Source organism: Streptomyces sp. NPDC052301 (assembly GCF_044593395.1).
Classification (GTDB): domain Bacteria; phylum Actinomycetota; class Actinomycetes; order Streptomycetales; family Streptomycetaceae; genus Streptomyces.
Window position 1 is genome coordinate 1 of the sequence record NZ_JBIUBE010000028.1, and the last position, 56,183, is coordinate 56,183.

General features: G+C 72.0%; 50 protein-coding genes, 4 pseudogenes and 1 riboswitch. Of the genes and pseudogenes, 37 read left to right on the forward strand and 17 right to left on the reverse strand.

What is annotated here, in order from left to right; translation table 11 throughout:
- The first annotated feature begins 251 nt into the window (after positions 1–251).
- The 6 genes from ACIHEJ_RS40385 to ACIHEJ_RS40410 all read left to right on the forward strand — a co-directional run bounded on the left by ACIHEJ_RS40385 (position 252) and on the right by ACIHEJ_RS40410 (position 4,376).
- Positions 252–647 carry a GNAT family N-acetyltransferase gene (locus tag ACIHEJ_RS40385; RefSeq protein WP_400142893.1) on the forward strand — a complete coding sequence of 132 codons (396 nt, stop codon included), beginning with the start codon at positions 252–254 and terminating at the stop codon, positions 645–647.
- Positions 648–760: 113 nt separating this feature from the next.
- Positions 761–1,150, forward strand: coding sequence for a CU044_2847 family protein (locus ACIHEJ_RS40390; RefSeq protein WP_400142894.1), 390 nt, complete (start codon positions 761–763; stop codon positions 1,148–1,150).
- Positions 1,151–1,374: 224 nt separating this feature from the next.
- Positions 1,375–1,608 carry a hypothetical protein gene (locus ACIHEJ_RS40395; RefSeq protein WP_400142895.1) on the forward strand — a complete coding sequence of 78 codons (234 nt, stop codon included), beginning with the start codon at positions 1,375–1,377 and terminating at the stop codon, positions 1,606–1,608.
- 214 nt (positions 1,609–1,822) lie between these two features.
- Positions 1,823–2,860, forward strand: a complete 1,038-nt coding sequence (locus tag ACIHEJ_RS40400; RefSeq protein ID WP_400142896.1) for a hypothetical protein — start codon at positions 1,823–1,825, stop codon at positions 2,858–2,860.
- A 126-nt stretch (positions 2,861–2,986) separates the two neighbouring features.
- Positions 2,987–3,946 (forward strand): asparaginase, encoded by a 960-nt coding sequence (locus tag ACIHEJ_RS40405; RefSeq protein ID WP_400142897.1) that lies wholly within the window; start codon positions 2,987–2,989, stop codon positions 3,944–3,946.
- 253 nt (positions 3,947–4,199) lie between these two features.
- The gene (locus tag ACIHEJ_RS40410; RefSeq protein ID WP_400142898.1) at positions 4,200–4,376 is read left to right on the forward strand and encodes a cold-shock protein; all 177 of its coding nucleotides are present in this window, start codon (positions 4,200–4,202) and stop codon (positions 4,374–4,376) included.
- A gap of 88 nt (positions 4,377–4,464) precedes the next feature.
- Here ACIHEJ_RS40410 and ACIHEJ_RS40415 read toward each other — a convergent pair whose 3' ends face one another.
- From ACIHEJ_RS40415 to ACIHEJ_RS40435, 5 genes are all read right to left on the reverse strand, one after another.
- Positions 4,465–4,833 carry a DUF1330 domain-containing protein gene (locus tag ACIHEJ_RS40415; protein WP_400142899.1) on the reverse strand — a complete coding sequence of 123 codons (369 nt, stop codon included), beginning with the start codon at positions 4,831–4,833 and terminating at the stop codon, positions 4,465–4,467.
- 573 nt (positions 4,834–5,406) lie between these two features.
- The gene (locus tag ACIHEJ_RS40420) at positions 5,407–5,898 is read right to left on the reverse strand and encodes a YbaK/EbsC family protein (RefSeq protein WP_400142900.1); all 492 of its coding nucleotides are present in this window, start codon (positions 5,896–5,898) and stop codon (positions 5,407–5,409) included.
- 486 nt (positions 5,899–6,384) lie between these two features.
- On the reverse strand, positions 6,385–7,332 hold the full coding sequence (locus ACIHEJ_RS40425) for an alpha/beta fold hydrolase (protein WP_400142946.1): 948 nt from the start codon (positions 7,330–7,332) through the stop codon (positions 6,385–6,387).
- Positions 7,333–7,523: 191 nt separating this feature from the next.
- Positions 7,524–7,679, reverse strand: coding sequence for a hypothetical protein (locus ACIHEJ_RS40430; RefSeq protein ID WP_400142901.1), 156 nt, complete (start codon positions 7,677–7,679; stop codon positions 7,524–7,526).
- 256 nt (positions 7,680–7,935) lie between these two features.
- Positions 7,936–8,430, reverse strand: coding sequence for a PaaI family thioesterase (locus ACIHEJ_RS40435; RefSeq protein ID WP_400142902.1), 495 nt, complete (start codon positions 8,428–8,430; stop codon positions 7,936–7,938).
- Positions 8,431–8,520: 90 nt separating this feature from the next.
- On the opposite strand from ACIHEJ_RS40435, the gene ACIHEJ_RS40440 reads away from it, so the two are divergent.
- Together ACIHEJ_RS40440 and ACIHEJ_RS40445 are read left to right on the forward strand one after the other, a co-directional pair.
- A complete protein-coding gene (locus tag ACIHEJ_RS40440) occupies positions 8,521–8,988 on the forward strand; it encodes a winged helix-turn-helix transcriptional regulator (RefSeq protein ID WP_400142903.1) in 468 nt (155 codons plus the stop codon).
- Between the two features lie 152 nt (positions 8,989–9,140).
- Positions 9,141–10,070 (forward strand): NAD(P)H-binding protein, encoded by a 930-nt coding sequence (locus ACIHEJ_RS40445; protein WP_400142904.1) that lies wholly within the window; start codon positions 9,141–9,143, stop codon positions 10,068–10,070.
- 22 nt (positions 10,071–10,092) lie between these two features.
- Here the strand turns inward: ACIHEJ_RS40445 and ACIHEJ_RS40450 are convergent, their stop codons facing one another.
- From ACIHEJ_RS40450 to ACIHEJ_RS40460, 3 genes and pseudogenes are all read right to left on the reverse strand, one after another.
- A complete protein-coding gene (locus tag ACIHEJ_RS40450) occupies positions 10,093–11,133 on the reverse strand; it encodes a sphingomyelin phosphodiesterase (RefSeq protein WP_400142905.1) in 1,041 nt (346 codons plus the stop codon).
- A gap of 500 nt (positions 11,134–11,633) precedes the next feature.
- Positions 11,634–11,735, reverse strand: a pseudogene (locus tag ACIHEJ_RS40455) (twin-arginine translocation signal domain-containing protein); the annotation flags it as partial.
- Between the two features lie 49 nt (positions 11,736–11,784).
- A pseudogene (locus tag ACIHEJ_RS40460) lies at positions 11,785–11,973 on the reverse strand (carbohydrate-binding protein); the annotation flags it as partial.
- A gap of 9 nt (positions 11,974–11,982) precedes the next feature.
- Between ACIHEJ_RS40460 and ACIHEJ_RS40465 the strand changes: the two are divergent.
- The 4 genes from ACIHEJ_RS40465 to ACIHEJ_RS40480 all read left to right on the forward strand — a co-directional run bounded on the left by ACIHEJ_RS40465 (position 11,983) and on the right by ACIHEJ_RS40480 (position 14,696).
- Entirely contained in the window at positions 11,983–12,453 is a 471-nt protein-coding gene (locus ACIHEJ_RS40465; protein ID WP_400142906.1) for an SRPBCC family protein, read from the forward strand.
- Between the two features lie 144 nt (positions 12,454–12,597).
- Positions 12,598–13,278, forward strand: coding sequence for a TetR/AcrR family transcriptional regulator C-terminal domain-containing protein (locus tag ACIHEJ_RS40470; protein WP_400142907.1), 681 nt, complete (start codon positions 12,598–12,600; stop codon positions 13,276–13,278).
- A complete protein-coding gene (locus tag ACIHEJ_RS40475; protein WP_400142908.1) occupies positions 13,275–14,114 on the forward strand; it encodes an alpha/beta fold hydrolase in 840 nt (279 codons plus the stop codon). Before ACIHEJ_RS40470 ends, ACIHEJ_RS40475 begins: the two co-directional genes overlap by 4 nt.
- A gap of 162 nt (positions 14,115–14,276) precedes the next feature.
- Positions 14,277–14,696 carry a hypothetical protein gene (locus ACIHEJ_RS40480; protein ID WP_400142909.1) on the forward strand — a complete coding sequence of 140 codons (420 nt, stop codon included), beginning with the start codon at positions 14,277–14,279 and terminating at the stop codon, positions 14,694–14,696.
- On the opposite strand, the pseudogene ACIHEJ_RS40485 reads toward ACIHEJ_RS40480, so the two are convergent.
- A pseudogene (locus tag ACIHEJ_RS40485) lies at positions 14,677–15,171 on the reverse strand (alpha/beta hydrolase). The gene ACIHEJ_RS40480 and the pseudogene ACIHEJ_RS40485 sit on opposite strands and share 20 nt — an antisense overlap.
- Positions 15,172–15,213: 42 nt before the next feature.
- A pseudogene (locus tag ACIHEJ_RS40490) lies at positions 15,214–15,390 on the reverse strand (peptidase); the annotation flags it as partial.
- A 243-nt stretch (positions 15,391–15,633) separates the two neighbouring features.
- Between ACIHEJ_RS40490 and ACIHEJ_RS40495 the strand changes: the two are divergent.
- The 5 genes from ACIHEJ_RS40495 to ACIHEJ_RS40515 all read left to right on the forward strand — a co-directional run bounded on the left by ACIHEJ_RS40495 (position 15,634) and on the right by ACIHEJ_RS40515 (position 20,350).
- Positions 15,634–16,719, forward strand: a complete 1,086-nt coding sequence (locus tag ACIHEJ_RS40495) for an S-(hydroxymethyl)mycothiol dehydrogenase (RefSeq protein WP_400142910.1) — start codon at positions 15,634–15,636, stop codon at positions 16,717–16,719.
- Positions 16,719–17,351, forward strand: a complete 633-nt coding sequence (locus tag ACIHEJ_RS40500; RefSeq protein ID WP_400142911.1) for an MBL fold metallo-hydrolase — start codon at positions 16,719–16,721, stop codon at positions 17,349–17,351. The genes ACIHEJ_RS40495 and ACIHEJ_RS40500 overlap by 1 nt, the downstream gene beginning before the upstream one ends.
- Before the next feature lie 268 nt (positions 17,352–17,619).
- Complete coding sequence (locus ACIHEJ_RS40505) at positions 17,620–17,982, forward strand: bifunctional 3-phenylpropionate/cinnamic acid dioxygenase ferredoxin subunit (protein WP_400142912.1); 363 nt, start codon at positions 17,620–17,622, stop codon at positions 17,980–17,982.
- A complete protein-coding gene (locus tag ACIHEJ_RS40510) occupies positions 17,979–19,139 on the forward strand; it encodes an NAD(P)/FAD-dependent oxidoreductase (RefSeq protein WP_400142913.1) in 1,161 nt (386 codons plus the stop codon). Before ACIHEJ_RS40505 ends, ACIHEJ_RS40510 begins: the two co-directional genes overlap by 4 nt.
- 77 nt (positions 19,140–19,216) lie before the next feature.
- Complete coding sequence (locus ACIHEJ_RS40515; protein ID WP_400142914.1) at positions 19,217–20,350, forward strand: aromatic ring-hydroxylating dioxygenase subunit alpha; 1,134 nt, start codon at positions 19,217–19,219, stop codon at positions 20,348–20,350.
- Positions 20,351–20,369: 19 nt separating this feature from the next.
- Here the strand turns inward: ACIHEJ_RS40515 and ACIHEJ_RS40520 are convergent, their stop codons facing one another.
- Positions 20,370–21,167, reverse strand: coding sequence for an IclR family transcriptional regulator (locus tag ACIHEJ_RS40520; RefSeq protein ID WP_400142915.1), 798 nt, complete (start codon positions 21,165–21,167; stop codon positions 20,370–20,372).
- A 153-nt stretch (positions 21,168–21,320) separates the two neighbouring features.
- Between ACIHEJ_RS40520 and betA the strand changes: the two genes are divergently transcribed.
- The 6 genes from betA (at position 21,321) to ACIHEJ_RS40550 (ending at position 31,404) form a co-directional block, all read left to right on the forward strand.
- Entirely contained in the window at positions 21,321–22,991 is a 1,671-nt protein-coding gene (betA, locus tag ACIHEJ_RS40525; RefSeq protein WP_400142916.1) for a choline dehydrogenase, read from the forward strand.
- Positions 22,992–23,212: 221 nt separating this feature from the next.
- Positions 23,213–24,682 carry an aldehyde dehydrogenase family protein gene (locus tag ACIHEJ_RS40530; protein ID WP_400142917.1) on the forward strand — a complete coding sequence of 490 codons (1,470 nt, stop codon included), beginning with the start codon at positions 23,213–23,215 and terminating at the stop codon, positions 24,680–24,682.
- Positions 24,683–24,702: 20 nt separating this feature from the next.
- Positions 24,703–25,794 (forward strand): glycine betaine/L-proline ABC transporter ATP-binding protein, encoded by a 1,092-nt coding sequence (locus tag ACIHEJ_RS40535; RefSeq protein WP_400142918.1) that lies wholly within the window; start codon positions 24,703–24,705, stop codon positions 25,792–25,794.
- Positions 25,794–27,770: an ABC transporter permease gene (locus tag ACIHEJ_RS40540; protein WP_400142919.1), complete on the forward strand. Its 1,977-nt coding sequence runs from the start codon at positions 25,794–25,796 to the stop codon at positions 27,768–27,770. The genes ACIHEJ_RS40535 and ACIHEJ_RS40540 overlap by 1 nt, the downstream gene beginning before the upstream one ends.
- A 13-nt stretch (positions 27,771–27,783) precedes the next feature.
- Positions 27,784–28,749, forward strand: coding sequence for an ABC transporter substrate-binding protein (locus tag ACIHEJ_RS40545; protein WP_400142920.1), 966 nt, complete (start codon positions 27,784–27,786; stop codon positions 28,747–28,749).
- A 216-nt stretch (positions 28,750–28,965) separates the two neighbouring features.
- Positions 28,966–31,404 carry an FAD-dependent oxidoreductase gene (locus ACIHEJ_RS40550; protein ID WP_400142921.1) on the forward strand — a complete coding sequence of 813 codons (2,439 nt, stop codon included), beginning with the start codon at positions 28,966–28,968 and terminating at the stop codon, positions 31,402–31,404.
- Positions 31,405–31,475: 71 nt separating this feature from the next.
- Here ACIHEJ_RS40550 and ACIHEJ_RS40555 read toward each other — a convergent pair whose 3' ends face one another.
- Together ACIHEJ_RS40555 and ACIHEJ_RS40560 are read right to left on the reverse strand one after the other, a co-directional pair.
- Positions 31,476–32,273, reverse strand: a complete 798-nt coding sequence (locus tag ACIHEJ_RS40555) for an IclR family transcriptional regulator (protein ID WP_400142922.1) — start codon at positions 32,271–32,273, stop codon at positions 31,476–31,478.
- A 208-nt stretch (positions 32,274–32,481) separates the two neighbouring features.
- Positions 32,482–34,194 carry an MFS transporter gene (locus tag ACIHEJ_RS40560; RefSeq protein WP_400142923.1) on the reverse strand — a complete coding sequence of 571 codons (1,713 nt, stop codon included), beginning with the start codon at positions 34,192–34,194 and terminating at the stop codon, positions 32,482–32,484.
- 298 nt (positions 34,195–34,492) lie between these two features.
- Here ACIHEJ_RS40560 and ACIHEJ_RS40565 point away from each other — a divergent pair, with 298 nt between their 5' ends.
- The 3 genes from ACIHEJ_RS40565 to ACIHEJ_RS40575 all read left to right on the forward strand — a co-directional run bounded on the left by ACIHEJ_RS40565 (position 34,493) and on the right by ACIHEJ_RS40575 (position 39,258).
- On the forward strand, positions 34,493–35,317 hold the full coding sequence (locus ACIHEJ_RS40565; protein ID WP_400142924.1) for a TetR/AcrR family transcriptional regulator: 825 nt from the start codon (positions 34,493–34,495) through the stop codon (positions 35,315–35,317).
- Positions 35,318–36,031: 714 nt separating this feature from the next.
- On the forward strand, positions 36,032–36,754 hold the full coding sequence (locus tag ACIHEJ_RS40570; protein WP_400142925.1) for an FAD binding domain-containing protein: 723 nt from the start codon (positions 36,032–36,034) through the stop codon (positions 36,752–36,754).
- 428 nt (positions 36,755–37,182) lie between these two features.
- Positions 37,183–39,258 (forward strand): SpoIIE family protein phosphatase, encoded by a 2,076-nt coding sequence (locus tag ACIHEJ_RS40575; protein ID WP_400142926.1) that lies wholly within the window; start codon positions 37,183–37,185, stop codon positions 39,256–39,258.
- A 156-nt stretch (positions 39,259–39,414) separates the two neighbouring features.
- Here the strand turns inward: ACIHEJ_RS40575 and ACIHEJ_RS40580 are convergent, their stop codons facing one another.
- A complete protein-coding gene (locus tag ACIHEJ_RS40580) occupies positions 39,415–40,827 on the reverse strand; it encodes an FAD-binding oxidoreductase (protein WP_400142928.1) in 1,413 nt (470 codons plus the stop codon).
- 64 nt (positions 40,828–40,891) lie between these two features.
- A complete protein-coding gene (locus ACIHEJ_RS40585; RefSeq protein ID WP_400142930.1) occupies positions 40,892–44,119 on the reverse strand; it encodes an AfsR/SARP family transcriptional regulator in 3,228 nt (1,075 codons plus the stop codon).
- Between the two features lie 203 nt (positions 44,120–44,322).
- Between ACIHEJ_RS40585 and ACIHEJ_RS40590 the strand changes: the two genes are divergently transcribed.
- Together ACIHEJ_RS40590 and ACIHEJ_RS40595 are read left to right on the forward strand one after the other, a co-directional pair.
- Entirely contained in the window at positions 44,323–45,069 is a 747-nt protein-coding gene (locus ACIHEJ_RS40590; protein WP_400142932.1) for a lamin tail domain-containing protein, read from the forward strand.
- 193 nt (positions 45,070–45,262) lie between these two features.
- Positions 45,263–45,475, forward strand: coding sequence for a hypothetical protein (locus tag ACIHEJ_RS40595; RefSeq protein ID WP_400142934.1), 213 nt, complete (start codon positions 45,263–45,265; stop codon positions 45,473–45,475).
- Positions 45,476–45,536: 61 nt separating this feature from the next.
- Here ACIHEJ_RS40595 and ACIHEJ_RS40600 read toward each other — a convergent pair whose 3' ends face one another.
- A complete protein-coding gene (locus ACIHEJ_RS40600) occupies positions 45,537–46,124 on the reverse strand; it encodes a TetR/AcrR family transcriptional regulator (protein WP_400142935.1) in 588 nt (195 codons plus the stop codon).
- A gap of 272 nt (positions 46,125–46,396) precedes the next feature.
- On the opposite strand from ACIHEJ_RS40600, the gene ACIHEJ_RS40605 reads away from it, so the two are divergent.
- The 4 genes from ACIHEJ_RS40605 to ACIHEJ_RS40620 are packed head-to-tail and all read left to right on the forward strand — an operon-like array spanning position 46,397 to position 51,228.
- On the forward strand, positions 46,397–46,978 hold the full coding sequence (locus tag ACIHEJ_RS40605; protein ID WP_400142936.1) for a (2Fe-2S)-binding protein: 582 nt from the start codon (positions 46,397–46,399) through the stop codon (positions 46,976–46,978).
- Entirely contained in the window at positions 46,975–47,967 is a 993-nt protein-coding gene (locus ACIHEJ_RS40610) for an FAD binding domain-containing protein (RefSeq protein ID WP_400142937.1), read from the forward strand. Before ACIHEJ_RS40605 ends, ACIHEJ_RS40610 begins: the two co-directional genes overlap by 4 nt.
- Complete coding sequence (locus ACIHEJ_RS40615) at positions 47,964–50,093, forward strand: xanthine dehydrogenase family protein molybdopterin-binding subunit (RefSeq protein WP_400142938.1); 2,130 nt, start codon at positions 47,964–47,966, stop codon at positions 50,091–50,093. The genes ACIHEJ_RS40610 and ACIHEJ_RS40615 overlap by 4 nt, the downstream gene beginning before the upstream one ends.
- Entirely contained in the window at positions 50,086–51,228 is a 1,143-nt protein-coding gene (locus tag ACIHEJ_RS40620) for an XdhC family protein (protein WP_400142939.1), read from the forward strand. The genes ACIHEJ_RS40615 and ACIHEJ_RS40620 overlap by 8 nt, the downstream gene beginning before the upstream one ends.
- A 25-nt stretch (positions 51,229–51,253) precedes the next feature.
- Here the strand turns inward: ACIHEJ_RS40620 and ACIHEJ_RS40625 are convergent, their stop codons facing one another.
- Positions 51,254–52,132 carry an MBL fold metallo-hydrolase gene (locus ACIHEJ_RS40625; RefSeq protein ID WP_400142940.1) on the reverse strand — a complete coding sequence of 293 codons (879 nt, stop codon included), beginning with the start codon at positions 52,130–52,132 and terminating at the stop codon, positions 51,254–51,256.
- Between the two features lie 12 nt (positions 52,133–52,144).
- A riboswitch (guanidine-III (ykkC-III) riboswitch) is annotated at positions 52,145–52,212 on the reverse strand.
- A 132-nt stretch (positions 52,213–52,344) separates the two neighbouring features.
- Here ACIHEJ_RS40625 and ACIHEJ_RS40630 point away from each other — a divergent pair.
- The 5 genes from ACIHEJ_RS40630 to rpmG all read left to right on the forward strand — a co-directional run bounded on the left by ACIHEJ_RS40630 (position 52,345) and on the right by rpmG (position 56,073).
- Complete coding sequence (locus ACIHEJ_RS40630) at positions 52,345–53,577, forward strand: FAD-dependent oxidoreductase (RefSeq protein ID WP_400142941.1); 1,233 nt, start codon at positions 52,345–52,347, stop codon at positions 53,575–53,577.
- Between the two features lie 80 nt (positions 53,578–53,657).
- Positions 53,658–54,836 (forward strand): PP2C family protein-serine/threonine phosphatase, encoded by a 1,179-nt coding sequence (locus ACIHEJ_RS40635; protein WP_400142942.1) that lies wholly within the window; start codon positions 53,658–53,660, stop codon positions 54,834–54,836.
- Between the two features lie 77 nt (positions 54,837–54,913).
- On the forward strand, positions 54,914–55,366 hold the full coding sequence (locus ACIHEJ_RS40640) for a MarR family winged helix-turn-helix transcriptional regulator (RefSeq protein ID WP_400142943.1): 453 nt from the start codon (positions 54,914–54,916) through the stop codon (positions 55,364–55,366).
- 12 nt (positions 55,367–55,378) lie between these two features.
- Positions 55,379–55,789, forward strand: a complete 411-nt coding sequence (locus ACIHEJ_RS40645; RefSeq protein ID WP_400142944.1) for an SRPBCC family protein — start codon at positions 55,379–55,381, stop codon at positions 55,787–55,789.
- 119 nt (positions 55,790–55,908) lie between these two features.
- Positions 55,909–56,073 carry a 50S ribosomal protein L33 gene (rpmG, locus tag ACIHEJ_RS40650; protein ID WP_400142945.1) on the forward strand — a complete coding sequence of 55 codons (165 nt, stop codon included), beginning with the start codon at positions 55,909–55,911 and terminating at the stop codon, positions 56,071–56,073.
- The last annotated feature ends 110 nt before the right edge of the window (positions 56,074–56,183 follow it).

Genomic DNA, 56,183 nt, shown 5'->3' on the forward strand with positions numbered 1-56,183 from the left:
CGGTGGACGGACCGTCGGTCCTGCCCCGGCCGACCCCGCCCCCCGGCGTCGGAGCGTTCGGCCCGGCTCCCGTGATGACACCGGGGGAAGCTCCGGGCCCCCCCCCCCCCCCCCCGCGGGGGGGGCGCCCCCCCCCCCCCCCCCCCCCCCCCCCCCACTCCCCCTTTTTTTCAAGGCCCGCGCTCGTGCGCCCAGCCGCAGTGGTCTCGCCCCGCCACCGCCGGCGGAGAGGCAGTCCTTACGATCGACTTGTGACGATCATCCACGAGTGGCGGGGCGACTTCGACGATGCGGCCCCCGACGCCCTCCATGCCGCAGGGTTCGACCACCCGCTCTCCCGGACCGACTGGCGGGAGCGACTGCGGCGCCACAGCCTCGGCTGGGTCTGCGCATGGGAGGACGGGTCCCTGATCGGCTTCGTCAACGTCGCCTGGGACGGCGGGGCGCACGCCTTCCTCCTGGACACGGTGGTCGCCCCGCACTGCCGTGGCCGGGGAGTCGGCGCCGGCCTCGTCGCCACCGCGGCCGAGAACGCCCGTGCCGCACGGTGCGCTTGGCTGCACGTCGACTTCGGGGAACGCCTGCGTCCCTTCTACTTCGCCGCCTGCGGCTTCCAGGAGACGACCGCGGGTCTGCTGGCTCTGTGAGTCGGGCGCGTGCGGCACAAGTGGGGTGCCGGGGGAAGGAGTTGCGGCCGCCGGTAGAGGGAAGGGTGCACACGGGGGCCGCTCGGGTGGGGGGTCGGGAGGGAGTCGCGGTCGTGGTGTATCTGGTGGAACTGCCGATCGGAGGAGCCGGCGGACAGGCGGGGGAGAGCGGCAGGGGCGCGATCACGGAGCACCCCGCGGACGGGCTGGTACAGGTCGCCCGGCCCGGACAGGTGGTGGCGCGCGCCACCCGGTCCCTCGGCGAACTGCTCTCCGGCGTACGGCCGGTGGCTGAGAACTTCGTGGACACCTTCCGTGGGATGACACACGGCCCCGACGAGATGTCCGTCGAGTTCGGGCTCTCCCTCCCCGCCGAGGCCGACGTGGTCATCAGCAGCACCTCCGCCCAGGCCAACTTCGCCGTACGACTGACCTGGGACCGCCGGGTCCCGGACGACGCGGCGGCACCGGACGCGCCGTCCGCAGCACCGGCCGACCGGTGAGAGGCTTCCTGCCCGTCGGTTCGAGCGGCCGGGTGAGGCTGCCGTCAGCCGTCCCGCCGGCCGTGCGCCCGGGCAGCTCCGTATGACAGCCGCCGTACCGCTGCCGGACGGTACGGGGCCGGGTCCCGGCACGCTGAGCGTCGCCCGGCTGCGGACCGGCGACGCGCACGGCGGCCCCCGCGGCGTCGGCTTCCTCGTCACCGAGGCCCGGTGGATGGGTGCAGGTGGCCGGCCACGGCCTGATCCACCGCTACCGGCTCGGGATCCCGGCCAGGGAGGAGGACCTCTACAACCTGGGCAGCGGCCCCCCGCAGCACGACCCGTACACCTTCCAGGACGTCTCTCTCGACGGCCGCACCGTCCTCTACACCGACGGCTACGGTCACACCGCCCTCTCCGCCTGGACCCCGACGTATGGCGTCGTTCCCTGTGCACGGTCATCGGTCACCGCGAACTGACCGAGAACGAACGCTCGGTGCTGCCGGCCGACGCACCCGAAGCCCCCCTCCGCCCCGACCCCGAACCCTTCGCTCCGGGGCCGGACCCAGGGCGCCCGGACATGATGTGACCAGCGAATCCTTCGACGGAAAGGGATGTGACGTGCAGTGGGTCGAGTCGGTCGTGTTCGCATTGTTTCCGCCCTTCGTGACGGGGGTGCTTCATCGGCCGGTCATGGCGACGCTCGACATCTTCGACCTGTGGAAGGGATGGTGGATTCCAGGTCCGGTCGCCCGGCGCGTCCCGAGGGCTGTCCTTCCCGGCTCAGCCGATGTCGGCCGGTACAGCGGGGACCTGGTGCATACCTCCCCCACGAGGCTGCAGGACCACTGGTGTGCGGGCATCCGACGGTCCGCCGGCATCGAGACCTGGCTCGGGCTCTTCGTCGTTCTCCCTGCTGCCGTGCTGGCAATGCTTGCTCTGGCCGGCCTGGTTCTCACCGTCCACCCCAGCGCTGCCGACGACCCGGAGTTCGCCCGGGAGAACTCGCTGCAGTTCTTCTCCTTCTCCGCCGGCCTGGCCAGCGCGGCCCTGCTCTGGCTCTATCGTTCACACAGCCTCTACCGGAGGCGAACCGGAGTGAGCCTGCCGCTCACCTCGGCCGTCGACCTCGCCCGGCTCCTGCGCAGTTGCTGGAAGGCCGGCGAAGGAAGCCTCCCGCTGCTCGCGCTCGACCAGCAGGTCACGCGCTTCAGCAACCGTCTGGGCTGGTTCGCCCAGTACGGCGTCGCCGGCGAGCGGCGGCGCAGCGCCCTCCGTCCGCACCTCGCCAGGGTGCAGCACACGCTGGAGACACAGATGTCGAAGGTCCTGCGGGACGGCCCGGACGCCCTTCCCCAGCTGGTCCGGCTCCTTTCCACCTTGCTCGACCGGTCGGTGCAAGGCCGGTGGATGGGGTTGCTGGACGAGGTGGACCTGCCCGAGGAGACGGCCGGTGTGGACACAGCCGACGAAGAGGGAAACGACCGCTGGGTCGTACTCGGGGGAGGCGCCGCGGCAGCGGTCATCGTGGTGGCCGCAGTCGCGGCCGGGCTCCCCGCGTCGGCCGTCGCTCCCGCCGCGCTGACCGCACTCATCGGCCCGGCGGTGATGTGGGGCAGCCAGAAGCTGGAAAGCGCGCGCCAGTACCAGCAGACCATGAGGGCCAGTCTGAACGGCGCCCCTGCGGGACCGGATACGACCACGGAGCCGGCGGCCGCACCCACTCGGTGACGGGTACCTCGGCCGGCCGACGACCCGGTGCGGAGCCGCACGGCCGACCCGGCCCGACGGCCACTGCGCCTCCCCCCGATACCGTGGCGGAGAGATCCCGGCCCGCGTCCCGGAAGGTCACCGCCGATGCCCCAGCCCGTCATCGCCGCCAACCCGGTCCTCGCCGAGGTCGTCCGGTCCGGATTCGTCGAAGGCCGGCACCGGGGCAGCGTGGTGCTGCTCGCCGCGGACGGCTCGGTGGAGCTGGCGGTCGGTGACGTGACGTCCCCCGTCTTCCCGCGCTCCTCCAACAAGCCGCTGCAGGCGGCCGGTGTGCTGCGGGCCGGTCTCGGCCTGGCGGGCGAACGGCTGGCCCTGGCGGCGGCGAGCCACTCCGGCGAGCCCTTCCACCGCGACCTCGTGCGCGCGATGCTCGACGAGCACGGACTGAACCCGGACCACCTGCGGTGCCCGCCCGCCCTTCCCCTGGACCAGGAGGAGCAGGAGGCCTATCTGGTGGCCGGCGGCCGACGCGACCGGGTGGCCATGAACTGCTCGGGCAAGCACACGGCGATGCTGGCAGCCGCCGCCCGGCGGAACTGGCCGCTGGAGTCCTACCTCGACCCGGACCACCCGTTGCAGCGGCTCATCCGCACGGTGGTGGAGGAGACGGCCGGAGAGGCGGTGGCCGCCGTCGGCACCGACGGCTGCGGCGCGCCGCTGATGGCGATCAGCCTGACCGGTCTCGCCCGTGCCTATCGCACGTTCGTCCTCGCCACGCCCGGCACGCCCGAGCGCCGGGTCGCCGACGCCATGCGCGCCCACCCCGAGTACGTCGCCGGCACCCGCCGCCACGACACCTGGCTCATGCGGGAGATCCCGGGCGTCCTGTCGAAGGTGGGCGCGGAAGCCGTCCAGGCCCTCGCCCTGCCCGACGGCCGCTCCCTGGCCCTCAAGATCGACGACGGCGCCGTCCGCGCCCTGGGCCCGGTCCTGTCCCGGGCGCTGCGCCTGCTCGGCGTCACGGCGCCGGTGGTGGACCGGGTGGGCCGTATGCCGGTGCTGGGCGGGGGACTTGAGGTGGGAGAGGTACGGGCGGTGTTCTGAGCCGCCGTGGCCGGGCCCCTGGGCCGTCGGGGCGTCCGGCCGGCCGGGCGGGCGAGTCCGGTGACGCAGAACTCGGCCGTGTCACGACAGGTGTCTGCCGTTCACACTCCCCGCCGGAGGCAACCCCACTGACATCCGGTCAAACCCTGGCCGACGCGCCGACGCGCCCTTTCGTTCAGTGAACACCTTGCGTGATGCTCTGCTCACCGGGGGAGATCGGCAGCTTCAGGACCGACCCAGGGAGGGAAAGACGATGCCTCTCGGAAGGATCGCCTTCTACAACAGGGCGGACGGCGTGGGCATCATCGCCGACGAGCACGGTGACAGACGCCCGTTCTCCGGCATGGAGACGCAGACCGTCCGCGAGGGTGAGCGAGTCGTCTTCGAGGTCGTCGGCGCGAAGGCCACCAACGTCATCGCCGTCCGGTGAGCCCGCCCCGCTCGACAGCGCCCCGCCCCGGCACCATCGGGAGCGGGGCGCGGTACTGCCCGGGAGACGACCGTGACCGGGTGCGCCCTCACGGCGTCCGGTCGTGGCCGGTGCCCGGCTGGAGGGCTTCCAGCATCGCCTTCGCGGTCTGCGTCGCGTCGTAGTCCTCGCCCACACCCGGCACCAGGATGATGTCGCCCTCGATGTGCCGCGAACGCAGCGGCGCGAGTTCCTGGTAGGCGTCCGAGTCCCACCAGGCTCGGGCCTGGGCGACCGAGGGGAAGCCGATGACGACGACGTGTCCGGGCCAGCTGCCCTCCTTCACCTCGTGCTGCGCGGCGTGCACGAGGAACCGGCCACCGTACGGTTCGAAGGTCGAGGTGACGCGTGCGATGTACTCGGCGATCTCCGGGTGCGGCGCGGCTTCCTGCAGGTGGCCTATGACGTAGGCGGACATGGCATCCTTCCGGCTGATCGGCTCTCGACGACCACGATTCTGCCGTCGGCGGCGCCGGGGCGCGATGACCTCGGAGGTAAGAGACGTGTCGTGCCGCTCACGTCCGGTGTGGGTGCACGGGCGCCGGGCCGGGCGCCAGGAGAGCAGGAACGGCTGCCCACCGGAGCTGTGGGTGGCCGGGTGCAGGCGTTCACGTTGCTGCGGCAGGTGTCGTAGTCCCGCTGTATCAAGGTGCACACGCCGGCCGACGCGGTGGTCCGCAGCGCGCCCCCTGCTCCCGGCGCCGCCTCCAGGTTCCCCGTACGTGGCCGGCACGCGCCGACCCCGCTCGACGGCCTCGGCCTGACCGCGCACGGCCGCGGGCAGCAGGGGGCCGTGCGCGGTGCCACCGTCGCGGACGTGGAGTCCGCGCAGGTCTTCGACGAGGTTTCGCGGCGAGCGATCCTCGAGGCCGGCAGCCGCGCCGGTCACAGCGTTCCTCTGCCGACCGCGAGCGGCGGACTGGCCGGCGTGATCCCCGCCCGTCGAGGCCGTCCTCCACTGAGCCGCGGTGTGGTCGTGCCGCCGACGCCGTCAGTCGGACGCCACTCGCTCGACACGCGGCTCGGCGATGCTCCGGTAGTCCTCGGCGGCCAGGGCGATCGAGCGGTCGAGCCGGGCGGCGTTGAAGTAGAACTCGGGATGGACGAGGAGCTCCGGGTCGACGAACAGCTCCAGGCGCTCGTCGAAGGAGAAGGGCAGGATGGTGCCGCTCGCAGAGCCCGCGAGCTCCTCGGCGATCTCGGGAGAGGCGAACGAGGCGTAGGTGCCGCCGTACAGCGCCTTCACGGCCGCGAGGTCGACCCGCTTGTGGCCGGGGACGACCACCAGCGCGAAGCGCTTCTCCTTCTTGCCGATCTTCACCATCACGATGATGCACTTGGCCGCCTGCGCGAGTTCATGGCCCCGAAGCGCGCTGACGGCCTCGGTGCCGCCCTCGGGGGCGTGCTCGATCACCCGGTAGGCGGCCCCGTGCTCGTCGAGCAGGGCGATCAGCTTTCCATAGGTGTCGTCGGCGGCGGCCATGCGAGTCCTTCCGTTGCAACTGGTACCTGGGTCGCTCGAGTTGACCTTAATGGCCGACGGCGTCGTGCGGGACGGCGGCTGCCGGCCACCACCCGGGCTCGGTGCCGCAGTCACGCGCGATCGCCTCGACGCGCTCCGGTTCGTGTCGCGCCGCGTCCGGGGTGGGCGAGGTCGAGGGCCGACCCGGCGCGGGCGGTGATGTGGAGGATGTCCTGGCGCGTGGCCGCGTCGAGGCCGGGGTGCCCTGGAGGCGGCGGCCCGCTCGCTTCAGCAGGCGGGTGACCGCCTGCCGCGTCTCACCCGTGCCAGACCTGGGCGCCGGGCTCGCTCGCGCCACTCCTGGGCGATCTCTTCGGGGGTGGGGTGTATCTCATATGTGGATCGACGACGTCGGGGCGGGTCCCGACACGGCACCGGTGAGCGGCGGTGACCGGGCGTCACGCCACGTCCAGTTGAGGGTGGCGACCATGTGCCTCCAGGGCGGCCTCAAGAGCAGGCCCGGAGGAACTCGATGAGCGCCGCGTTCACCTCGTCCGGGCGTTCCTGCTGGGTCCAGTGCCCGCAGCCCGCCAGCTCGAGGGGTTCCCGCCGCAGGTCCGGCATCAGGGTGGGCAGCTTCTCGATGAGTTCGGGCGTGCCGGGGAAGGCCGGGACGACGTCGCGGTCGCCGTAGATGTACAGCGCGGGCGAGGTGACGACGGCGCCGTGCCACGGCGCGGTCAGTTCCCAGTTGCGGTCGAGGTTGCGGTACCAGTTGAGAGCCCCGGTGAAACCCTTGGAGAAGCTCTCGGTGAGCGCGTCCAGGTCGTCCTCGCCGAACCACTCCGGCAGCACCTCGGGATTCTGCATGGCCGCGAGCCAGCCGCGCTCGGGGTCGACCAGGGGCTGCCTGCCCTCGCCGGTGTCGGGTGCGTCGCCGGAACCCCAGTAGAAGAACTTCCGCAGCGCGGTGCGGGTGTCCTGCGCGAACTCGGCGTCGGCGACACCGGGGCGGTTGAAGTAGTTCCAGTAGAAGCGGCCGCCGAACCGCTTGTCCATGGCGGCCAGCGGCGGCTCCGTGCCCCGGAACGGGGGCGGCACGCTCAGACCGGCCACCCCGAGCACCAGGTCCGGGCGCAGCAGGGCGGTGTGCCAGGCGACCGGTGCGCCCCAGTCGTGCCCGACGACGTACGCCTTCTCCTCGCCCAGGGCCCGGATCAGTCCGACGACATCGCCGACCAGGTGGAAGATGGTGTACGCGTCGACCGCTTCGGGATGGTCGCTGCGCCCGTATCCCCGCTGGTCGGGGGCGACCGCGCGGAAGCCCGCCGCGGCCAGCGGTCCCAACTGGCGGTGCCAGGAGTGCCATGACTCGGGGAAGCCGTGCAGGAGGACGACGAGCGGGCCGCTGCCCTGCTCGGCGATGTGCAGCCGAATGCCGTTGACGTCCACCATCCGATGCTCAATCATGCGCATGAGCGTACGCGCCGTGATCACCGGGCCGGCGGGGCAGGCGCGGCGCCTGCCGCGAGTGTCCCCGTTCGCCTCAACGAGCGGGCAGCAGGGCCGGCGGTCCGCGGCGCCGGCCGGTCCGGTCGATGGTGACCGAGGTGGCGCCCGGACCGGTCCCGGCCGGACCCTGTTGCCTACGCCGAACCGCCCACGCTCCGATCGGTGACGCCCGCTTCGCGCAGTGCCAGCCAGAGGTTGCGCACGGAGGTCGGCGGCCCGGCCGCCTCGCCCCGCTCACCCTCGACGGCCCGCTCGCGCACGAACCGCGCCAGCCCCACTCCGTCGATCACCCGGTTCCCCGAGCCGTCCCGCCCCCTGGGCAGCCGGCCCGCGTCCGCCCACCGGCGCGGTCTTCGGACTCACTCGCAGCAGGCGCGCGGCCTGGCCGATGCCGTACGTGGGCACCGGAGAACCCTAGCCGCCCGCTTTCCTCGCGCGGTCCGGGCGGAGCACCGCGTCGGACCGGGCCGCGCACCCTTGCGCCGTGGCCGCCGGCTGCTTCGCAGGAACCGCTACATCGCAGGAACCGCTACTTCGCAGGAACTGCTACTTCGCAGGAACCGGGAAGAGCATGCAGCTGCTGGTGGCGTGGGCGAGCAGGCGGTCCTCGGAATCGAGCAGGAGCGCCTCGGCCAGGGCGGTGCGGCGGCCGTGGTTGAGGACGCTGCCGACGGCACGGACCTTGCCGGTGTCGACGGTGATCGGGCGCAGGAACTTCACGCTCAGGTCGAGCGAGGTGTACCCCGTCCCCGCCGCCAGCACGGACTGCACGGCACAGCCCGCGGCCGAGTCGAGGAGCGTGGCGTAGACGCCGCCGTGGACGCTGCCGATGGGGTTGTAGTGCTGCTCTCCCGGCTCCAGGACGAAGACCGCACGGCCGAACTCGACCTGCTCCAGGGTGAAGCCGAGGGTCGCGGCGATGGGAGCGGCCGGCAGGCGTCCGCTCAGCACGCTGCGCAGGAAGTCCAGACCGCTCTCCTGGCCGACGGCAGCCGCCGAGATCCCCGGATCCTGCCACTCGACCGTGCGTGACCTCGTCATCGCCCTCTTCCTCCTCATCTGACTTCTGAATGCGAAGCTAGCTGGGCGTGGCTCTGGCTGTCAACGGTGAAGCCAGCCTACGATGGCCGCATGACCTGGCTGGAGACCAGCACGGAGAACTGCACGGTGCAGCGCACCCTCGAGCTGATCGGCGAGAAGTGGTCGCTGCTGGTGTTGCGGGACGCGATGAACGGCGTGCACCGCTTCGACGACTTCCGCCGGCACGTGGGCCTGTCCGAGGCGGTACTGGCGGACCGGCTGCGCAAACTGGTCGCCGCCGGGATCCTGGAGACCGTCCCGTACCGCGAGCCGGGCCACCGCACGCGCCACGAGTACCGGCTCACCCGCAAGGGCTGGGACCTGTGGCCCGTGATGATCGCGCTCAAGCAGTGGGGTGACCGGTACACCGCGGACCCGGAGGGGCCACCTCTGGAAGTGCGGCACCGGGACTGCGGTGAAGCGGTGGAGGCCGTCGTCGTCTGTACGGGAGAACACGGACCGCTCGTGCCACGACAGGCCTACACCCGGGCCGGTGCCTCGGCGCGCGTCAGAGATTGATCACGTGGAGAGGCAGGGGATCCGCGCCTCGCTCCTCGAAGTCCTCGGCGCGACGGCGCGGCTGGTGACGCGGGCTGCTGCGTGACGGCCCGGTGCGAGGCCGAGGTGCCGTTCCGGTTGCGCCTCGGGGGTGCGGCTCGCAGTCTGCCGTCATGGACCTCACTTCGCGTGCAGGCGTGCGGCCCGTCCTGGTGACCGGTGCCGCGGGCAGGATCGGCGCCGTAGGGCGAACCGTGGCCGAGGGGTTGCGCCGACGAGGTCTGCCCGTGCGGGCCATGGTGCGGAGCGATGACGATCGCGCACAGGCGCTGCGCGCGACCGGAGCGGAGGTCGTGGTCGGGGACCTGACATGCGCACGCGATGTCGCCGACGCCCTGGACGGCTGCGCAAGCATGTACTTCGGCATGGCCGTGTCGGCGCAGTATCTCGAGGCCGCCATGACGACGGCAGCCGTCGCGCGGGCGTCCGGAGGGCTCGAAGCGCTCGTGAACATGTCCCAGCTGACCGTCTCGGAGATGAGTCTCACCAGCACCTCGGAGTCGCACCAGCAACGGCAGCACTGGCTGGTCGAGCAGGTCCTCGACTGGTCCGGGCTGCCGGTCGTCCAGGTCCGGCCCACCGTCTTCCTGGAGAATCCGCTCTTCCGGGTGGGCTTCGCGTCCGTCGCACGCGACGGCACCGTCCGGCTGCCCTTCGGGGCGGCGAAGACCTCGCCGGTGGCGGCCGACGACGTCGCCGCTGTCGTGACGGAGATCCTCGCCCACCCCGCCCCGCACATCGGCCGGGTGTACGAGCTGACCGGCCCTCGCTCGGAGGGCATCGCCGCCATGGCGACGGAGATCTCCGAAGTCCTGGGCCGGCCGGTGGGCTACACCGACGTTCCCCTGCAGGAGTGGCTCGACCGCGAACTCGCGGCGCTGGAACTGCCGGAGCACGTCTTCCAGCACATCTCGACCATGGCTCGTCTTCATGCGGAGAATCGGTACGACCGTGAGACGGACGACGTGGAGCGGGTCACCGGACGTCCGGCTTCGGGCGTGGCCGATTTCGTCCGCGAGCACCCTGAGCTGTTCCCGCGCTGAACGCCGGCCTGGCGGTGCGTGATCAGTCGAGCTGGAACGTCGCCTCGACCGGGTAGTGGTCGCTGGGAGCGTTGGTGTCGGTCTGGCCGGTGGTCCAGCCGGACTGGGGGTCGAAGTCGACCTTGACGGTCGACGTCGCGGCCGGCACGGGACGGCCCGGCGCGTTCAGGTGACCGAGGTAGTCCAGGTCGTCCCGGTAGTCCTTCGGAAAGGACTCGACACCGGACATGTACTGGCACCAGGCGGATACCGCGCAGTCCATGGTCCGCACGGTCTGGCCGGGATCGTCGGCCGGGCTGCCGAGCACACCGTTCACCGCGGTCTGGGCGTGGGCGTAGTCGCTGCGTGACCGGCCGCCGTAGTACTCGACGTTGAGGTCTCCGCCGATCAGCACCGGACCGCTGGAGCCGACGATGCCGTCCACCCAGGTGCGGATCTCCCCGAGCTGGGCCAGCCGGGTGGACTGCGTGGTGTCGGTGGACGTGTCGGACTCGTCGGCCTGCAGATGGGTGCCGACCACCCAGCTCTTCACGCCGCCCTTGTCGATCTCCACCAGTGCCGCGCCCTTGTTGGCGTGGTAGTCCCAGGTGCCGTAGGTGGAGTTGCGGAAGACGTGGGCGTACTGGGCCGTGATCGGATACTTGGAGAGGATCATGGTGCCGCCGTTGATGACGAACCACGAGTCGGAACAGTCGCCGCTGATGCCGGTCCAGCCACCGCCGGAGCAGGTCTGGCCGACGACCGGGGTGCGGTATGGGTAGAGGTCGGCGAGCTTGCTGGTGATGTCGGCGGTCGAGGTGTTGTTGAAGTCCTCGTCCAGCACCACGACGTCCGCGCTGTGCTCGCGGATGACGGACTCGATGACCGGGGTGCGTCGGGCGGCCTGCTCGTTCTGGGTGCTGTCGACGATCGGGGTGCCGAGATCGACGTTCCAGGCGAAGACGGTGAGACCGGTGCCGGTGCCGGTGCCCGCGGTCGCGACGGGGGCCGCGTAGCCGTTGAGGCCGAGCAGCATGGCTGCCGCTGCGGTGGTGAGGGCGGTAGCGGTACGACGCGAGACCATGCGCTCTCCTGGTGGAAGTGGGGTGGTTCCCGACCGGCGGGTGACGGCGAGCGACGGTCGGGACGCGTACATGACAACCAGACCCTAGGGGGTCGTCGGTGCCGTCCGGGAGAACATCGATCGATCCGCTTATGGAGAAAAGGTGTCTGGACAAGTTCGGTCCGCCGGGGGTCGGTCGAGCCTTTCGCCGTCGCGTATCGCGTATCGCGTCTCGCCGTGCGCACAGCCCGAGGTCTGTGCGCCGCCTGCGCGCCCCTCGGTCCTGTCGCCTCGGTGCGAACGTCCCCTGCAGCCGGGCCACTTGACGCGGACGCCCTGCACAACCGCCTGGGCATCGCCATGACCAACACCCAGGCCGGCAGCCCCTGCTGGACCATCGAGTCGCGGGAGCCGGGAGTCCGCCACCACAGCTGGTTCTTCGCGGCGGCGGCCTCCGACAGCAGGGGCGAGGAGGTGGGCCGGGCGGGCGCCGCCGACGCCGTGAAGGCGGGCAGGCCTCCGAGGGCGGTGGCCGCGCCGGCAGCGGCGGCGACAGCGAGGAAGTCCCTGCGGCTCGGACGGTTCTCGTGCGATGCGGTGTGCGGGGTGTCCACGGTGTGCACTCCAGGTCAGGGGGACGGCGCATGCGGGACGGCGGGTTTCGGGGTCGGGTCAGGCGGACTTGGGCACGTCGATGCTGTCGATGTCCGGTGAGTAGTCCCAGCCGCTGTCGAAGGTGATGGTGTTGGAGCCCGCTCTCAGGGCCACCTGGACGCTGACCGTGTCGACCGTGCTCCAGTCGCCGGTGGAGGGGAACTTCAGACGGGTGCCGTTGCCGCCGTTGGAATGGACGGTGACGCTGGATACACGGTGTGGGCCGACGTCCACCCGGTCCGGCTGACCGACTCGACCGAGATCGATGCGACGCCCGAGGAGGGCTGGCAGGTCCTGACGGACTTCGCCGACCACCCGCGGTGGAACCCGTTCATGACGTCTGCGCGGGTGACGTCGTCCGGCGGCCGCCTCGCCGACGGCGCGCACCTGCGCATCGTCATGCGCGACGCGCACGGCGACACCACCTTCACCCCGCAGGTGCATGCGGCCGTCCCGGGCAAGGAACTGCGCCGGCTCGGGAAGAGGGGGCCCGGCTGGACAGCGGACGGACAGCATCGCTTCGTCATCGAGCGGATCGGCCCAGGCCCCGTCCGGCTGACCCAGAGCGAGCGCTTCACCGGCGTCGCCGTCCCCTTCGTCCAGGGCGTGCTGAAGTCCGACACGCTCCCGCAGCTCCGCGCGATGAACGCGGCACTCGCGCGGCGGGCGGAGGTGCTGGGCGGCTGACCGGCCAGGGCCCACGAGCGGTGTCAGTGGGCGCTTCTGAAGCGGGCCTCGCTACGGCGTCACCTGCCCTGGACCGCGTAGCGGGACCACTGTCCGCCGGACTGTGTCCTTGCCTGATGCGTCCACTGGACGCATAGTGGCCGCATGAAAGCGGGATCGGCGGCATGGTGGCGGGAGCGGTACGCGGCGCGGGAGCGGCAGCGGCCGCGGGCCGGTGGGCTCGAGCTGCGGCGGATCACTCAGGCGGCGCTGGAGGTCGTGGACGCCGAGGGCCTCGCGGCGCTCACCATGCGCAGAGTCGCCCAGGAGATGGGCGTGCGGCACACCTCGCTGTACCGGCACGTGGCCAGCAGGGACGAACTGCTGGTGGAACTCCTCGACCATGTGCTGGGCGCGGTGGAGCCACCGGAGACCGGTCACGGGTGGCGGGCCGATCTGGAGCAGGTCGCCCGGGAGTTCAGGCGGGTGCTGCTCGCGCATCCCGCGATCGTGCCGCTGCTGACGATGGGGCAGCTGCTCGGCCCCAACGCCCTGCGGGGACGGGAGATCGGGCTCGGCCTGCTGGTCCGGGCCGGATGGACACCGTCACGGGCCGTCCGGATCTACCTGACGGTCGCGCATTTCGTCATCGGCACCGCCCTGCTGGACACGGGGGGCGCCGCGCGCGGCACCGAGGAACGGACCGCGATGAGAGACCTGTTCGCCGGGCTGCCGCAGTACCCGCTGGTACGCGAACTCGCCGAGCCGCTCAACCTGCCCGACGGCGACCAGGAGTTCCGCTTCGGTCTGACCGCCCTGCTCAACGGCATAGGAGACCCCCGATGAAACATGCCGACTGGATCGCCGGCGGTGCCACGGTGGAGTTGAACGGGCGTCGCCTGTTCGTCCGCCGCGACGGTGCGGGCAGCCCCGTGACGCTGCTGCACGGCTTCCCCACCTCCTCCCACGACTGGGCGGCGACCGTCCCGCACCTGGTCGCCGCCGGATGCCAGGTGACCACCCTCGACCTGCTCGGATTCGGGCACAGCGACAAGCCGCGCCACCACCGCTACTCCATCCATGAGCAGGCCGACCTGGTCGAGGCCCTCTGGAAGCATCTGGACATCGGCCCCACCGCGCTGGTCGCCCACGACTACGGCGTCTCGGTCGCCCAGGAGCTGCTGGCGCGCGAACCGGGCCGCATCACCCGCGCCGCCTGGCTGAACGGCGGCCTCTACGCCGACCTCCACCGCCCGATCCCGGCGCAGCGACTCCTGCACGGTCGCCTGGGCCCGCTCCTGGCCCGTCTGACCGACGAGAGGAGGTTCACCGCGAACCTGCGCAGCGTCCTGGCCAAACCCGTCCCCGACGAGCTGCTGCACGACATGTGGACGTCCATGGCCCGCCAGAAGGGCCATCACCTGGCGCCCCACCTGCTCCGCTACATCGACGATCGCCGCGTCCACTTCCACCGCTGGACCGGCTCCCTCGAACGGTACGAGGGCCCGCTCCTGTTCGTCTGGGGCCCCGAAGACCCCGTCAGCGGGGCCCATGTCCTGGAGCGCCTGCGGCAACGGCGCCCCCACGCCGCCTTCACCGTGCTGGACGGCGTGGGGCACTACCCGCAGGTCGAAGCACCGGAGGAGACAGCGGCAGCGCTGGCCGCCTTCCTCGCGGGCTAGCTCGGCCACCACCGACACCGCTCGGCTGTTACAAGACAGCGACACAGCGCCGATGAACGGCCGCCGCCGCGGCGCCGTCACCTCTAGTGACCACACCAATCGGCATGTAGCTCTCTTACAGCACGAACAGCTGCTCTCACCATGGAAAGGGGCATAACTGTGATGGTCTCCAAGCGGCGCTCCCTGCGCGCGGCCGTCGTCGGTGTCCTCGGCGCCACCTCCCTCGCCCTGGCGGGCACCGCGACGGCCGCCACCCCGGCCGCGCACACCGCGTCTCCCGTCGCTGTCGCGCACCAGGCGCAGCCCGCCAAGGCCGGCATCACCGCCACGCCGTCGGTGACCTCGGTCCGCGCCTGGCAGCTGTTCCGGGTCACGGGCAGGACCACCGGCCTCAAGGCGGGCAGCGCCGTGACCCTGCAGCAGAAGCAGCACGGCACGTGGGTCACCCTGCCCGCGTCCACGCCCGTCAAGCGCGACGGCTCCTACTCGCTGGGCGTCAAGCTCGGGCTGAAGGGCAAGAACGACCTGCGTGTCGTCAGCGGCACCACGGCCTCCCCGGTGTTCAACGTGACGGTCCACTGAACCGCCCCGCTGAGCAGGTGACGTCCCTCGCCGGCGGGCGCCCGCCGGCGAGGTAGGCGTTGACCGTGGTATCGACGCAGGGGTTGCCGAAGACGCCGTACACCGCATGCTGGTCCGCGCCGCGCAGTCACCAGGCGGAGCTGGGCCAGGCGCGGTGGACGGCTTCGGCACCGCGGTAGACGGTGCGCGGATCACCGGTGGCGTTCACGAGCAGGGCCGGCAGGTCGCTGCGGATCTTCGTCGGCCGCTCGCGCGGCGGGTCCCGGAAGGCGCAGGCGACGACGTCGTTCGTGACGGGGGCGAACAGCTTGTCCCGCGTCCCGGCGCGCCGCAGATCGCGCCAGTAGACCTCCGGGTCGCGCGGGGCGGCCACGTCATCGCACAGGATCGCCGTCTGCGCGCTGCCATAGGCGGAACCGGTCCTGGTCAGCAGGAAGTCGAGCGCGTCGGCCAGCCAGGGCGACGGGGCGGCCACCCGGCCGCCGACGGCACGCCGCAGGTCCCGTACCGCCTGGGCGAGGCCGTAGCGGGCGCCGGGCCGGAGCCGGTCGGGATCCGCCGCCACCGTGCGCCGCATCCCGGCGAGTTGGGCCGCGGGCAGCAGGCGCCCGCTGAACAGGGCTGCGGCGAACCGGGCCAGGTCGGCCGGGGTGGACACGAGGGCGCCGCCGACACCGCCGAACGTCATGTTCCAGGGGATCGCCATGCGAAGGACGCCAGGCGCTGTCCGCGGACCGGGTCACTCCGGCAGGCAGGCGGTTCGGTGGTGGGGGCAGCACCAGCGCCGACAGGGGAGACACCCCCGTCGACGCACAGAAATCCGAGGACCTGACGGATCCTTGACCGCTGCTGCGCGCTCCGCGATGCTGTGTTGCGAAACATGAGATGCGTGCCGTATTAGGCAACGCCTCATCCCTCTGTCAGCCGAGGAGTGGCCATGTCCCAGCAGGTCAGTGCTGTCATCGCGCGGAGCAAGGGCGCCCCCGTCAGTCTGGAGACCGTCGTCGTGCCCGACCCCGGCCCGGGCGAGGCGCTGGTCGAGATCCAGGCCTGCGGCGTCTGCCACACCGATCTGCACTACCGCGAGGGCGGCATCGGCGACGGCTTCCCCTTCCTGCTGGGACACGAGGCGGCGGGTGTGGTCGAGGCGGTGGGGGAGGGGGTCACCGACGTGGCACCCGGTGACTTCGTGATCCTGAACTGGCGCGCGGTGTGCGGGCAGTGCCGGGCCTGTCTGCGGGGGCGGCCCTGGTACTGCTTCGCCACGCACAACGCCACGCAGAAGATGACCCTGACCGACGGCACGGAGCTCTCGCCGGCCCTGGGTATCGGTGCCTTCGCCGAGAAGACGCTGGTGGCGGCCGGGCAGTGCACCAAGGTCGACCGGGCCGCGTCGCCGGCCGCCGCCGGACTGCTGGGGTGCGGCGTGATGGCGGGGATCGGCGCGGCGATCAACACCGGCAACGTCGGGCGCGGGGACAGCGTGGCCGTGATCGGCTGCGGCGGGGTGGGGAACGCGGCGATCGCCGGGGCGAAGCTGGCGGGCGCGGCGAAAGTCATCGCCGTGGACATCGACGACCGCAAGCTGGCCACCGCCGCGAAGCTGGGTGCGACGCACACGGTCAACTCCCGGGAGTCCGACGCGGTCGACGCGGTGCGCGAGCTGACCGGGGGGTTCGGCGCCGACGTGGTCATCGAGGCGGTCGGCCGTCCGGAGACCTACCGGCAGGCCTTCTACGCCCGCGATCTCGCCGGGACCGTGGTGCTGGTCGGCGTACCGACCCCGGAGATGAAGCTGGAGCTGCCGCTGCTGGACGTCTTCGGCCGGGGCGGGGCGCTGAAGTCGTCCTGGTACGGGGACTGCCTGCCCTCCCGTGACTTCCCGATGCTCGTCGACCTCTATCTGCAGGGCCGCCTCGACCTGGACGCCTTCGTCACCGAGACCATCGCCCTGGACGAGGTGGAGAAGGCCTTCGAGCGCATGCACCACGGCGAGGTGCTGCGCTCGGTGGTGGTCTTCTGATGGCCGGAGCCCGCATCGAGCACCTCGTCACCTCAGGCCGGTTCAGCCTCGACGGCGGCACCTGGGACGTCGACAACAACGTGTGGATCGTGGGGGACGACGACGAGGCGGTCGTCGTCGACGCCGCCCACGACGCCGACGCGATCCACCGGGCCCTCGGCGGACGCGTCCTGCGCGCGATCGTGTGCACCCACGCGCACAACGACCACATCGATGCCGCGCCCGACCTCGCCGGCCGGACCGGCGCCCCGGTCCTGCTGCACCCCGACGACCTGCCGCTGTGGAAGCAGACCCATCCCGGCCGGGCGCCCGACGGCGAACTGACCGACGGCCGGCGCATCCCGGTCGCGGGCACCGAGCTGACCGTGCTGCACACGCCGGGCCACGCGCCCGGAGCGGTCTGTCTGTACGCCCCCGGCCTCTCCGCCCTCTTCAGCGGCGACACCCTGTTCTCCGGCGGACCGGGGGCGACGGGACGGTCGTACAGCGACTTCCCCACCCTCATCGCCTCGATCCGGGACCGCCTCCTCACCCTGCCGGCCGGCACCGTCGTACACACCGGCCACGGGGAGACCACCACCATCGGCGCGGAGGCGCCGCACCTCCAGGAGTGGATCGACCGCGGCTTCTGACCGCACGGCGAGAACCAGCCTTGCGCACAGCGACCCTGCCCGGTGGCGGACCCCTGGACGGCACCGGCGGCGGGGTCCGTCGCCGCACCCTGAGCACCGTTGGCTCCCCCTGCTGACCTGCGCTTTCACAGCCGCTTCGGCGTGCCCGGAAAACCGCCTTCGGCCCCCGCGCAACCCGGCCTCCGCACGCCTTGACAGCGGTTCTGGGAGGCCCGCAGACTGGCGTTGCGTTCACCGCAATCCGTTTCGCTATATGCACCGAGGTGTCATGATGATTCCCGCGTGCCGTCTCGCGGATCTGCCGCGAGGCGAGGCCCATCGGCTCGACATCGACCCGCCGATCTCGGTCTTCCACACCGATGACGGCGAGCTCTTCGCGATCGACGACACCTGCACCCACCAGGACGCCTCGCTCGCGGACGGCTGGCTGGAGGGCTGCGAGGTCGAATGTCCCTTGCACGCCTCGAAGTTCTCCTTGAGGACCGGAGCCGTGGACGCACCGCCGGCCAAGCTCCCGGTCCGCACCCACGAGATCGTCGTGGAGGACGGCATGATCTACGTGCGGCCGTCCACCGAGGCCCCCAACCTGCCGCCGTGCGTCGCCGCCCGCCTGGCCGGAGGCCCCGCGTGAGGACCGTCGCCGTGGTGGGCGCCTCACTGGCCGGCCTGTCGGCCGCGCGCTCGCTGCGGCAGCGGGGGTACGACGGCCGGCTGGTCGTCATCGGTGACGAGCACCACCGCCCTTACGACAGGCCGCCGTTGTCCAAGGAGTTCCTGGCCGGTGCCATCGGCGAAGCGGACCTGGCGCTGGAGCGGGACGACGAGGAGCTGCGGGCGGAGTGGGTGCTCGGCGTCCGCGCCACCGGACTCGACCGCGGCCGGCGGGCGATCCGGCTCGCCGACGGCCGGGAGATCCGCGCCGACGGCGTGGTCGTCGCCACCGGAGCCGTCCCCCGTACCCTGCCCGGCACCGAGGGCCTGGCCGGACTCCATGTGCTGCGCACGCTGGACGACGCCCGCGCCCTGCGCGACGAACTGGCCCGGGGCGGACGGCTGGTGGTGATCGGCGGCGGGTTCATCGGCGCCGAGGTCGCCTCCACGGCGTACGTCCTCGGCCTCGACGTGACCGTGATCGAGGCGGCGCCGACACCGCTTGCCGGACCGCTCGGCGAGACCATGGGCAGGATCGTCTCCGCCCTCCACGCCGACCACGGGGTACGACTGCGGTGCGGGGCCGGGGTCAAGGGAGTGAGCGGGGAGCGCCGGGTGGAAGCCGTCCTGCTGGAGGACGGCCGCAGCGTTCCCGCCGACATCGTCGTGGTCGGCGTCGGGGCGCGCCCCTGCGTGGAGTGGCTGGAAGGGTCCGGCGTCGCGCTCGACGACGGCGTGAAGTGCGGCTCCGACGGCCGTACCGGGGTGGCCGGGGTGGTCGCCGTCGGCGACTGCGCCAACTGGTACGACCCGCACATCGGACGTCACCGCCGGGTCGAGCACTGGACCGGCGCGCTGGAGCGGCCCGACCTCGCCGTGGCCACGCTGCTCGCGCACGGCGCGACGCAGCCGAGCGCGCCCCGGCCTCCGTACTTCTGGTCCGACCAGTACGGTGTGAAGATCCAGTTCGTCGGCCACGCGGCCGGCGCCGACAGCGTGACGGTCGAGGAAGGCTCCACCGACGACCGCAGCTTCCTGGCCGTGTACCGGCGGGCCGGGCGTCCGGTCGCCGCGCTCGGCATGAACCAGCCGCGGCTGTTCACGCGCTGGCGCAAGCAGTTCGCCGCCGCCTCCTGACCCCGCCGCATCTCGATCCCGCGGACGCGGCCGCCGAAGCCGCGTTGCGCATCACGACATCTCCCGAGGAGTGCACCGTGACCTCGACCAGCCTGCCGGACAGCCTGATCGCCACCCTCCCCGGCTCCGCGTACACGGACCCCGCTCTGTTCGCCCAGGAGCAGGAGCGCATCTTCGAGGCGATGTGGTTCTGCGTCGCACGCGCCTCGGACCTGCCGAAGCCCGGCGCCTTCCGCACCGTGGACGTGGGCCGCGAGAGCATCCTCGTCACCCGCGCCCGGGACCACTCCGTCCGCGCGTACTTCAACGTCTGCCGGCACCGCGGGGCCAGGCTCTGCACCGCCGAGACCGGCGAGGTCAGGCGCGCCTTCCAGTGCCCGTACCACGCCTGGACCTACGACCTCGACGGCAAGCTGGTCGCGGCCCCCAACCTCACCAAGATGCCCGACGTCGGACGCACCGAGTACGGCCTGGTGAGCGTGGCCGTCCGTGAGTGGCTCGGCTATGTCTGGGTCTGCCTGGCGGAGAACCCGCCCTCCTTCGACGAGGACGTCATCGGCGCGGTGGTCGAGCGCCTCGGCGACGTGGCGTCGATCGAACGCTACGACATCGACAACCTCTCGGTGGGCCGTCGGATCGTCTACGACGTCAAGGCGAACTGGAAGCTCATCATCGAGAACTTCATGGAGTGCTACCACTGTGCCACGATCCACCCCGAACTCACCGAAGTCCTCCCGGAGTTCGCGGACGGCTACGCCGCCCAGTACTACGTCGGCCACGGCGCCGAGTTCGGTGCGGACGTCCAGGGCTTCACCGTCGACGGCTCCGAGGGCCTGGACCGGATCCCGGGAGTCTCCGAGGGCCAGGACCGCCGCTACTACGCGATCACCGTCAAGCCGCAGGTCTTCATCAACCTGGTGCCCGACCACGTGATCTTCCACCGGATGTACCCGGTCGCCGTCGACCGCACCGTCGTCGAGTGCGACTGGCTCTATCTGCCGCACGTCGTGGCCGGCGGCAAGGACGTCAGCCGCTCCGTGGAACTCTTCGACCGGGTCAACCGCCAGGACTTCGACGCCTGCGAGCGCACGCAGCCCGGCATGGGTTCCCGGCTGTACGCCAAGGGCGGGGTCCTCGTGCCCAGCGAGCACCACATCGGAGCCTTCCACGACTGGGTGCACGAACGTCTCGGGACGCGGCAGGCCGAGTAGCGCAGGGCGCCCGGCGGGCTCAGCCCAGGTGTCCCATGCGGTGGCTGATCTCCTCCGCGCCCCCGACGAGCACCGGAGCCAGTTCGTGCATGCGCTCCTCGGTGAACCGGTACGACGGCCCCGAGGCGCTGATCGACGCGATGACCCGGCCGTCCCGGTCCCGGATCGGTGCGGCCATGGCGTGCAGCCCGATCTCCAGCTCCTCCAGTGTCCAGGAGTAGCCGCGCTCCCGTGCCTCGGCGAGGTTCTTCTCGAGCTTCGCCTTGGAGGAGATCGTGCGGGGGGTCACCTTCTTCAGGCCCGTCTCCGTCAGCAGCGCGGAGCGGTCCTTGGCGGGCAGGTGGGCCAGCAGGATCTTGCCGCTGGAGGTGGCGTGCAGCGGGGTCAGCTGGCCGACCCAGTTGTGCGCGGTGATCGCGCCGGGGCCGCGCACCTGGTAGAGGTTGATCGCGTAGTGCTCCTGCATCACGGCGATGTTGACCGTCTCACCGATCTCCTCGGCCAGCCGCTCGCACACCGGACGCCCCTGCTGGGTGATGTCGATCCGGCCGGTGACGGCGCCCGCAAGGCGCACGATGCCGAATCCCAGCCGGTACTTCCCCCGCTCGCCCGACTGCTCCACCAGACCACGCGCCTCCAGGGCGCCGAGCAGACGGAACGCGGTCGACTTGTGCACGTCGATCTCGGCGGCCACCTCGCTCACACCCGCCTCGCCGCGCTGGGCCAGGATCTCGAGGACGCTGATGGCCCGGTCGACGGACTGCACCCCGCCGGAGGAGGAGCCGGTCGTTTCGGTATCCGGACTGTAGTTGCTCATGACGAAACTATACGCGCGGTAAACAACACGGCTGCAAGTAATGTGACGGAGACCAAAGAGCGTGCAAGTTGCGTCGCTCGCAACCTAGTGCGCATAGCGATACCCGTACTAGCATGCGTCGCACTTCGACGGCGCGAGCTGAGACGAGGCACCATGGCTTCCCAGCAGTACGACTTCGTCATCGTCGGCGGTGGATCAGCCGGCAGCGCACTGGCGAACCGGCTCTCGGCCGACCCCGGCAACCGGGTGCTCGTGCTGGAGGCGGGCCGCTCCGACTACCCCTGGGATGTGTTCATCCACATGCCCGCGGCGCTGACCTATCCCATCGGCAACCGCTTCTACGACTGGAAGTACGAGTCCGAGCCCGAGCCCCACATGGGCGGCCGGCGCGTCTACCACGCCCGCGGCAAGGTGCTCGGCGGCTCCAGCAGCATCAACGGCATGATCTTCCAGCGCGGCAACCCCATGGACTACGAGCGCTGGGCCGCCGATCCCGGCATGGAGACCTGGGACTACGCCCACTGTCTGCCGTACTTCCGGCGCATGGAGAACTGTCTCGCGGCCGACCCCGACGACGAGTTCCGCGGCCACGACGGACCGCTCGTCCTGGAACGCGGCCCGGCCACCAACCCGCTCTTCGACGCCTTCCTCAAGGCCACGCAGGAGGCGGGCTACGCCCCCACGGACGACGTCAACGGCTACCGGCAGGAAGGCTTCGCCAAGTTCGACCGCAACGTCCACCGCGGGCGCCGGCTGTCGGCCGCCAAGGCCTACCTCAAGCCCGCGATGAAGCGGCCGAACCTCACGGTGAGGACGCGCGCCTTCGTCACCCGGGTGCTCTTCGAGGGCAAGCGGGCCGTCGGCGTCGAGTACCGGCGCGGCAACGGCGCACCCCAGCGGGTCCGCGCCGGTGAGGTCATCCTGTGCGGTGGGGCGATCAACTCCCCGCAGCTGCTCCAGCTCTCCGGCGTCGGCAACGCAGCCGAGCTGTCCGCGCTCGGTGTCGACGTCGTCCACGACCTGCCGGGCGTCGGCGAGAACATGCAGGACCACCTGGAGGTCTACGTCCAGTACGCCTGCAGGCAGCCCGTCTCCATGCAGCCGTACATGGCGAAGTGGCGTGCCCCGTTCATCGGGCTGCAGTGGCTGTTCAGGAAGGGTCCCGCAGCCACCAACCACTTCGAGGCGGGCGGCTTCGCCCGCAGCAACGAGGACGTGGAGTACCCCAACCTGATGTTCCACTTCCTGCCGGTCGCGGTCCGCTACGACGGCTCCTCGCCGGCCGGCGGCCACGGCTACCAGGTGCACGTGGGGCCCATGTACTCGGACGCCCTCGGCTCGGTGAAGATCAAGAGCAGGGATCCGCGGGTGCACCCCGCCCTGCGCTTCAACTACCTCTCCACGGAGCAGGACCGCCGCGAGTGGGTCGAGGCGATACGGGTGGCCCGGAAGATCCTCGGTCAGCCCGCGCTGGATCCCTACAACGGCGGCGAGATCTCGCCCGGGCCCTCCGTCGAGACCGACGAGGAGATCCTCGCCTGGGTGGCCAAGGAGGGCGAGACCGCCTTGCACCCGTCGTGCACCTGCAAGATGGGCACGGACGAGATGGCCGTCGTGGATCCGCGGAGCCTGCGGGTGCACGGGCTGGACGGGCTGCGCGTGGTGGACGCGTCGGTGATGCCGTACGTCACCAACGGCAACATCTACGCGCCCGTGATGATGATCGCCGAGAAGGCGGCCGACCTCATCCTCGGCAGGGAGCCGCTCGCGCCCTCCAAGGCCGCGTACTACCGGCACCGCGACGCCCAGAAGCAGACCGGGTAGGCCGGCTGTGGGGCCGTGAACATGGCGGCTGTTGGTGCGTGTCACGCAACTGTATGAGCAATATGCAACGAGATGGCCCGTGGTGGCCGGCGGTCAGGACCGGAATGCTCGCCCCGTGCGAAAAGCGCGGGACCCCTTGACGGACGTCGGCCCCTTCGGACAGGGTTCCCCCACAAGCAATTCGATGCACAATGCGCAACGAAGAGGCGAAGGGCTCCGCCGTGGCAGACCTGTACATGGACGGTGAATGGCGCGACGCGGTGGCCGGAGGCCACCGGGAGATCCGCTGCCCCGCCGACGGCACGACGGTCGCGACCGTGTCCGAGGCGACCCGGGCCGACACCGAGGCGGCGATCGCCGCCGCCCGGCGCGCCTTCGACGACGGCCCCTGGCCGCACACCCCCGAGCGCGAGCGCGGAGCCCTGCTGCTGCGCACCGCCGACATCGTCGAGCGCGACGCCAAGGAGTTCGCCCGCGCCGAGTCGCTGGACACCGGCAAGCGGCTGGTCGAGAGCGAGTACGACATCGCCGACGTCGTCGCCTGCTTCCGCTACTACGGCGGCATCGCCGGCACCAGCGCCGGCCGGGTCATCGACACCGGCCGCGACGACGCCCTCAGCCAGGTCACCTACGAACCCGTCGGCGTCTGCGGACTGATCACTCCCTGGAACTACCCGCTGCTGCAGGCCTCCTGGAAGGTCGCCCCGGCGCTGCTCGCGGGCAACACCGTGATCCTCAAGCCCAGCGAGCTGACGCCCTCCACCTCGATCCTGCTGATGAAGGCACTGGAGGAAGCAGGGCTCCCGCCAGGTGCCGCCAACCTCGTCCTGGGCGCCGGGGCCGAGGTGGGCGCCCCGCTGGCCGAGGACCCGGCCGTCGACATGGTGTCGTTCACCGGAGGCCTGGACACCGGGCGGCGCATCATGGCGTCCGCCGCCGCGACGGTGAAGAAGGTCGCCCTGGAACTCGGCGGCAAGAACCCCAACGTCGTCTTCGCCGACGCCGACTTCGAGACCGCCGTGGACTTCGCGCTCACCGCGGTCTTCCTGCACTCGGGGCAGGTCTGCTCGGCCGGCGCCCGGCTGATCGTGGAGGACCGCCTGCACGACGCCTTCGTGGACGAGGTCGTACGCCGCGCCCGGCTCATCCGGCTCGGCGGGCCCTTCGACCCCGAGGCCGAGACCGGGGCACTGATCTCCGCTCAGCACCGGGAGAAGGTCGAGGCGTACGTCGCGACGGGCCTCGCCGAGGGCGCCGTACTGCGCTGCGGCGGCGCGCGCCCCGACGACCCCGCGCTCGCCGACGGCTTCTACTACCCGCCCACCGTCCTGGACGCGTGCCGGCAGGACATGCGCGTGGTGCACGAGGAGTCCTTCGGGCCCGTGCTCACCGTCGAGCGCTTCTGCGACGAGGACGACGCGGTCCGCATCGCCAACGACACGGAGTACGGACTCGCCGGAGCCGTCTGGACCCAGGACGCCGGCAGGGCCCAGCGGGTCGCGCGCAGGCTGCGCCACGGAACCGTCTGGATCAACGACTACCACCCCTACGTGCCGCAGGCGGAGTGGGGTGGCTTCGGGCACTCGGGCGTGGGCCGCGAGCTGGGACCGGCCGGCCTCGACGAGTACCGCGAGCCCAAGCATGTCTGGCAGAACATCCAACCCCGGCCGCAGCGCTGGTTCCGCGGCTGAACGCCGAAAAGAGGTCGACGGTGACCCCAGCACAGACCGAGGTGTCGCAGCGGCGCGACACGTCCAAGGACCCCGAGCGACACACCCCGGTTGTTTCCGTGCGCCGGCTGTGGAAGGTGTTCGGGCCGAAGGCGGACCAGGTGCCGGAATCCGAGGAACTCCGCGGGCTGACCCGCCGCGAGCTCATGGACCGCACCGGTTGCACCGCCGCCGTCCGTGACGTGAGCTTCGACGTGTCGCCCGGCGAGGTCTTCGTCGTCATGGGTCTGTCCGGCTCCGGCAAGTCCACCCTGGTGCGCTGTCTGACCCGGCTGATCGAACCCACGGCCGGGGAGGTCGTGTTCGAGGGCGAGGACATCCGCGGCGCCGACCCCAGGCGGCTGCGCGAGCTGCGGCGCAGCAAGTTCTCCATGGTCTTCCAGCACTTCGGCCTGCTCCCGCACCGCAAGGTCGTCGACAATGTCGCCTTCGGCCTGGAGATACGGGGTCTGGGGAAGGCGGAACGGACCAGGAAGGCCCTGGAGATCGTCGAACTGGTGGGCCTCGCCGGGTACGAGAACTCCTACCCCGACCAGCTCTCGGGCGGTATGCAGCAGCGCGTCGGCCTCGCCCGCGCCCTCGCCGGCGACCCCGACGTCCTCTTCTTCGACGAGCCGTTCTCCGCGCTCGACCCGCTGATCCGCCGTGACATGCAGAGCGAGGTCGTCCGCCTGCACCACGAGGTCGGCAAGACCATGGTGTTCATCACCCACGACCTCTCCGAGGCGCTGAAGCTGGGCGACCGCATCCTGATCATGCGGGACGGCAGGACGGTCCAGTGCGGCACCGGCGACGAACTGGTCGGCGCCCCCGCCGACGACTACGTACGTGACTTCGTCAAGGACGTGCCGCGCGGTGACGTCCTCACCCTGCGCTGGATCATGCGCCCCGCCGCACCCGGCGACGCGCTCGACGGCCCCGAACTCGGCCCGGACGTCGTGGTGCGGGAGGCCACGCGCGCGGTGCTGGCGGCCGAGAAGCCGGTCAAGGTCGTCGAGGACGGCAAGCTGCTGGGCATCGTCGGCGACGAGGAGATCCTCTCCGTGGTCGCCGGACGGGAAGGCGGTGCGTGATGGCCGTCGCCGCCGACGCGACCGCGCCGGTCGCGCCCCTGCGCAAGCGGATCAGCCGCCCCATGGTGGTGGCGGCCGTCCTGGTCGCCTGGCTGGTGCTCTTCGCCGTGCTGCGCGGCCGGCAGACACTGACCCTCGCGGCGGCCGACCTCACCGGGCTGCACCGCCGGCTGAACGACCTCAACGACAGCATCGGAGCGGGCCGCAACTCCGATCCGCTCTTCCTGTACTTCTTCAACGAGATCCGCCTGGCCATCGACAACCTGGTCGGCTTCGTCCAGTCCCTGATCTCCCAGCCCACCGGCAGCCGCCCGGTCCCGCAGGTCGGCTGGCTCGGTGTCGTCGGACTGACCGGGTACGTCTCCTGGGCCGTGGGCAACTGGCGGGTCGCCCTGCTGGCCGTGGCCGGCTTCACCCTCTTCGGGCTGCAGGGCCTGTGGCAGGAGAGCATGGACACGCTGGCGCTGACCCTGTCGGCGGTCCTCGTGGCGCTGCTCATCGGCATCCCGCTGGGCGTGTGGGCCGGTCTCTCCGACCGGTTCAACCGGATCATGACGCCGCTGCTGGACTTCATGCAGACGATGCCGACCTTCGTCTACCTCGCCCCGCTGACCCTGATCTTCCTCATCGGCGGCGCCTCCGCCGTGATCACCACGGTGATCTACGCGGCACCGCCCGCCATCCGCATCACCGCGCACGCCATCCGCTCCGTCCCCGGGACCACCGTCGAGGCGGCGGACTCGCTCGGCGCGACACGGACGCAGCAACTGCTGAAGGTACTGCTGCCGATGTCCAGGCGGACGGTGGTCATGGGTGTCAACCAGACCATCATGGCCGCCCTGGCCATGGTGACCATCGCCGCCCTGATCGACGCGCCCGGCCTCGGCAAGACCGTCGTGCAGGCCCTGCAGTCGCTCGACGTCGGCACCGCCTTCAACGCGGGACTCGCCATCGTCGTCATGGCCATCGTGCTCGACCGGGTCACCACGGCGGCGGCCGCACGCACCGAGACGGCCCGACGCACGGGCGGCCGGCTCCGCAGGTGGCGCCGCCCGCTGCTGGTGGCGGGCGGGATCGGCGTCGCCGTCCTGGTTTATTTGTCCCACACCTACCTCTGGGCGGCCGAGTTCCCCGGCGACGGCAGCACCGGCAGCCGCATCGCGAGCGCCGCCGACACCACGACCACCTGGCTGCAGGACCACCTCTCGGGCCTGACCAACGCCCTGCGGGACGCCCTCACCAACGGTCTGCTCAACCCGTTCCAGACGTTGCTCACCGACTCCCCGTGGTGGCTCGTCGGCGTCACCCTGGTCGCGCTCGGCGCAGTGCTCGGCGGCCGGTGGGCCGCGGTGACCGCCGCGGTGTGCGTCGGTCTGCTCGTCGGCACGGGCCTGTGGTCCGACAGCATGACGACCCTCGCATCCACCGCCGTGGCCACGGTGCTGGTGATGCTGCTCGGCGTGGTCTTCGGCGTGTGGATGGGACGCAGCGCGCTCGTCGACCGGCTGGTGCGCCCCACCCTGGACGCGGCGCAGGTCATGCCGCCGTTCGTCTACCTCGTGCCGTTCCTGGCCCTCTTCGGCGCCACGCGGTTCACCGCGATCGTCGCGGCCGTCGTCTACGCGGCACCCGTCGCCATCAAGATCATCGCGGACGGGGTGCGGACCGTTCCCGGGACCACGGTGGAGGCGGCCACCTCGGCCGGGTGCAACACCTGGCAGATCATCACCAAGGTCCAGCTGCCGATGGCACGCAGCGCCCTGACGCTCGCGACCAACCAGGGCCTCATCTATGTGCTGTCGATGGTTGTGGTGGGCGGCCTGGTAGGGGCCGGCGCCCTCGGCTACGACGTCGTGGCCGGGTTCTCGCAGGGAGAGCTGTACGGCAAGGGGCTGGCGGCGGGACTCGCCATCGTACTGCTCGGAGTCATGTTCGACCGGATCACTCAGGCTGCGGCTCGACGCACCAGGGCATAAGGAGCACGACACCATGGCAAGACACTGGCGAGCCGGCGCGGCCGGCCTGGTTGCCCTCGGCCTGACCCTCACGGCGTGCGCGGGGGCGAAGGTCGGCGACACCTCATCGGCGGGTTCCAAGGGCTCGAGCGGCAGGTGCGGCGGCTTCAACCTGGCCGTGAACCCGTGGGTGGGCTACCAGGCGGACGCGGCGGTCGTCGCGTACGTCGCCCAGCACGACCTCGGCTGCACGGTGAGCAAGAAGGACCTCAAGGAGGAGATCGCCTGGCAGGGTTTCGGCACCGGCGAGGTCGACGCCGTCCTGGAGAACTGGGGCCACGACGATCTGAAGAAGAAGTACATCACCGGCCAGAAGACCGCCGTCGAGGCGGGCTCGACCGGCAACAAGGGTGTCATCGGCTGGTTCGTGCCGCCGTGGCTGGCCAAGGCCCACCCGGACATCACCGACTGGAAGAACCTCAACAAGTACGCGGACAACTTCAAGACGTCCGAGTCGGGCGGAAAGGGCCAACTGCTGGACGGCGACCCGTCCTACGTCACCAACGACGCTGCCCTGGTGAAGAATCTGAAGCTGGACTTCAAGGTGGTGTACGCGGGCAGCGAGACCGCGCTCATCCAGGCGTACCGGACCGCAGAGAAGAACAAGCAGTGGGTGATCGGCTACTTCTACGAGCCGCAGTGGTTCATGTCGGAGGTGCCGCTGGTCAAGGTCGACCTGCCGGCGTACAAGACGGGTTGCGACGCCGACGCGGCCAAGGTCGCCTGTGACTATCCCGTCTACGACCTCGACAAGATCGTCAGCGCGCAGTTCGCCAAGTCGGGCAGTCCGGCGTACCGGCTGGTGAAGAACTTCCACTGGACCAACGACGACCAGAACACCGTGGCCAGGTACATCGCGGTGGACAAGATGTCCGACGACGCGGCGGCCAAGAAGTGGGTCGACGCCCACCGGGACGAGGTCGAGGCCTGGCTGAAGTAGGCCGGCCCACAACAGGTCGAACACGCCCGGCGGGCGGTGCGTTCCAGGTGCGCACCGCCCGCCGGGCGTTGCTGCTCGTCAGGCGGGTGTTCCGGGGCGTTCTCCGACGTCACGGCCCCCTTGACACCCCCTTCGACGGGGGGCACATTGAGTTGCGCAACCCGAATCAAGTTGCGTGACGGGCAACGTGACCGTGCGAAGTTCGGAGGTTGGGCGATGGCGGGACCCCGAGTGGTCATCATCGGAGCGGGCGTCGTGGGAGCGGCCCTCGCGGACGAGATCTCCGCACGCGGCTGGACCGAAGTGACCGTGGTCGACCAGGGCCCCCTCCCGGCCACCGGGGGATCCTCCTCGCACGCCCCGGGCCTGGTCTTCCAGACGAACTCCTCGAAGACCATGACCGAGCTGGCCCGCTACACCGTCGAGAAGTTCTGCTCGCTCGACGTCGACGGCAAGCCCTGCTTCCTCCAGGTCGGCGGCCTGGAGGTGGCGACGACCCCCGAACGCCTCGCCGAACTGCACCGCCGCCACGGCTGGATCACCGCCTGGGGCATCGAGTCACGCCTGCTGACCCCCGACGAGTGCGTGGAGCGGCACCCACTGGTCGACCGCGACAAGGTCCTCGGCGGGCTCCACGTCCCCACCGACGGCCTCGCCAAGGCCGTCCTCGCCGTCGAGGCACAGATCCGCCGGGCCACCGAGCGCGGCGTACGCTTCCTGGCCCGCCACGAAGTCCTCGACGTCCGGCAGAGCGAGGGCCGGGTGACCGGCGTCCTGACCGACCGGGGCGAGATCCCCGCCGACATCGTCGTGTGCTGCGCCGGCATCTGGGGCCCGAGGATCGCCCGCATGGTCGGCATGAACCTGCCGCTCACCCCGCTCGCCCACCAGCTCGCCTGGACCGGACCGGTCCCCGCCCTCGCCGGCCAGACGGAGGCGGCGGTCCGCCCGATCCTGCGCCACCAGGACGCCGACCTCTACTACCGCGACCGCTTCGACGGGCTCGGCATCGGCTCCTACGGCCACCGGCCGATGCCGGTCTCCGCCGACGACATCCTCTCCTTCGACGAGGCCGAGGAGATGCCGTCCGTCCTGAAGTTCACCGAGGAGGACTTCGAGGACGCCTGGACCGAGACCCGGGCCCTGCTCCCGGCCACCCGCGAGGCCAAGGTCGAGGAGGGCATCAACGGCCTGTTCTCCTTCACCACCGACGGCTACCCGCTGCTCGGCGAGTCCCCGGACGTCAAGGGCTTCTGGGTCGCGGAGGCCGTGTGGGTCACCCACTCCGCGGGCGTCGGCCGGGCCGTCGCCGAGTGGCTGGTCGACGGCCACTGCTCCTCGTTCGACCTGCACGAGTGCGACGTCAACCGCTTCGAGCCGCACCAACTCGCCCCGGAGTACGTCCTGGCCCGCGGCTGCCGCAACTTCGCCGAGGTCTACGACATCCTCCACCCCCTCCAGCCCTCGGGTGAGCCCCGCCCGATCCGCACCAGCCCCTTCCACGCCCGCCAGCAGCGACACGGCGCGTTCTTCCTGGAGGCGAACGGCTGGGAGCGCCCCCAGTGGTACGAGGCCAACGCGCCGCTCGTCGAGGGCCGCACCATCCCCGCCCCGGGCGACTGGGCCGCTCGGTACTGGTCGCCCGTCGTCGGCGCCGAGGCCCAAGTCACCCGCGAGACCGTCGCGATGTACGACATGACGGCCCTCAAGCGCCTGGAGGTGAGCGGCCCCGGTGCCGCCGACTTCCTGGAGGGCCTCGTCACCGGCAAGGTCGCCAAGTCCGTCGGCTCGGTGACGTACACGCTGCTCCTGGACCACGACGGCGGGATCCGCAGCGACATCACCGTCGCCCGCCTCGCCCGTGACCTCTTCCAGGTCGGCGCCAACGGCAACCTGGACCTCGACTGGTTCATCCGCCATCTGCCCGCGGACGGCCGCGTCCAGGTCCGCGACATCACCCCCGGCACCTGCTGCATCGGCCTGTGGGGCCCGCTGGCCCGCGAGGTCCTGCAGCCCCTCACGGACGACGACTTCTCTGCCGACGGCCTGAAGTACTTCCGGGCCAAGCGCGCCCACATCGGCAGCGTGCCGGTCACCGCGATGCGCCTGTCCTACGTCGGCGAACTCGGCTGGGAGCTGTACACCACCGCCGACCTGGGCCAGAAGCTCTGGGACACGCTCTGGGCCGCTGCCGAGCCACTGGGCGGCGTCCTCGCCGGCCGCGGCGCCTTCAACAGCCTCCGCCTGGAGAAGGGCTACCGCTCCTTCGGCACCGACATGACCTACGAACACGACCCCTACGAGGCCGGCGTCGGCTTCGCCGTCAGGCTCGACAAGGGCGACTTCATCGGCAAGGCCGCGCTGGAGCGGCGCAGGGCCGACGTACGGCGCAGGCTGACCTGCCTCACCATCGACGACCCCCGGTCGGTCGTGATGGGCAAGGAACCGGTGTACGACGGGAAGCGCGCCGTCGGCTACGTCACCAGCGCCGCGTACGGCTACACGATCGGCAAGGGCATCGCCTACGCCTGGCTGCCGGCGGAGCTGGCCGTGCCCGGCACCACCGTGCACATCGGCTACTTCGACCAGCGCGTCGAGGCGGTCGTGGCGGAGGAGCCGCTGTTCGATCCGACGATGTCCCGGCTGCGTGGGTGAGAAGGCGGGAGGGCCGCGACGGGACGTCGTCCGGCGGCGGGTGCGCACGCCTGCGGCGGACCGGGCGCGGCTCAGCCCAGGTAACCCATTCGGTGGCTGATCTCCGCCGCCCCCTCGAGCAGCAGGGGAGCGACTTCGTGGATGCGCTCCTCGGTGAAGCGGTACGCGGGACCGGAGGCGCTGATCGCGGCGATGACCTCGCCGTCACGGGAACGGATCGGGGCCGCCATCGCGTGCAGCCCGATCTCGAGTTCCTCCAGGGTCACCGCGTACCCGCGCTCCCGCGCCTCGGTGAGGTTCTTCTCCAGCGCGGTCCTGGTGGTCAGCGTGTGCGGCGTCAGCTTCTGCAGCCCGGAGGCCGTGAGCACCCTGGCGCGTTCCTTCGCCGGAAGGTGGGCCAGCAGGATCTTGCCGCTGGACGTGGCGTGGACCGGGGTGAGCTGCCCGACCCAGTTGTGCGTGCCGACCGCGCCCGGGCCGCGCACCTGGTGGAGGTTGACGGCGTAGTGCTCCTGCAGGACGGCGATGTTGACCGTCTCGCCGATCTCCTCGCTGAGCCGCTCGCACACCGCCCGGCCCTGCTGCGTGACGTCGAGCCGGCCCGTGACCGCGCCGGCCAGGCGCACGATGCCGAAGCCGAGCCGGTACTTCCCCCGATCGCCCGCCTGCTCGACCAGGCCCCGCGCCTCCAGAGCCCCGAGCAGGCGGAACGCGGTCGACTTGTGCACGTCGATCTCGGCGGCGACCTCGCTGACGCCCGCCTCACCGCGCTGGGCGAGGATCTCCAGGACGCTCACGGCACGATCGACGGACTGCACCCCGCCCGCCGCGGGAGCCGCTGTTTCGCCATCTGCAGCGTAGTTGCTCATAGCGCAACTATACGGCGTGGCGTGCACGGTACCCATGGGCAGCCGACGCGCGGTCAGACGCCGGTATACCACGCCTCCGTCCGCCGGAGGGGGCATTCGTGCGGCGAGGAAGCGGCGGGAGCGCGCCGTGGTCGGAACGGGACGGCCGGGCACCCGCTGCTCGGGGTTGCCCGGCCGTCCCGTTCCGCCGTCTTCGTGCGGCTGTTCCTCAGTGTCCGGCCGCCCCCTCGGGGCGCGCGTGGCGCGGCAGCAGGAAGGAGAGCAGGAAGGTCAGGGCGAGCATGCCGTCGACGATCCACAGCACCGTCTTCATGACGGAGCCGAAACCGCTCTGGAAGGCCGACGACGCGGTGGCCTGCAGCGCGCCGGGAATCCGGGCGCCGTCCTGGGGCGAGGTCACGGCGGACCGGGTGTCCTTCTCCAGGCGCGCGCAGGACGCCGGGGTCGCGGCGGGATCCTTGGCGACGGCGCGGTCCGAGGCGCACTCGCGCAGGTCCGCCACGACGCGGTCCTGAGCGGCGGGTGCGACGTGTGCGGCGGTCAACCGGTCCCGCAGGCCGCCCGCGTGGTGGTCGACGGCGGTGGCGATCCCGCCGCCCAGCAGGCCGAAGAACACGGTGCCGAGGAGGGCCACGCCGAAGGCGCCGCCGAGCTGCTGTACCGCGGTCATCGTGCCGGACGCCGAACCCGTCTCGTGCTGCTCGACGCTGGCGAGCACGATGTCGAAGAACGGCGCCATGAGCAGGCCCATACCGATGCCGGTGACGAGCAGGGACGGTACGAGCTGCCAGGGGCCGACACCGGCGCCGACCAGGTCGAGGGTCAGCCACACGCCGAAGACGCCGACCGCCATGACCAGCGTGCCCGCCTGCAGCACGGCCCGTCCGAACCGGGCGACACCCTGGGCGATCCCGAAGCCGACGATCATGCCGCCCGACCAGGGCACCATCACCAGGCCCGCCTTCAGCGGCGAATAGCCGAGGCCGATCTGGGTGTAGAGGTTGAAGACCAGCATGAAGCCCTGCATGGTCGAGAAGAAGACCAGTCCGAGGGTCATGCCGCCGCTGAATCCCCGCTTGCGGAAGAGGCTGGGGACGACCAGCGGGTCCCGGCCGGCCTTGCTGCGGCGCGACTCGTACCGGGCGAAGGCGACGAAGACGACCACCGAGGCGGCCATCATCACGAACGTCCACACGGGCCAGTCGTACTCACGGCCCTGGACCAGCGGGAAGATGATGAGCAGTGCGGCCAGGGAGACCAGGATCATTCCCGGGATGTCGAGGCGCGGCTTGCCGCCGGACAGGCCCCGCGGCAGGTAGCGCAGGGCACCGAGGAAGGCGGCGGCGCCCAGGGGCAGGTTGATCAGGAAGATCATCCGCCAGCCGGTGCCGAAGTAGTCGGCGTCGACGAGCCAGCCCGCCAGGATGGGCCCGCACACCGCGGAGAGACCCATGACCGGGCCGAACATGCCGAAGGCCTTCTGCGACTCCTGCGGCGGGAACATCTCCTTGATCATGCCGAGGCCCTGCGGCAGCATCACCGCGCCGAACAGCCCCTGGACCACGCGCGCGGTGATCAGCATCTCGGGCGAGACGGATATCGCGCACAGCAGCGAACCCGCGGTGAAGCCGGCGGCCCCCACCAGGAACATCCGGCGGCGCCCGTGGATGTCGCCGAGCCGCCCTCCGGTGACGAGGCCGACGGCCATCGACAGGGTGTACGCGGCGGCGAGCCACTGCAGGGTGGAGGCACCGCCGCCGAGGTCGGCCCGCATGGAGGGGCCGGCGATGTTCGTGACGACGGCGTCGAGGAGATCCATCACCTCGGCCGCGAGGATCACGAAGAGTGCAGCCCAGCGCCACCGGTAGGGCGCTGGCGAGTCGGTGGGCGTCCCGGCGGACGCGACACCGGTGGTGGACATCGGAACTCCTCGTACGGAGGCCGCGTCACGGGACGACCCGCGGGCGCGGCGGACGGATGACTCAGGGGCGAGCAAATCAGGGGCGGACGAATCAAGGGAGAACGGCTCAGGACGAACGACTCCCGGAGAACGCTGTTCACCTTAACAGAACGGTGCTCAGTAAGAGAACGGCGTTCATTAAGATATAGCGCATCACTCCCCACCGGACAAGATATATCGCGTCTGGCGGTCTCATCGTCCGGCGTGAACGCCGCTCACCCGACGAGAACGCTGTTCTCCCGGCGCCTAGACTGTCCTCATGAGCGACGCGGCCCCCCACACCCCGGCATCCCCTCCGCCGTCCCCCTGGGAGCGCGAGCGCCCCGGACGCTCCCGTGTGGCCCCGGCGCGCACACCGCTGTCCCGGGACCGGGTCGTCGAGGCCGCCTTCACCGTGCTCGACCGTCAGGGACTCGACGGGCTCTCGATGCGCCAGGTGGCGGCCGAACTGGGGGTCACCGTCTCCGCCCTCTACGCCCATGTCAGCTCCAAGGACGACCTCCTGGAGCTGATGTACACCCGGCTCTTCGACGGCTTCGAGATGCCCGAACCGGACCCCGAGCGGTGGCGGGAGCAGGTGCGCGACTACGCCCGCTCCGGGCGGCAGCGCCTGCTGTCCCACCGGGACATGGCCAGGATCTCCATGGCCCATGTCCCCTTCACCGCCGAACTGCTGCCGCATGTCGAGGCGTTGCTCGCCCTCTTCCGTACCGCTGGGCTGCCCGACCGCATCGCGGCGGAGGCCGGCGACCTCATCTCCACCTACATCGACGGGTTCGTCCTGGAGGAGGGCATGTGGCAGGACCGAGCCGCCCGGCACGGCGGTGACGGCTCGTCCCTGGCCCGCCCCGACTGGCGCGAGATGGCCGACGAGATGCAGAACTACTTCGCGTCCCTGCCCGCGAAGGACTTCCCCCACCTTCGCGCCCTGGCCGGGCTGATGGTGACGGACTCCTCCGACCAGAGGTTCGACATCGGCCTGGAGATCATTCTGCGCGGCCTGGCGAGTTACCTGCCGGACGCGGCGGACGGCGCCGAACAGAACGCGGACCGGGCTCCGGACGCCCCCGCCGAACGACAGTGACGGGCAAGGCCGGAGGGGGTGGTCGAACATGTGGATCGAGCCACTGGTCGACGTCACCCGGTGGCAGCCGCAGCGGGCGGCGACGGACTGGCATGAGACCGAGAGCCGTCTCGGTGTGACGCTGCCCGAGGACTCCAAGTGCCTTGCCGGAATCTTCGGCAGAGGATGCTTCTCGGACTTCCTCCAGATCCTCTCCGCTCCCGGGGGATGCGTTCGATCCGGTCGGCACCCGGCAGGGTCTCCGCGCTGACGCCCCGGTCGAGGACGACCCGCCGTACGCGGCGTACCGGATCCACCGTCCCGGCCACGCGGGACTCATTTCGTGGGGCCTCGGCCGGACCGAGGGCGAGTGTCACCGGCCGGCCGGCGACGAGCCGGCGGACGAGTGGCCCGTCGTCACGCGCGGACGCGGGTATCGGCAATGACGCCGGTTGGACACGTCGTACCCGAGTTCCGCCACCGGGTGGTGGCGGACCCGGAGTCCGTGCCCTTCTCCGTCGCCGCACCGGTACCCGAGCCGTCCTTCGCGCCGGCGCCGGAAGCCACGCTCCGAGGGGCGGCAGAAGTCCGGTCGGCAACGTGGCGGATCGGCGGCACGTGCTCGTGTGAGCCCTGTACGCGCCCCCGCCCCGACGAGAAGACTGCCGACAGGCCGGTGGCCAGAGCATCACCCACCGCCTTGGTCCGACTTCTCAGGAAGGCAGGTCGGTTGCCGTGCTGTTGCGTCTGCCCACATCCGTCTCCGAAGCGCGGGAATGTCTGGCCGAGGGAGCCGTGCCGATCGGTGGCGCGACGCTCGTGTGGGCCACCTGGCAGCGGGACGGCTTCCCCGATCTGGCCGTGTCCCTGCGTCAGTTGCCCGAGGCCAACGTCCTGGGGCGGGAGACCGTCGGCGCCGCCGTGGTGCTGCAGCGCGTCGACGGCCGGGTACCGGACGTGCTCCGGCTGGCCGCTGCCACGGTGGGCACCGGCGCCGTACGGCGGACGGCGACGGTCGGTGGCAACCTCGTCGGCAGCACGCTGCGCTGTCTGCTGCCCGCGGCGCTCGTCCTCGACGCCCGGGCGACCGTGCTGGAGTCCGACGGCGTCCATGAGACGGACCTGGCCGAGCTCGTGGCCAAGCGTCCCCTGCTGCTCAGTCTGCGCTGGCGCGACCCGGTCGCCTGCGCCTACCGGAAACTGGCCGGCGAGGCGGGCGGACCGCCGCCCCTCGTGGTCGCCTCGGCGGTGCACGCCGACGACCGCGGTCACCGCCTGCGGGTCGCCGTACGGGACGGCTACGACGTGCTCACCGGCAGCGCCGCCGCCCGCGGCACCGACGCCGACGAGACCCTGCACGCACTGACGGGCACGGCCCTCGGCGATCTCCCGGTCCCGGCATGGGGCGTCGTCCGCTCGCAGATCACCGGTCTGCTGGGCGCTCGCAGCGCTGACTGAGGCGAACCCGTCCGACCGGGTCGGCGCCGTGGCCCGGCCTCACCACCTCCCCGACCGGCCGGCCGGAGGCCTGTGCCCGACCGCGGCCTGCGCCCGACCGAGGCCTGTGCCCGACCGAGGCCTGCGCCCGACCGAGGTCTGCGCCCGACCGGGTGATGCGGCTGCCGAGGACCGTCCGCGCCGGGGAGGGGTAGACGTGAGGTGATGGCCAACGAGCGAGGTGAGCACACCATGGATCTTGTGCTGACTGCCCGAGACGCGGGGAGCGTCTTCGGCCGCGGCACTCTCCTCGGCGCGTCCGCCTGGCCGCCCCGGAGACCGTGCCGCATCGTGGATGAGGCTGCTGACCTGCGGGAAGACCGCCTCACCTGATCTGCGGGGTGAGGTCGGTAGGCCGGCGAGAGCGGCAGTGGGAAGGAGCGAGCGCGATGAGCCGAGCGAAGCAGCGCCCGGAGCAGTCGGATCGTCCGATGAACGCTGCGGCGGACCCGAGTGCCCTGATGGATCTGCTGGGCGTCGCCGCGGTGCTGCTGGAGGCCGACGGCCGGATCGACATGTGGTCCCCGCAGGCCGAGGAGCTGTTCGGCTACACCCGCTCCGAGGCGGTCGGGCAGTACGCGGCGCCGCTGCTGCTGCACCCCGACCACCGGGACGCGGCGATCATGCTGTTCGCCGAGGTGATGGAGACCGGCCGGGGGTGGGCCGGGGCGTTCCCCGTCCGGCACAAGGACGGCAGCACCCGGCTGGTCGAGTTCCGCAACATGCGGCTGACGGACAACCTCGGCGATCACTACGCCCTCGGGCTGGCGACGGACCGGTCCACGCTGCAGCAGGTGGAACGCAATCTGGCCCTGTCCACCCGGTTGGTCACCCAGGCGCCGATCGGACTGTCCGTCCTGGACACCGACCTGCGGTATCTGGCCATCAACCCGGCGCTGGCGGGCATGCACGGCATCCCCGAGGCCGAGCACGTGGGCCGCAGGTTCCGGGAGATCCTGCCGAGTGGATCGTTCCGGGACGCGGAGGCCGTCATGCGGAAGGTCCTGGCCTCGGGCGCCCCCGTGGTGGATCTGCAGGTCGTCGGCCGCACCGCCGCCGACCCGGACAACGAACACGCCTGGACGGTGTCGATCTACCGGCTGGAGGACCACCGCGGGAGCGTACTGGGCATCGCCAACGTGGTGGTGGACGTCACCGACCGTTACCGTGCGGCCAGGAAGGCCGACCAGGCCCAGCAGCGCCTGCGCCTCATGGCCAACGGCTCGGCCAGGATCGGCACCACCCTGGAGGTGGAGCGGACCGCGCAGGAACTGGCCGACGTCATCGTGCCCGATCTGGCCGACATGGTCGCGGTGGACCTTCTGGACTCCGTCCTGCAGACGGGCCGCCCGGACCTCGGCGAGGGCCCGGCGGTGTTCCGCGCGCTGGCGGTGAAGACGGCGTATCCGACGGACGCCGCCCGGGCGATCGTTCCACCCGGCCGGCTCACCACCTACCACGCCGACCACCCGGCGGCCCACTGCATCCGCACCCGCAAGCCCCATCTGATCACCCACCTGGACAGCGGCGACCACGCCCGGATCGCGGCCGACCCCGAAGGTGCCCGCCTGCTCGCCCGGGCCGGGGTGCACACCGACCTGGCGGTCCCGCTCATCGCCCGGGAGCAGATCATCGGGGTGATGGGCCTGGCCCGGGCCCGCAACCCCGTGCCCTTCGACGAGGACGACCTCACCCTCGCCTGCGAGCTGGCCTCGTCGGCCGCGCTGAGCATCGACAACGCCGTGCTGCACCACCACATCCGCAGCGCCGCCGAGACCCTCCAGCGCAGCCTGCTCCCACGGCTTCCGCCCTGCCACCCCGGTCTCGAGGTCGCCGCCCGGTACCGGCCCGCGCAGGCCTTCAGCGAGGTAGGCGGTGACTGGTACGACGTGATCCCCCTCGACGGCGACCGCACCGCCCTCACGGTGGGCGACGTCATGGGCAGCGGTATCCCGGCCGCCACCGCCATGGGCCGGCTGCGCACCGCCACCTCCACCCTCGCGGACCTCGACCTCGACCCCGCCCGGATCCTCACCCACCTCGACAAGATCACCCGCGGGCTGGATCCCTACATCGCGACGTGCGTGTACGCGGTCTACGACCCGCACCGCGCCCGACTGGACCTGGCGTCCGCCGGCCACCTGCCCCCGGTCCTGGTCCGGGCCGGCAAGTCACCGGAACTGCTCGACCTGCCCACGGGCACACCGCTCGGCGTCGGCGGCGTCCCCTTCGAGAGCACCACCCTCGACCTGGAGCCCGGTGATCAGCTGGTCCTCTACACCGACGGGCTGGTCGAGACCCGCGACGACCCCATCGACGAACGCCTGGCCGACCTGCTGCGTCTGCTGACGCCGCCGTACGACACGACGGAGGAAGGGTGCGACCGGCTCCTCCAGCAGCTCCGCCACCCCGCCGACCACGACGACGTCGCCCTCCTCATCGCCCGCGCACGACCCCTGGCCTGAGCCGGATTCAGACGCAGGTCTGCTGCAGAGGCGGCGCGGGGGCCACCAGTTCTCCGGTCCCGCCGGGAACATCACGGCGGGCACCAGCAACCTCGGAGGACGACGCCCCGCGGACGCGGCGGCGAACTGCCGGACCGGGCGGCCCGGCAGGGCCGGTCACGCGGCGGACGAAGGGCGGATGTTCTGGTTGAGGTGGAAGAGGTTGGTCGGGTCGTAGGCGTCCTTGACCCGCACCAGCCGTGTGTGCACCGCGTCGGGGTACGAGGCACGCACCCTGTCCTCGGCGGAGTCGCCGGTGAAGTTGACGTACATCGTCCCGCGCCCGTGCCGCGCGATCTCCTCGCGGGCGCCCCGGGCCCAGGTGACCGCGGTGTCGAAACCCGTCGCGTCGGGGGACCGCGCGACCACGTTGCACAGCACGCTCGCCTCCCGCTGGCTGAAGGCCGTGGCGTCGGCGGGCACGCGGGCGAAGGCACCGCCCAGTTGGTGCATGTGCAGTTCGCTGGAGGGGGTCGGCGTCGCCAGGTGCTGTCGCAGCAGCGCGTCGACCGCGGCGTCGGACGGCTCGATGAACGCCGACGTGAAGTAGTTGTGGGCACCGGCCTCCCACAGCGGGTCGATCAGCGACTGCATCGCGGTGTACGGCATGGGGCCCATGAGGTCGGCGATGGGCGTCCCCAGCGTCCGCAGCGGACCGACGACCGGCTCACCCGCCGCGGGGTCGCCCGCGTACATGCCGAGCACGACCACGACGCGGGTGCCGTGGACCTCCTCGGGCAGGAACGGCAGGGGAGGCGCCGTCGTCAGATTGACGAGCGTCGTCAGATCGTCGGGAGCGCCGGCGATCAGGTCGCGCCAGCCGGTGACGACCTCGCGGGCCTCCGCGAGCGGATAGACGATCAGCCCGGCGAGCACCTGCGGCCCCACCGGGTGCAGCCGGTATTCGAGGGACGTCACGACCCCGAAGTTGCCGCCGCCGCCCCGCAGGGCCCAGAACAGGTCGGAGTGCTGGTGCGGGTCGGCGCGCACCACGCGGCCGTCCGCGGTGACGACCTCGGCCGCCGTCAGATTGTCCGAGGCCAGCCCGTGGCGGCGCAGCAGCCAGCCCACTCCGCCGCCGAGCGTGAATCCGGAGATGCCGGTGGTGGACACCAGGCCGCCGGTGACGGCGAGACCGAAGGCCTGCGTCTCGTGGTCGAGATCGCCCCAGGTCATGCCGGCCTGGGCGACCACCCGGCGCCGCACGGGATCCACGACGGCGCCCTTCATGGGCGACAGGTCGATGACGATCCCGTCGTCGCAGGTCGAGAACCCCGCGATGCTGTGCGCACCGCCGCGCACCGCGACGAGGAGGTCCTGGCTGCGCGCGAACTCGACGGCGCGGATCACATCCGCGGTCCCGGCACACCGGACGATCATGGCCGGATGCTTGTCGTGGGCACCGTTCCAGACCGCGCGGGCCCGGTCGTACTCCGCGTCGCCGGGACGGACCACGCTGCCGCGCAGGCCTGCCTCCAGCTCGGCGATGGTGGCGTCCCCCAGGACGCCCCGTGCCGTGTCGATCGACATGGTCGGCTCCTCGGTGTGAGTGCTTTCGCTGACACTCAGGACCGTAGGCAGCGCCTCTTAGCACTCACTCAGCAACAGCTTTGCCGGTGGCCGCCCATGCCGTCGCGCGCTCCAGGAGCGCCGGGCCACGCGCGCCGCCGAGCCGGGCGAAGAGGTCACCGGCCCGGGCCGCCGTGGCCGTGGCGGTCTCGCGCTCGTCCGCCTGCCACAGCAGCTGCGCCAGCACGACCGCGACCCATGCGGCGGCGGAGTGCGATCCTGCGACGTGCTCCAGGCGCTGGGCGCGGGTCAGCAGCGTGCGGGCCCGCGCCGAATCCCCGTCGGCCCGGGCGACGAGCCCGAGGTGCAGCATGCTGTTGGTGGTGCCCGGGATGTCGTCGGTCTCCTCGAAGCCCGCGAGGACGCCGGCGAGGGCCGCCCGCGCGCTGTCGGTGTCGCCTTCGGCCAGGTGCAGCAGACCGAGACAGCCCAGGCTGATGCCCTCCTCCCGGCGATCGCCGAGCCGGCGTCTGATCGCCAGCGCCGCGTCCAGGTGCTCGCGTGCCGCGTCGTACTCGCCGTGGCTGCGGTGGATGCTGCCGAGGGTGTTCAGGGCCAGGGACTCGCCGTGCGGGTCGTCGAGTCCGCGGAAGCAGTCGACACCGCGTTCCGCCGCCGTGGTGGCCGCACCATGGTCGCCGTCGAGGCGGCTCGCCCAGGCCAGTTGGGCCAGGGCGTAGCCGCGGGCCCGGCACCGGCCGACGGTACGGCCGGCCAGCACCGTCTCCTCGAAGAACACCGACACCTGTCCGGTGTCGTCCTCGTCGACGGCGTAGCCGGGTGTCATGACCGGGAAGAACGGTTCGCCCGCCTCCTCGACGTCGTCCAGCAGCCGCAGGCTCTCCTCGCAGGCCGCACGGGCCGCCGGGCCCTCGCCGCGGCAGACCGCCCAGACGCTCTCGAGATGCGCGGCGGCGGCGAGGACCGAGGGTTCGCTCGCATCGCGGGCGAGCGTGCGGGCCCGGTCGAGGGCGGTGCGGGCGCGGTCCCACGAACCCCGCATCCACAGCAGGACCGCCTGCTGACCGTGCGCGTGGGCCGACGCCCGTGGATCGGGCCGCCGCCGGTGCATCCCGACGATCTGTTCGCCGATGTCCTCCAGCGGGGAGCAGTCACCGAGACGGATCGCCAGTACCGCCTGCCCCATCAGCGCCTTCGCCCGCTGTGGGGAGGGCTCGGGTGCGGCGGCCAGGGTGTCGTCCAGCCACCGCCGGCCCTCGGCGAGGTGCCCGCGTTCCGGCCAGAACGAGCGCAGGGCGACGGCCAGCCGGAGCGCGCTGTCCGGTTCGTGGCGCAGCAGGGAGCGCAGTGCGGCCCGGAGATTGCCGTAGTCGGCCTCCAGCTCCAGCGACGTCACCCCCGACACTCCGGTGGGCGGCTCGCGGTCCCGGGCCTCGGCGAGTGCCAGGTAGTAGCGCCGGTGGCCGGCCTCGGTGGCCGCCCGTTCCCCGGCGGCCCGCAGCCGGTCCGCGGCGTACTGCCGGATCGTCTCGAGCAGCCGGTAGCGGACCTCCTCCTGCCCGGCCTCCACCAGGACCAGGGACTTGTCGGCCAGCCGGTCGAGGACGTCCAGCACCGAGCTGCTGTGCCCGCCGTCCGCGCACACCTCCTCGGCCGCGGCGAGGGAGAATCCGCCGACGAAGACCGCCAGCCGGCGGAACAGGCGCCGCTCCTCGTCGTCGAGCAGCCGGTGGCTCCACTCCAGCGTGGCCAGCAGCGTCTGCTGCCGGGTCGCACCGTGCCGGCTGCCCCGGCCGAGCAGGGTCAGCGCGTCGGCGAGGCGTTCGGCGATCTGACGTGGCGCCAGGACGTGCACGCGGGCCGCCGCGAGCTCCAGGGCCAGGGGCATCCCGTCGAGCCGGAAGCAGATCTGCGCGACGGCTGCCGCGTTCCCCTCGGACAGCCGGAATCCGGGGTCCGCGTCGGCAGCCCGCTCCACGAACAGCCGCACCGCCGCGAAACGGCCCAGGTCCGCCACGGACGGCAGCCGGTGCGGATCCGGCAGCCCGAGCGAAGGCACCCGGAAGGTGCGCTCCCCGTAACTGCGCAGCGGCTCGCGGCTGGTCGCGAGCACGCGGACGCCCGGGCAGCGGCCGACGACCTCCGAGGCCAGGACCGCGCACGCGTCGATCAGGTGCTCGCAGTTGTCCAGCACCAGCAGCACCTCCCGGCCGCCGAGCTGGGTGATCAGCGCTGCCCGGCTGCCGCCGGACGGCGGCAGCTGCAGGCCCAGGGCCGCGGCGACCGCCTCGGGCAACAGGCCGGGCTCCGCGAGCCCGGCCAGGTCCACGAAGCAGGCACCGTCGCGGAAGCAGCCGGCCCGGCGCGCTGCCACGGCCAGCGCGAGGCGGGTCTTGCCGCAGCCACCCGCTCCCGTGAGGGTCAGCAGCCTGCTGCGCTCGAGCAGCTGCTCCACGTCGGCGATCTCGCGGTCCCGGCCGACGAGTGCGGTGGCCGGGGCGGGCAGCCGCAGCCGTACGGCGCCCCGGGGCTGCTCCGCTGTCTCGACCGAGTCGGCCAGCAGCGCCCGGTAGAGGCGCCGGGTCTGCGGGTCGGGATCGGCACCGGTGTCGCTGCGGAGGGTGTCGCGCAGCTGTTCGTAGGCGGCCAGGGCGTCCCGGCGCCGCCCGGCGTCGGCGAGGACCCGCATCAGCGCCCGGTGAGCGGGTTCGTGCAGCGGGTCCTCGGCGATCAGGGCGCGCAGCACCTCGACGGCATCGTCCGTGTGCCGAGCGTCCTCCAGCGCCCCGGCCAGCCCCAGCCGCAGTGCGGTACAGCGTGTCCGCAGCGCCTCGGCCGCCTCGCTCACCCAGGGCTCGTACCGGTCCTCCGGCAGCAGACCGGGAGCGGCCAGGGCGAGCACGGCCCGGTAGTCGGCGATGCCGCCGCCGTCCGCGGCGCGCCCGGCCGCCTCGTCGAATGCGTCGAGGTCGACGCGTACACCTCCGTCGGGGCCGAGCAGCACGAGGTCGTCGCGGAGGACGACCACATCGCCCGGCGCGCCCGCGGAAGCCAGCGCACGCCGCACGGAGTGCAGCACCTGGTGCAGGTTGTTGGATGCGGCCGACCGGTCCAGCTCCGGCCAGAGCACGTCGTAGAGCCGGTCCCGGTGCATCCGGTGGCCCGGTGCCAGGCACAGGAGTTTCAGCAGGCTCCGGGCCTTGCGCAGCCGCCACGCCCCGGCGGCGACCGGGCGGTCCTCGACCGCCACGGCGAACCCGCCGAGGAGCCGGATGCGCACCTCATCGGTCATGACTGCCCTCATGAGCAGGCTACCGCTGCGAGGCACGCGGTCGAGGCCTTCGGCGCTGAACGCATATTTCAAGCAACTGTCACGAAACCGTTCGGAATATGTAACTACACGTGCATTTCCCTCAAATCCCGGATGAGTCGGGCACGGTGTGGGTGTGCGGCCACTCCGGCCGCCACCCGCACACCCTGCGAAGGGGGACCTACGTGTCCGTTTCCGTTTCTGCCTCTGTCCGTCGCCTCACCGCTGCCGCCGCCGTGGTCGCCGCGGTGGTGGGGGCCACGGCGCTGCCGGCCGAGGCCGCCGACCGCCACCACCCGGGCCGCGGCGACGTGTTCATCAGCGACGTGCAGCACGCTTTCCCGGGCCGGGGCATCGGTACCAACCGCTCGCTGAACAGCGAGTGGGTGGACATCACCAACCATGCGCGCCGGGCGGTGAACCTGGGGGGCTGGACCCTGTCGGACGAGGACGGCCACACGTACACCTTCCGTCACGTCCGGCTGGAGGGCGGCGCCACCGTCCGCGTCCACACCGGTGTGGGCCGGGACACCAGAACCGACCTGTACCAGGACCGGCGCGCGTACGTGTGGCGCAATGACGCCGACACCGCCACCCTGCGCAACGACGAGGGCCGCTTCGTCGACGACTTCTCCTGGGGCCGTGACCACCGCGACGAGGACGGTGGCCGACGCGACGGGGGCCGCGACCACCACGACGGCGACGGTGGCCGACGCGACGGGGACGGCCGGGGCCGCGACCACCGCGACGACAACGGTGGCCGGCACGACGAGGACGGCCGACGCGACGGGGGCAACCGGCACGAGGGTGGTGTCTTCCACGGCGGCGAGGGCCGGCACGGCGGTGTCCTCCACGGCGGTGTCCTCCCCGGGGGCGAGGGCCGGCACGGCGGTGTCTTCCACGGTGACCACGAGGGCGGACACCGTCGCTGACCTCCCGGCGGCGCCGCGTGACGGCGGCGCGTGAGCCGATGCCCGCAGTGGGCCTCCTCCTCCGGAGGGGGCCCACTGCCCGTCCCTTCGGGTGACTTGTCTGCCGGGGCGCATCCATGAGTGGGCGTCAGGGCACATGTCTCGGCACAGCCGTCACCAGGCACGAGACGGTACCGCGACGCAAGGAACGGCCATGGAGACCGACCCTGTCCACCGCTTTGTCCACGCGCTGTCGCCCGCCAGCCGGGACCAGGTTCAGCAGCTGTCCCCGGAGCAGCGGGAGCGCATGGCCGCCGCGTGGGAGCAGCACCTCAACGAGGACACCGACCTGCTGAGCGTGAGCGAGCTCGACCCGGCGGCGGCCGAGCACGAAGTGGCCGAGCGGGTCGTGCGGGAAAACCTCTGAATCGCACCCGGGCCCCGCGGTTCCGGCCGCGAGGGGCCTGGGGTCGCGCCGGGCCTTCCCGTCATCGGCCGTGCGGTCCGGGGGCCCCGGCGCGCAGCCCGTCCATGACGAGGTCGAAGAGCCGGGTGGCGCGTGGCTGCCAGTCGTCGCGCGGGGTGAGCTGCCAGAGACCGGCGATGGTGAGGAGGAAGTCCTCCCCGCTGACGCCGGGGCGGACGGTGCCGGCTTCCTCGTTGGCGCGCAGGAGCAGTTCCGCGGCGGCGGCCACCGGTGTGGGGGACGGCTTCGCCGGACCTCCGGGCGTGCCGGTGACCTGCCGGATCGCTTCGGCCAGGCCGGCCTTGGCCATGGCGAACTCGGCGAGCCGGTCCATCCAGGCGCGCAGGGCCCGGTCCGGCGCCAGGGACTCGAGCAGCTGGGCCGCGCTGTCGGCGACCTGCTGCATCTCGTGGCGGTAGATCTCGAGGACGAGCGCCTCACGGTTGGGGAAGTTCCGGTAGAAGGTGCCCTGGCCGACGCCGGCCTTCTTGGCGATCACGCTCAGCGGGGTGTCCGCGCAGTGCGTCAGCTCGGTGAGCGCCACGTCCAGGATGCGCTCCCGGTTGCGCTGTGCGTCCGAGCGCAGCGGTGGGTCCTTCTTCGCGGGCACGCGTCCTCCTCGAGGGTTCCTGGCCTGAACCCCGCTCTTGCTAACCGGACAGCTGTCCGTTACGTTCTCAGGTAGCGGACAGCTGTCCGGTTACGTCCACGATAGCGGTGGGCGCGGCCCCACGGCAGTCGGCAGCCACGACTTCTGACCCAGCGCTCCGCACTTCGCTCCACCGCTGCGGTGCCACCCCCAACGCACTCCTCCCACGCCGCCCGGTACGCCGGCGGCGAGACCGCGTCCCGTCTGTCCTGGAAATGCGAAAGAAGCTGCTCATGGCCTCATCGACGTCCAGTGTCATCACTTTGAAGATCAACGGAGAGAAGTACACACTGCCCGTCGATCACCGCACCACCCTGCTCGACGCGCTGCGCGAGCGGCTCGATCTGACCGGCACCAAGAAGGGGTGCGACCAGGGGCAGTGCGGTGCCTGCACCGTGCTGCTGGACGGGCGCAGGGCCGTCGCCTGCCTGCAGCTGGCCGTGGCCGCCGAGGGCCGCGAGATCACCACCGTCGAGGGCCTGGCCGACGGCGAACAGCTGCACCCCGTGCAGCAGGCCTTCCTCGACCTGGACGGGTACCAGTGCGGCTACTGCACCCCGGGGCAGATCTGTTCGGCGATCGGGATGATCCAGGAACACGCGGCGGGCTGGCCGAGCGCCGTCACCGACGACATCCGGCCCGAAGCGGGATCACCGCCCCTGACGGCGGAGGAGATCCGCGAGCGGATGAGCGGCAACCTCTGCCGCTGCGGCGCGTACGTCTCGATCGTCGAGGCCGTCGCCCGGGCCGCCGCAGCAGGGGCGGACGCGGAGCGCGTCGGCTCCGCTGCGGGCACGAAGGAGGCCGTGGCATGAAGGAGTTCGACTATCACCGGGCGTCCGACGTCTCCGGTGCCGTCGCGTTGCTCGGCGCCGATCCGGGCACGCGCTTCCTCGGCGGCGGCACCAATCTCGTCGACCTCATGAAGACCGGGGTCGAACGGCCCGCCCGGCTCATCGACATCCGCGAACTCCCGCTCGACGACATCGAGTCGACGCCGCAGGGCGGTCTGCGCATCGGCGCCACCGTCACCAACGGCGACCTGGCCGCCCATCCCGAGGTACGGCGCCGCTACCCGGCTCTGGCGCAGGCGGTGCTCGCCGGCGCGTCGGGACAGCTGCGCAACATGGCCACGGTCGGCGGGAACCTGCTGCAGCGCACCCGTTGCGGCTACTTCACCGACATCACCAAGCCGTGCAACAAGCGCGTCCCCGGCAGCGGTTGTCCCGCCGTCGAGGGTGAGCACCACAACCACGCGATCCTGGGGGCGTCCGACCACTGCGTGGCCGTACACCCCTCCGACATGGGCGTCGCCCTGGCCGCCTTCGACGCCGTCGTCCACTTCGAGACGGCGGACGGGCCGGGGGAGTTGCCGCTCGCCGACTTCTACCTGCCCGTCGGTGAGACCCCGCACCGCGAGACCGCCCTGCCGCCGGGCGCGCTGATCACCCATGTGGCCTTGCCGGCCGCCCCGGTCGCCGCCGTCTCGCGCTACCGCAAGGTGCGCGAGCGAGCCTCGTACGCGTTCGCCATCGGGTCCGTCGCCGCCGCGCTGGACGTCCGTGACGGTGTCGTCCGGGACGTCCGCCTGGCCTTCGGCGCGGTCGCCTCGCGGCCGTGGCGGGCCGTGGCCGCCGAACGCGTACTGGCGGGCGCGCCGGCCGACGCCGAGACCTTCGCCGCCGCTGCCGACGCCGAACTGACCGCGGCCCGGCCGCTGCCCCGCAACGGATACAAGGTGACCCTCATGCGCAACCTCGTGGTGGCCGTCCTGTCCGAACTCGCCGAGGAGGCTGCCCGATGACCACGGTCACCGTCGGAACATCCGTACAGGCGCCTTCCGTCGGCACCGCGCACACCCGTGTCGAGGGCAGGGACAAGGTCACCGGAGCCGCCCGCTACGCCGGTGAGGTCCCCTTCGCGGACCTCGCGCACGGCTGGCTGGTGCTGTCCACGGTCGCACGCGGCCGCATCCGGGACATCGACACCGACCCCGTGCTCGCCATGCCGGGCGTCCTGGCCGTCCTGGAGCACCGCAACGCCCTGCGCCTGGACACCGACTACACCGGCTTCCTGGGGAAGCCGGACCCGACCTGCGCCGTCTTCCAGCACGACCGGGTGCCGCACCTGGGCTGGCCGGTGGCGCTGGTCGTCGCCGAGACGTCCGAGCAGGCCAGGGAGGCCGCCGAAGCGCTCGTGGTGCACTACGAACAGCAGCCCCACGACATCGGCTTCGACGGCGAGCACCCGGACGCCTACCCGGTGGACGGCCATATGCCCGGGGTGACGGAGAAGGGCGACCTCGACGCGGAACTGGCCGCGTCGGCCGCCGTCGTGGACGCCGAGTACACCACCCCCGAAGAGCACCACAACCCGATGGAGCCGCACGCGGCCACCGCTCGCTGGGACGACGGCCGGCTCGAGGTGATCGACTCCAACCAGGGAGCCACCTGGGTCGTCGGTGAACTCGCCAACCTCTTCTCCCTCGAACCGTCCGCGGTCCGCGTGCGTTCCGAGCACGTCGGCGGTGGCTTCGGCAGCAAGGGCGTCCGCGCCCACCAGGTGGCCGCCGTCATGGCCGCGACCGTCCTGCAACGGCCCGTGCGGGTCGTCCTGACCCGCCGCCAGATGTTCTCGCTGGCGGGCTACCGCAGCCCCACCACCCAGCACGTCAGGCTCGGCGCCGACGCCGACGGACGGCTGCGCGCCCTGGAGCACCGTTCCGTCAGCCTCACCTCCACCGTGCACGAGTTCGTCGAAGCGAGCGCCGCGCCGGCGCGGGTGATGTACGACGCCGACGCCCACCACACCGCCAACCGCGTGGTGCGGCTCGACGTGCCCACCCCGACGTTCATGCGTGCCCCGGGCGAGGCACCCGGGTCCTTCGCGCTGGAGGCGGCGCTGGACGAACTCGCCGAGAAGTGCGGGCTCGACCCGATCGAGCTGCGCCTGCGCAACGAACCCGACAAGGGCCCGGTCTCCGGCCTGCCGTTCGCCGGCCGCAATCTGCCCGACTGCTTCCGGGAGGGCGCCCGCAGGTTCGGCTGGGCGGACCGCGACCCGCGTCCCGGGCAGCGCCGGGACGGCCGCTGGCTCCTCGGCACCGGTACGGCGGCGGCCTCCTTCCCCGCGGGCGCCGCACCGTCGACGGCGTCCGCGACCGCGTACCCGGACGGCACCTTCACCGTCCGGATCTCCGCGGCCGACATCGGCACCGGGGCCCGTACCGCACTCATTTTGGTCGCCGCCGACGCGCTGGACGTGCCGCCGGAGCGCGTCCGCGTGCGCATCGGCGACAGCGACTTCGGGCCCGCGATGATCGCCGGCGGTTCCATGGGCACCCGCTCCTGGTCCTGGGCCGTCACGGCCGCGGCCCGCGAACTGCGCGAGCGGCTGGCCCTGGGCGCCGACGTCCCTGCGGAGGGCATCACGGTGCGGTCGGACACCACCGCGGCCATCGGTGCCCTCGCCCCCGCCGAACGCCACTCCTTCGGCGCGCAGTTCGCCGAAGTCGCCGTCGACGTCTCCACCGGCGAGGTGCGGGTACGGCGCATGCTCGGCGTCTTCGCGGCCGGCCGGATCGTCAACCCGCTCACCGCACGCAACCAGCTGCGGGGCGGCATGATCTGGGGCATCTCCATGGCCCTGCACGAGGAGGCGGTCCGGGACCGTGCCTCGGGCGGCCACGTGGGTGCCGACCTCGCGGGCTATCACGTGGCCACCCACGCCGACGTACCGCACATCGAGGCCGACTGGATCGACGACACCGACCCCGCGGACCCGGTCGGGATCAAGGGCATCGGGGAGATCGGCATCGTGGGCGCCGCGGCCGCCGTCGCCAACGCCGTCTGGCACGCGACCGGCGTACGGCACCGCACCCTTCCGATCAGGCCCGACCGCGTCATCCTGGCGGGAGCGCCGCGTGTTTGACATCGCCGATCAGCTGATCGGCTGGTTCGAGGAGGGCCGGGACTTCGCGGTGGCCACCGTGGTGGCCGTCGGCGGCAGCGCGCCGCGCGGTCCCGGCGCCGCCCTCGCCGTCGACCGCGCGGGCAGCGTCATCGGCTCGGTCTCCGGCGGCTGCGTGGAGGGCGCGGTGTACGACCTGTGCCTGCAGGCGCTGGAGACCGGCGAGAGCGTCACCGAACGCTTCGGCTACAGCGACGAGGACGCCTTCGCCGTGGGGCTGACCTGTGGCGGGACGATCGACGTGCTGATCACGCCGGTGGGCGGGCAGGGGCCCGCCCGGACGGTCCTGGGTGCGGCGGTCTCGGCCGCCGCCCGGGGCGTGCCCGCGGCCCTCGCCCGGGTCACGCGCGGTCCGGCCGAACTCCTCGGCCGGGCCGTGCTGGTGCGGGACGACGGTACGTACGAGGGCGGTCTCGGCGGCCGCCCCGAGCTGGACCGGACGGCGGCGGGCCAGGCCCGGGCCCTGCTGGAGGCGGGCCGCACCGGCACGCTGGAGATCTCGGAGGACGGTTCGCACTGCCCCGGTGGTGTCACGCTGCTGGTCGAGTCGAACGTGCCGCCCCCGCGCATGATCGTCTTCGGTGCGGTCGACTTCGCGTCGGCGCTGGCGCGGGCCGGCAAGTTCCTCGGCTACCACGTGACCGTCTGCGACGCCCGCCCCGTCTTCGCCACGCCTGACCGCTTCCCCGACGCCGACGAGGTCGTCGTCGACTGGCCGCACCGCTACCTGCGGAGCACTGCGACCGACGCCCGCACGGTGCTGTGCGTGCTCACCCACGAGGCCCGGTTCGACGTGCCCCTGCTGAAGACGGCCCTCGCGCTGCCCGTGGCGTTCGTCGGCGCGATGGGCTCGCGCCGCACGCACGAGGAGCGCGATCGACGGCTGCGCGAAGAAGGTGTGAGCGAGCGCGAGTTGGCCCGGCTGCGGTCCCCGATCGGCCTCGACCTCGGCGCCCGTACGCCGGAGGAGACCGCCCTGTCGATCGTGGCGGAGATCGTCGCCGCCGGGCGGGGCGGGACGGGCGTTCCCCTGACCGGTGCGAAGACGCCGATCCACCGCGACCGGGGAGGGGACAGCGAGGTCACGGCCGCCTGACGGGCCGGGAGGCGGTCCGGACCGCTCAGGAGTGCGGGCAGAGGACGAAGTCGGAGGAGGCCTGCCGGGTGAGGCCGTCGCCGAGCCGGCCGAGCGCCTCCCGGATCCGGCGGAGGTGGGCCGGCGTCAGCTGGAGCGGGGGCTCGTCGGGCTGGTAGGTGGTGCGGACGGGGTAGTCCACGCCGGGTTCGGTGGTCATCTCGATGTGACAGCCGAGCACATGGGTGACCGGCCGGCGGTCGGCGAACTCGATCAGCCGGTCGATGCTGCGGGTGAACGCGGGGACGTCCTGGATGTAGAGCCGGCCGGGATAGACGCTGTCGCCCGTCAGCAGCAGCCCGGTGGCCGGGTCGTAGAAGGTGACGGCCGCCTCGTGGTGGCCCGGGGTGGCCAGGCACTCCAGGACCCGGCCGCCCAGGTCGACACGGGCGACCGCGTCCGGGTCCGTCTCGAACCCGAAGTACCGCCAGGCGGTGGCGCGGTCGGCACCCACCACCGTGGTGGCGGGGCGGCCGGCGAACTGGCCGTCGCCCGCGACGTGGTCACCGTGGCCATGGGTGTGCAGCACGAGCAGGTGGTAGCCGTCCCGGGGATGCCGCGCGAGCCAGTCCGCGAGGAGCCCGTCGACCACCCGGCGCAGCGGGAAGAACTCGGCGGACTCCGTGGCGCCGGTGTCGATCAGCACGGCCCGTTCGTTGCCGCACAGCAGGAACAGGAACGGCGCCTCGTAGTGGACCGCCATGTTCTGCCGCAGCACGAAGGTGTGCTCGTCGTAGGCGTGGACCTGGATGTCCGGGTCGGTGTTGTGCTTGGCCGAGGGCGAGCCGTGGATCCACCGCACCGGCAGTGGGAGCGCCCGGGGAGCGGTGGAGGTGAAGTCGATCGGGTGCGTGCCGGTGTCCACGATGTCTCCGCGTGTGCGTCGTCTTTGCGGGCCGGGTACGGCGCACATCTCGTCCGGGGCAGGCACGTCCGAGCCGCCGCCCGGACGCTACCACGCCGCCTGCGGCCGGCCGCCGCTCCGCCCGGCCCGGCCGGGACTCGGAAGGCGGGCCGCCGAGGAGTACAGTATTCACCTGGCGATGAATTACTGCTCCCACGAAGGGCAGGACCGCGATGGAGCAGACCACGTGCTGTGTGGTGGGAGGCGGCCCCGCGGGCATGGTGCTCGCCCTGCTGCTGGCCCGGGCCGGCGTCCCCGTGACGGTACTGGAGAAGCACGCCGACTTCCTGCGCGACTTCCGCGGCGACACCGTCCACCCCTCGACCCTGGCGCTGCTGGACGACCTGGGCCTGGCCGAGCGCTTCGCCCGGCTGCCGCAGCGCCGGGTGCGCACCGTCCAGCTGCCCGTCGGAACCGGCCGCTCGGCCGTCACGGTCGCGGACCTCACGGTGCTGCCCGGCCCGTACAACTACGTGGCGATGGTGCCGCAGTGGGACCTGCTGGACCTCCTCGCGGACGAGGCCCGGCGCGAGCCGGTGTTCGAGCTGCGGATGAGCACGGAGGCGACCTCCTTCCTGATCGAGTCCGGCCGGGTGACGGGGGTGCGCTATCGCACCTCCGACGGCCGCACCGGAGAGGTGCGCGCCGTGCTCACCGTCGCCTGCGACGGCCGCGGCTCGCTGGCCCGGTCCCGTCCGGAGCTCGGCCTGCGCCGCTTCGACTGCCCGATGGACGCCTGGTGGTTCCGCCTCCCGCGCCACGAGGGCGACCCGCGCGGACTCGTCGGCGGCGTCGGCGACCGCTTCCTGACGGCGATGATCGACCGCGGCGACTACTGGCAGTGCGCCGCGCTCATCCCCAAGGGCGCGGACACCCGGCGCCGAGCGGCCGGCCTGGACGCCTTCCTGGCCGACTTCACCGCCGCCGTCCCCTGGATCGCCGACCGCGCACACGCCCTGCGCTCCTGGGACGAGGTCAAGCTCCTCGACGTACGCCTGGACCGGCTGCGCCACTGGCACCGGCCCGGCCTGCTGTGCATCGGCGACGCCGCGCACGCCATGTCCCCGGTCTTCGGCATCGGGATCAACCTCGCGGTGCAGGACGCGGTGGCCGCCGCCCGCTATCTGGCCGAGCCCCTGCGCCGCGGGACCGTACGCCCGCGCGACGTACGCGGGCTGCAGCGGCGCCGCAGGCCGACCACGGTCGCCACCCAGGCGCTCCAGCGGACGGCTCACGCCCGCTTCATCGCCCCCGTCCTGCAGGGCCGGCCGCCGCTCGGCAGCGCGGAGAGGGCCCGGCGCCTGGCGCACCTGGTCGCCGGATCACGCTGGGTACGGCGCGTTCCCGCCTGGTTCATCGCCTACGGCGCACTGCGGGAACGCCCACCCGAGGTGGCCCTCCGATAGCCGTCGCGCCTCGGCGGACCAGCTGGAGTCGCCGGGTGTGCGGTCGTCAGCCGTCCCTCGGATGGTGCACTGTGGAAGGCGTGGACGTCCGGCGAAGTGCTGCCGGTGTGCGGCAGCCGTGGCAGTCGAGCCATGCGCTGCTGCTGATCCCCATCGTGCTCATCGTGGTCATCACCGTGGTGGACCAGCTGGTTCCGGCCGACGTCCATCTGGGTCCGCTGCTGGTCATCGCCCCGGCGATCACCGCCTCTTTCGCCGGTGCCTGGCTGACCGGGCTGGTCGGGTTCCTGGCCGTGGCGGCGCAGGCGTACATCGGCTGGCACTTCGGGGTGCTGTTCACGCGCAACGTACTGGTGCAGATCCTGGCCCTGGCCGTCCTGTCGGCCCTGACCGTGTTCTACTGCGTGATGCGCGAGCGCCGCCAGCGCCAGCTGGCCCAGGTCCGCATGGTCGCCGAAACCGCCCAGCACGTTCTGCTGTGGCCGCTGCCGGAGCGGATCGGTCCCATGAACATCGCCTGCCTGTATCTGGCGGCCGAGGCCGAGGCGCAGATCGGCGGCGACCTGTACGCCGCGACGCCCACCGACAACGGTGTGCGGGTCATGATCGGCGACGTCCGCGGCAAGGGCCTGTCCGCCGTCGGCGAGGCCGCCCTCCTCATCGGTGCCTTCCGCGAGGCGGCACACCACCACACCACCCTGCCCGACCTGGCCGCCGCCCTCGAACGCAGCGTGGCCCGCAACCTGCCCAACCTCGGATCCGACGAAGACCTGGGGGAGCGGTTCGCCACCGTGATGCTGGTGGAGATCCCCGACGACGGCCACGTCACCCGGGTCCTGAGCTGCGGCCATCCGCCGCCCCTGCTGCTCAGTGCCGGCAGTGCCGTGACGGTTCCCGTGCACCCGGCGCCGCCGCTGGGGATCCATGGGCCGTCCCCCGGGGAGTACACCGTCGACGTGTTCTCCTTCGAGCCCGGCGACACCCTCCTGCTCTACACCGACGGCGTCATCGAGGCCCGGGACACCGGCGGCATCTTCTACCCGCTCGCCGATCGGGCGGTCCGGTGGGCGGGGAGCAGCCCCGAGAGGCTGCTGCACCACATCCGCCGCGACCTGCTCGACCACGTGGGGGGACGCCTCGACGACGACGCCGCCCTCATCGCTTTCTGCCGCACGCCGAGCGCCCTGCGGGGCCACCGGCACGGGGCGGGCCTTCACCTGGGCGGTCTCGGACACGGCACCAAGCCGGTCCCGGGCTGAGGCGGACCGTCGGTCGTGCGAACCCCTCACGTCATTGTTGCCTTGACAAGAATTGCCGCGTCAACAATGCTGGACGTGTGAGCAAGACGAGTGGACTCCACGACCATCTCGGCTACTGGCTTCGTCGTCTCTCCGACGAGGTCCACAGCCGCTTCGAGGCCGAACTCGACCGGTACGACGTCACCGTGTCCCAGTGGGGCGTGATGATCAGTGTCTTCCACGGCCACGACACCACCAAGGCCGTGGCCGCGCACATGGACATCGATCCGGGAGCCGTCTCCCGCCTGGTCGACCGGCTCGCGGCCAAGGACCTGATCCGCCGCGAGCCGGACCCCGCCTCCCGGCGCACGGTGCGGCTCGTCCTGACCGACCGGGGGCGGGCCCTGGTCCCGGTACTCGCCGAGATCGCCGACCGGAACGACGCCCACTGGTTCGGCTCGCTCGACGCCGCTCAGCGGCGGCAGCTGGAGCGGTGGATCCGGCAGCTGGTGGGCGAGGCGCATCCGCCGGCACCGCACGGCACTCCTTGAAAGAAGCGCACGATGAGCATCGAACCCTCCGTCACCAAGACCGTCACCATCGACTGCCCCTACGAGAAGGTCTTCTCCTTCCTCGCCGACCCCGCGAACTGGCCCCGGTGGGCCGTCGTCAACGTCCGGTCGATCGAGCCCACCGACGACCCCGACTGGTGGCGCATGTCCACCCCGCTGGGCCCGGCCGGGCTGCGTCTGCGTGCCAACGCCGAGTTCGGCATCCTCGACCACGACTACGTCGACGAAACGGCCTCCTGGCGCGTGCCGGCCCGGGTGATCCCCAACGGCGACGGCGCCGAGTTCATGATCACCTTCCATCGGCCGCCGTCGTTCACCGACACCTTCTTCAAGGAGCAGACCGATCTGGTCGACACCGAGCTGGCCATCCTGAAGAAGGTGCTCGAGTCCGCGGGGGAGTGATCGCCCGGACGTGCGCCGACGGTCCGGAATACCTGCCCGACCGCCTCTGTTGCAGCCGTTGTGATTGGCATGCCCGGATCAAGATCGCAGCGGGGGGCGGCCGGGCGGAAAGGAATCCCATGGCACGCAGCACCACGCGTCCGGTCGTCCGGCTGAAGTCGACGGCCGGGACCGGCGTCACCTATGTGACGCGCAAGAACCGTCTCAACGACCCCGACCGCCTCGTCCTGCGCAAGTACGACCCGGTGGCCGGCGTGCACGTCCTGTTCCGTGAGGAGCGGTGACACGGGACCGCACCCGCGGGGGGGGGGGGGGGGGGGGGGGGGGGGGGGGGGGGGGGGGGGGGGGGGGGGGGGGGGGGGGGGGGGGGGGGGGGGGGGGGGGGGGGGGGGGG

Bases quoted from the DNA above. Each gene is read 5' to 3' on its own strand.
- ACIHEJ_RS40400 (WP_400142896.1), top strand. From the start codon at position 1,823: ATGGCGACGCTCGACATCTTCGACCTGTGGAAGGGATGGTGGATTCCA.
- ACIHEJ_RS40405 (WP_400142897.1), top strand. From the start codon at position 2,987: ATGCCCCAGCCCGTCATCGCCGCCAACCCGGTCCTCGCCGAGGTCGTC.
- ACIHEJ_RS40410 (WP_400142898.1), top strand. From the start codon at position 4,200: ATGCCTCTCGGAAGGATCGCCTTCTACAACAGGGCGGACGGCGTGGGC.
- ACIHEJ_RS40415 (WP_400142899.1), bottom strand. From the start codon at position 4,833: ATGTCCGCCTACGTCATAGGCCACCTGCAGGAAGCCGCGCCGCACCCG.
- ACIHEJ_RS40420 (WP_400142900.1), bottom strand. From the start codon at position 5,898: ATGGCCGCCGCCGACGACACCTATGGAAAGCTGATCGCCCTGCTCGAC.
- ACIHEJ_RS40425 (WP_400142946.1), bottom strand. From the start codon at position 7,332: ATGGTGGACGTCAACGGCATTCGGCTGCACATCGCCGAGCAGGGCAGC.
- ACIHEJ_RS40435 (WP_400142902.1), bottom strand. From the start codon at position 8,430: ATGACGAGGTCACGCACGGTCGAGTGGCAGGATCCGGGGATCTCGGCG.
- ACIHEJ_RS40440 (WP_400142903.1), top strand. From the start codon at position 8,521: ATGACCTGGCTGGAGACCAGCACGGAGAACTGCACGGTGCAGCGCACC.
- ACIHEJ_RS40445 (WP_400142904.1), top strand. From the start codon at position 9,141: ATGGACCTCACTTCGCGTGCAGGCGTGCGGCCCGTCCTGGTGACCGGT.
- ACIHEJ_RS40450 (WP_400142905.1), bottom strand. From the start codon at position 11,133: ATGGTCTCGCGTCGTACCGCTACCGCCCTCACCACCGCAGCGGCAGCC.
- ACIHEJ_RS40470 (WP_400142907.1), top strand. From the start codon at position 12,598: ATGAAAGCGGGATCGGCGGCATGGTGGCGGGAGCGGTACGCGGCGCGG.
- ACIHEJ_RS40475 (WP_400142908.1), top strand. From the start codon at position 13,275: ATGAAACATGCCGACTGGATCGCCGGCGGTGCCACGGTGGAGTTGAAC.
- ACIHEJ_RS40480 (WP_400142909.1), top strand. From the start codon at position 14,277: ATGGTCTCCAAGCGGCGCTCCCTGCGCGCGGCCGTCGTCGGTGTCCTC.
- ACIHEJ_RS40495 (WP_400142910.1), top strand. From the start codon at position 15,634: ATGTCCCAGCAGGTCAGTGCTGTCATCGCGCGGAGCAAGGGCGCCCCC.
- ACIHEJ_RS40500 (WP_400142911.1), top strand. From the start codon at position 16,719: ATGGCCGGAGCCCGCATCGAGCACCTCGTCACCTCAGGCCGGTTCAGC.
- ACIHEJ_RS40505 (WP_400142912.1), top strand. From the start codon at position 17,620: ATGATGATTCCCGCGTGCCGTCTCGCGGATCTGCCGCGAGGCGAGGCC.
- ACIHEJ_RS40520 (WP_400142915.1), bottom strand. From the start codon at position 21,167: ATGAGCAACTACAGTCCGGATACCGAAACGACCGGCTCCTCCTCCGGC.
- betA (WP_400142916.1), top strand. From the start codon at position 21,321: ATGGCTTCCCAGCAGTACGACTTCGTCATCGTCGGCGGTGGATCAGCC.
- ACIHEJ_RS40540 (WP_400142919.1), top strand. From the start codon at position 25,794: ATGGCCGTCGCCGCCGACGCGACCGCGCCGGTCGCGCCCCTGCGCAAG.
- ACIHEJ_RS40545 (WP_400142920.1), top strand. From the start codon at position 27,784: ATGGCAAGACACTGGCGAGCCGGCGCGGCCGGCCTGGTTGCCCTCGGC.
- ACIHEJ_RS40550 (WP_400142921.1), top strand. From the start codon at position 28,966: ATGGCGGGACCCCGAGTGGTCATCATCGGAGCGGGCGTCGTGGGAGCG.
- ACIHEJ_RS40555 (WP_400142922.1), bottom strand. From the start codon at position 32,273: ATGAGCAACTACGCTGCAGATGGCGAAACAGCGGCTCCCGCGGCGGGC.
- ACIHEJ_RS40560 (WP_400142923.1), bottom strand. From the start codon at position 34,194: ATGTCCACCACCGGTGTCGCGTCCGCCGGGACGCCCACCGACTCGCCA.
- ACIHEJ_RS40565 (WP_400142924.1), top strand. From the start codon at position 34,493: ATGAGCGACGCGGCCCCCCACACCCCGGCATCCCCTCCGCCGTCCCCC.
- ACIHEJ_RS40575 (WP_400142926.1), top strand. From the start codon at position 37,183: ATGAGCCGAGCGAAGCAGCGCCCGGAGCAGTCGGATCGTCCGATGAAC.
- ACIHEJ_RS40580 (WP_400142928.1), bottom strand. From the start codon at position 40,827: ATGTCGATCGACACGGCACGGGGCGTCCTGGGGGACGCCACCATCGCC.
- ACIHEJ_RS40585 (WP_400142930.1), bottom strand. From the start codon at position 44,119: ATGACCGATGAGGTGCGCATCCGGCTCCTCGGCGGGTTCGCCGTGGCG.
- ACIHEJ_RS40595 (WP_400142934.1), top strand. From the start codon at position 45,263: ATGGAGACCGACCCTGTCCACCGCTTTGTCCACGCGCTGTCGCCCGCC.
- ACIHEJ_RS40605 (WP_400142936.1), top strand. From the start codon at position 46,397: ATGGCCTCATCGACGTCCAGTGTCATCACTTTGAAGATCAACGGAGAG.
- ACIHEJ_RS40610 (WP_400142937.1), top strand. From the start codon at position 46,975: ATGAAGGAGTTCGACTATCACCGGGCGTCCGACGTCTCCGGTGCCGTC.
- ACIHEJ_RS40615 (WP_400142938.1), top strand. From the start codon at position 47,964: ATGACCACGGTCACCGTCGGAACATCCGTACAGGCGCCTTCCGTCGGC.
- ACIHEJ_RS40630 (WP_400142941.1), top strand. From the start codon at position 52,345: ATGGAGCAGACCACGTGCTGTGTGGTGGGAGGCGGCCCCGCGGGCATG.
- ACIHEJ_RS40645 (WP_400142944.1), top strand. From the start codon at position 55,379: ATGAGCATCGAACCCTCCGTCACCAAGACCGTCACCATCGACTGCCCC.
- rpmG (WP_400142945.1), top strand. From the start codon at position 55,909: ATGGCACGCAGCACCACGCGTCCGGTCGTCCGGCTGAAGTCGACGGCC.